This is a genomic window from Pseudoalteromonas sp. NEC-BIFX-2020_002, assembly GCF_013002825.1.
Lineage (GTDB): Bacteria > Pseudomonadota > Gammaproteobacteria > Enterobacterales > Alteromonadaceae > Pseudoalteromonas > Pseudoalteromonas neustonica.
The window spans coordinates 1-57,671 of the sequence record NZ_JABEPJ010000010.1 but is presented as its reverse complement, the minus strand read 5'-3'; the positions used below and the strand labels follow the sequence as shown (position 1 = coordinate 57,671).

The 57,671-nt window shown below is 37.5% G+C and carries 57 protein-coding genes and 1 pseudogene (1 of these 58 running past the window's edge); 46 read left to right on the top strand and 12 right to left on the bottom strand.

Translation table 11 applies throughout. From position 1 onward, the window contains the following. Positions 1-723, bottom strand: partial view of a LacI family DNA-binding transcriptional regulator gene (locus HJP15_RS12505; protein WP_054204672.1) — the 5' portion only. Its footprint begins 297 nt before the window's first position; 723 of the gene's 1,020 nt are visible here — the first part of the coding sequence; it begins with the start codon at positions 721-723; its stop codon lies beyond the left edge, outside the window. Positions 724-1,052: 329 nt separating this feature from the next. Here HJP15_RS12505 and glk point away from each other — a divergent pair, with 329 nt between their 5' ends. The 6 genes from glk (at position 1,053) to HJP15_RS12475 (ending at position 8,416) form a co-directional block, all read left to right on the top strand. Beyond that, positions 1,053-2,051 carry a glucokinase gene (gene glk, locus HJP15_RS12500; RefSeq protein WP_170173923.1) on the top strand — a complete coding sequence of 333 codons (999 nt, stop codon included), beginning with the start codon at positions 1,053-1,055 and terminating at the stop codon, positions 2,049-2,051. A 35-nt stretch (positions 2,052-2,086) separates the two neighbouring features. Beyond that, positions 2,087-3,100, top strand: coding sequence for a LacI family DNA-binding transcriptional regulator (locus tag HJP15_RS12495; RefSeq protein WP_054204670.1), 1,014 nt, complete (start codon positions 2,087-2,089; stop codon positions 3,098-3,100). A gap of 547 nt (positions 3,101-3,647) precedes the next feature. Then, positions 3,648-5,498 carry a phosphogluconate dehydratase gene (gene edd / locus HJP15_RS12490; RefSeq protein WP_054204669.1) on the top strand — a complete coding sequence of 617 codons (1,851 nt, stop codon included), beginning with the start codon at positions 3,648-3,650 and terminating at the stop codon, positions 5,496-5,498. A gap of 32 nt (positions 5,499-5,530) precedes the next feature. Next, a complete protein-coding gene (locus HJP15_RS12485) occupies positions 5,531-6,151 on the top strand; it encodes a bifunctional 4-hydroxy-2-oxoglutarate aldolase/2-dehydro-3-deoxy-phosphogluconate aldolase (protein WP_054204668.1) in 621 nt (206 codons plus the stop codon). A 17-nt stretch (positions 6,152-6,168) separates the two neighbouring features. Beyond that, on the top strand, positions 6,169-7,173 hold the full coding sequence (gene gap, locus HJP15_RS12480; protein WP_170173922.1) for a type I glyceraldehyde-3-phosphate dehydrogenase: 1,005 nt from the start codon (positions 6,169-6,171) through the stop codon (positions 7,171-7,173). A 118-nt stretch (positions 7,174-7,291) separates the two neighbouring features. Further along, positions 7,292-8,416 (top strand): sterol desaturase family protein, encoded by a 1,125-nt coding sequence (locus HJP15_RS12475; protein WP_170173921.1) that lies wholly within the window; start codon positions 7,292-7,294, stop codon positions 8,414-8,416. Between the two features lie 269 nt (positions 8,417-8,685). Here the strand turns inward: HJP15_RS12475 and HJP15_RS12470 are convergent, their stop codons facing one another. Continuing rightward, a complete protein-coding gene (locus HJP15_RS12470; RefSeq protein WP_170173920.1) occupies positions 8,686-9,756 on the bottom strand; it encodes a DUF3083 family protein in 1,071 nt (356 codons plus the stop codon). A 250-nt stretch (positions 9,757-10,006) separates the two neighbouring features. Between HJP15_RS12470 and glnS the strand changes: the two genes are divergently transcribed. Continuing rightward, positions 10,007-11,671, top strand: a complete 1,665-nt coding sequence (glnS, locus tag HJP15_RS12465; protein WP_169327371.1) for a glutamine--tRNA ligase — start codon at positions 10,007-10,009, stop codon at positions 11,669-11,671. A 72-nt stretch (positions 11,672-11,743) separates the two neighbouring features. Here the strand turns inward: glnS and fur are convergent, their stop codons facing one another. From fur to HJP15_RS12440, 5 genes are all read right to left on the bottom strand, one after another. Then, entirely contained in the window at positions 11,744-12,184 is a 441-nt protein-coding gene (gene fur / locus HJP15_RS12460; RefSeq protein ID WP_054204663.1) for a ferric iron uptake transcriptional regulator, read from the bottom strand. Positions 12,185-12,369: 185 nt separating this feature from the next. Beyond that, positions 12,370-12,897 carry a flavodoxin FldA gene (gene fldA / locus HJP15_RS12455; protein ID WP_054204662.1) on the bottom strand — a complete coding sequence of 176 codons (528 nt, stop codon included), beginning with the start codon at positions 12,895-12,897 and terminating at the stop codon, positions 12,370-12,372. A 14-nt stretch (positions 12,898-12,911) separates the two neighbouring features. Continuing rightward, positions 12,912-13,190, bottom strand: coding sequence for a LexA regulated protein (ybfE, locus tag HJP15_RS12450; RefSeq protein ID WP_054204661.1), 279 nt, complete (start codon positions 13,188-13,190; stop codon positions 12,912-12,914). 2 nt (positions 13,191-13,192) lie between these two features. Beyond that, a complete protein-coding gene (locus tag HJP15_RS12445; protein WP_054204660.1) occupies positions 13,193-13,414 on the bottom strand; it encodes a DUF2788 domain-containing protein in 222 nt (73 codons plus the stop codon). A 96-nt stretch (positions 13,415-13,510) separates the two neighbouring features. Continuing rightward, on the bottom strand, positions 13,511-14,278 hold the full coding sequence (locus tag HJP15_RS12440) for an alpha/beta fold hydrolase (protein WP_054204659.1): 768 nt from the start codon (positions 14,276-14,278) through the stop codon (positions 13,511-13,513). Between the two features lie 129 nt (positions 14,279-14,407). Here HJP15_RS12440 and seqA point away from each other — a divergent pair, with 129 nt between their 5' ends. The 7 genes from seqA to HJP15_RS12405 all read left to right on the top strand — a co-directional run bounded on the left by seqA (position 14,408) and on the right by HJP15_RS12405 (position 22,495). Further along, positions 14,408-15,007 (top strand): replication initiation negative regulator SeqA, encoded by a 600-nt coding sequence (seqA, locus tag HJP15_RS12435; RefSeq protein ID WP_054204658.1) that lies wholly within the window; start codon positions 14,408-14,410, stop codon positions 15,005-15,007. An 11-nt stretch (positions 15,008-15,018) separates the two neighbouring features. Beyond that, complete coding sequence (pgm, locus tag HJP15_RS12430; RefSeq protein WP_054204657.1) at positions 15,019-16,656, top strand: phosphoglucomutase (alpha-D-glucose-1,6-bisphosphate-dependent); 1,638 nt, start codon at positions 15,019-15,021, stop codon at positions 16,654-16,656. A 245-nt stretch (positions 16,657-16,901) separates the two neighbouring features. Beyond that, the gene (astE, locus tag HJP15_RS12425) at positions 16,902-17,954 is read left to right on the top strand and encodes a succinylglutamate desuccinylase (RefSeq protein WP_170173919.1); all 1,053 of its coding nucleotides are present in this window, start codon (positions 16,902-16,904) and stop codon (positions 17,952-17,954) included. Between the two features lie 262 nt (positions 17,955-18,216). After that, positions 18,217-19,431 (top strand): thiamine pyrophosphate-dependent dehydrogenase E1 component subunit alpha, encoded by a 1,215-nt coding sequence (locus HJP15_RS12420; RefSeq protein ID WP_170173918.1) that lies wholly within the window; start codon positions 18,217-18,219, stop codon positions 19,429-19,431. Next, positions 19,431-20,408 (top strand): alpha-ketoacid dehydrogenase subunit beta, encoded by a 978-nt coding sequence (locus HJP15_RS12415; RefSeq protein WP_054204654.1) that lies wholly within the window; start codon positions 19,431-19,433, stop codon positions 20,406-20,408. The genes HJP15_RS12420 and HJP15_RS12415 overlap by 1 nt, the downstream gene beginning before the upstream one ends. Positions 20,409-20,416: 8 nt before the next feature. Beyond that, the gene (locus HJP15_RS12410) at positions 20,417-22,000 is read left to right on the top strand and encodes a dihydrolipoyllysine-residue acetyltransferase (protein ID WP_170173917.1); all 1,584 of its coding nucleotides are present in this window, start codon (positions 20,417-20,419) and stop codon (positions 21,998-22,000) included. A 135-nt stretch (positions 22,001-22,135) separates the two neighbouring features. Continuing rightward, complete coding sequence (locus HJP15_RS12405) at positions 22,136-22,495, top strand: DUF805 domain-containing protein (RefSeq protein ID WP_169327364.1); 360 nt, start codon at positions 22,136-22,138, stop codon at positions 22,493-22,495. Positions 22,496-22,561: 66 nt separating this feature from the next. On the opposite strand, the gene HJP15_RS12400 is transcribed toward HJP15_RS12405, so the two are convergent. After that, positions 22,562-23,728: a putative manganese transporter gene (locus HJP15_RS12400; RefSeq protein ID WP_054204652.1), complete on the bottom strand. Its 1,167-nt coding sequence runs from the start codon at positions 23,726-23,728 to the stop codon at positions 22,562-22,564. Positions 23,729-23,797: 69 nt separating this feature from the next. Then, positions 23,798-25,423, bottom strand: a complete 1,626-nt coding sequence (locus HJP15_RS12395; protein ID WP_054453042.1) for a M28 family metallopeptidase — start codon at positions 25,421-25,423, stop codon at positions 23,798-23,800. 108 nt (positions 25,424-25,531) lie between these two features. Between HJP15_RS12395 and HJP15_RS12390 the strand changes: the two genes are divergently transcribed. From HJP15_RS12390 to HJP15_RS12380, 3 genes are read left to right on the top strand one after another with little or no spacing between them, the layout of a single operon-like run. After that, positions 25,532-26,341, top strand: a complete 810-nt coding sequence (locus tag HJP15_RS12390) for a DUF3025 domain-containing protein (RefSeq protein WP_170173916.1) — start codon at positions 25,532-25,534, stop codon at positions 26,339-26,341. After that, positions 26,338-27,126 carry an ABC transporter ATP-binding protein gene (locus tag HJP15_RS12385; protein ID WP_170173915.1) on the top strand — a complete coding sequence of 263 codons (789 nt, stop codon included), beginning with the start codon at positions 26,338-26,340 and terminating at the stop codon, positions 27,124-27,126. The genes HJP15_RS12390 and HJP15_RS12385 overlap by 4 nt, the downstream gene beginning before the upstream one ends. Continuing rightward, entirely contained in the window at positions 27,119-28,321 is a 1,203-nt protein-coding gene (locus tag HJP15_RS12380) for an ABC transporter permease subunit (RefSeq protein ID WP_170173914.1), read from the top strand. The genes HJP15_RS12385 and HJP15_RS12380 overlap by 8 nt, the downstream gene beginning before the upstream one ends. Before the next feature lie 17 nt (positions 28,322-28,338). Here the strand turns inward: HJP15_RS12380 and HJP15_RS22320 are convergent, their stop codons facing one another. Further along, positions 28,339-29,172, bottom strand: coding sequence for an OmpA family protein (locus tag HJP15_RS22320; RefSeq protein ID WP_170173913.1), 834 nt, complete (start codon positions 29,170-29,172; stop codon positions 28,339-28,341). Between the two features lie 142 nt (positions 29,173-29,314). On the opposite strand from HJP15_RS22320, the gene HJP15_RS12370 reads away from it, so the two are divergent. The 24 genes from HJP15_RS12370 (at position 29,315) to HJP15_RS12255 (ending at position 49,162) form a co-directional block, all read left to right on the top strand. Further along, entirely contained in the window at positions 29,315-29,833 is a 519-nt protein-coding gene (locus HJP15_RS12370) for a response regulator transcription factor (RefSeq protein WP_170173912.1), read from the top strand. A gap of 79 nt (positions 29,834-29,912) precedes the next feature. Beyond that, positions 29,913-30,197, top strand: coding sequence for a Flp family type IVb pilin (locus HJP15_RS12365; RefSeq protein WP_170173911.1), 285 nt, complete (start codon positions 29,913-29,915; stop codon positions 30,195-30,197). Between the two features lie 18 nt (positions 30,198-30,215). Beyond that, positions 30,216-30,521, top strand: coding sequence for a Flp family type IVb pilin (locus tag HJP15_RS12360; RefSeq protein ID WP_170173910.1), 306 nt, complete (start codon positions 30,216-30,218; stop codon positions 30,519-30,521). Positions 30,522-30,570: 49 nt separating this feature from the next. After that, entirely contained in the window at positions 30,571-31,950 is a 1,380-nt protein-coding gene (locus HJP15_RS12355) for a Tad domain-containing protein (protein WP_170173909.1), read from the top strand. 6 nt (positions 31,951-31,956) lie between these two features. Further along, positions 31,957-32,874, top strand: coding sequence for a hypothetical protein (locus tag HJP15_RS12350; RefSeq protein WP_170173908.1), 918 nt, complete (start codon positions 31,957-31,959; stop codon positions 32,872-32,874). Beyond that, a complete protein-coding gene (locus HJP15_RS12345) occupies positions 32,871-33,542 on the top strand; it encodes a hypothetical protein (protein WP_170173907.1) in 672 nt (223 codons plus the stop codon). Before HJP15_RS12350 ends, HJP15_RS12345 begins: the two co-directional genes overlap by 4 nt. Further along, positions 33,532-33,762 carry a hypothetical protein gene (locus tag HJP15_RS12340; protein WP_170173906.1) on the top strand — a complete coding sequence of 77 codons (231 nt, stop codon included), beginning with the start codon at positions 33,532-33,534 and terminating at the stop codon, positions 33,760-33,762. Before HJP15_RS12345 ends, HJP15_RS12340 begins: the two co-directional genes overlap by 11 nt. A 25-nt stretch (positions 33,763-33,787) precedes the next feature. Next, on the top strand, positions 33,788-34,669 hold the full coding sequence (cpaB, locus tag HJP15_RS12335; protein WP_170173905.1) for a Flp pilus assembly protein CpaB: 882 nt from the start codon (positions 33,788-33,790) through the stop codon (positions 34,667-34,669). Between the two features lie 23 nt (positions 34,670-34,692). Further along, a complete protein-coding gene (locus HJP15_RS12330) occupies positions 34,693-35,988 on the top strand; it encodes a type II and III secretion system protein family protein (RefSeq protein ID WP_170173904.1) in 1,296 nt (431 codons plus the stop codon). A 10-nt stretch (positions 35,989-35,998) separates the two neighbouring features. After that, positions 35,999-37,720: a TadA family conjugal transfer-associated ATPase gene (locus HJP15_RS12325; RefSeq protein ID WP_170173903.1), complete on the top strand. Its 1,722-nt coding sequence runs from the start codon at positions 35,999-36,001 to the stop codon at positions 37,718-37,720. Beyond that, positions 37,710-38,561 carry a type II secretion system F family protein gene (locus HJP15_RS12320; RefSeq protein WP_249365859.1) on the top strand — a complete coding sequence of 284 codons (852 nt, stop codon included), beginning with the start codon at positions 37,710-37,712 and terminating at the stop codon, positions 38,559-38,561. Before HJP15_RS12325 ends, HJP15_RS12320 begins: the two co-directional genes overlap by 11 nt. 7 nt (positions 38,562-38,568) lie before the next feature. After that, positions 38,569-39,429 carry a type II secretion system F family protein gene (locus HJP15_RS12315; protein ID WP_170173902.1) on the top strand — a complete coding sequence of 287 codons (861 nt, stop codon included), beginning with the start codon at positions 38,569-38,571 and terminating at the stop codon, positions 39,427-39,429. Next, complete coding sequence (locus tag HJP15_RS12310; protein ID WP_170173901.1) at positions 39,419-39,769, top strand: DUF192 domain-containing protein; 351 nt, start codon at positions 39,419-39,421, stop codon at positions 39,767-39,769. The genes HJP15_RS12315 and HJP15_RS12310 overlap by 11 nt, the downstream gene beginning before the upstream one ends. Before the next feature lie 11 nt (positions 39,770-39,780). Beyond that, complete coding sequence (locus tag HJP15_RS12305) at positions 39,781-40,230, top strand: tetratricopeptide repeat protein (protein WP_170173900.1); 450 nt, start codon at positions 39,781-39,783, stop codon at positions 40,228-40,230. Positions 40,231-40,242: 12 nt separating this feature from the next. Further along, a complete protein-coding gene (locus tag HJP15_RS12300; RefSeq protein ID WP_349304629.1) occupies positions 40,243-41,010 on the top strand; it encodes a TadE/TadG family type IV pilus assembly protein in 768 nt (255 codons plus the stop codon). Positions 41,011-41,039: 29 nt separating this feature from the next. Continuing rightward, positions 41,040-45,134 (top strand): IPT/TIG domain-containing protein, encoded by a 4,095-nt coding sequence (locus tag HJP15_RS12295; protein ID WP_170173899.1) that lies wholly within the window; start codon positions 41,040-41,042, stop codon positions 45,132-45,134. An 8-nt stretch (positions 45,135-45,142) separates the two neighbouring features. After that, the gene (locus HJP15_RS12290) at positions 45,143-45,565 is read left to right on the top strand and encodes a hypothetical protein (RefSeq protein ID WP_170173898.1); all 423 of its coding nucleotides are present in this window, start codon (positions 45,143-45,145) and stop codon (positions 45,563-45,565) included. 91 nt (positions 45,566-45,656) lie between these two features. Then, the gene (locus tag HJP15_RS12285; protein ID WP_170173897.1) at positions 45,657-45,797 is read left to right on the top strand and encodes a hypothetical protein; all 141 of its coding nucleotides are present in this window, start codon (positions 45,657-45,659) and stop codon (positions 45,795-45,797) included. Positions 45,798-45,858: 61 nt separating this feature from the next. After that, the gene (locus HJP15_RS12280; protein WP_170173896.1) at positions 45,859-46,482 is read left to right on the top strand and encodes a hypothetical protein; all 624 of its coding nucleotides are present in this window, start codon (positions 45,859-45,861) and stop codon (positions 46,480-46,482) included. Positions 46,483-46,521: 39 nt separating this feature from the next. Continuing rightward, the gene (locus HJP15_RS12275) at positions 46,522-47,214 is read left to right on the top strand and encodes a hypothetical protein (RefSeq protein ID WP_170173895.1); all 693 of its coding nucleotides are present in this window, start codon (positions 46,522-46,524) and stop codon (positions 47,212-47,214) included. 73 nt (positions 47,215-47,287) lie between these two features. After that, positions 47,288-47,479 carry a hypothetical protein gene (locus tag HJP15_RS12270; protein WP_170173894.1) on the top strand — a complete coding sequence of 64 codons (192 nt, stop codon included), beginning with the start codon at positions 47,288-47,290 and terminating at the stop codon, positions 47,477-47,479. 103 nt (positions 47,480-47,582) lie between these two features. Continuing rightward, positions 47,583-47,873, top strand: coding sequence for a hypothetical protein (locus HJP15_RS12265; RefSeq protein ID WP_170173893.1), 291 nt, complete (start codon positions 47,583-47,585; stop codon positions 47,871-47,873). 146 nt (positions 47,874-48,019) lie between these two features. After that, entirely contained in the window at positions 48,020-48,679 is a 660-nt protein-coding gene (locus tag HJP15_RS12260; protein WP_170173892.1) for a hypothetical protein, read from the top strand. A gap of 39 nt (positions 48,680-48,718) precedes the next feature. Next, entirely contained in the window at positions 48,719-49,162 is a 444-nt protein-coding gene (locus HJP15_RS12255; protein WP_170173891.1) for a hypothetical protein, read from the top strand. Positions 49,163-49,291: 129 nt separating this feature from the next. Here the strand turns inward: HJP15_RS12255 and HJP15_RS12250 are convergent, their stop codons facing one another. Beyond that, positions 49,292-50,596 carry a hypothetical protein gene (locus HJP15_RS12250; protein ID WP_170173890.1) on the bottom strand — a complete coding sequence of 435 codons (1,305 nt, stop codon included), beginning with the start codon at positions 50,594-50,596 and terminating at the stop codon, positions 49,292-49,294. 176 nt (positions 50,597-50,772) lie between these two features. Here HJP15_RS12250 and HJP15_RS12245 point away from each other — a divergent pair, with 176 nt between their 5' ends. From HJP15_RS12245 to HJP15_RS12225, 5 genes are all read left to right on the top strand, one after another. Then, complete coding sequence (locus tag HJP15_RS12245) at positions 50,773-53,313, top strand: hypothetical protein (RefSeq protein ID WP_170173889.1); 2,541 nt, start codon at positions 50,773-50,775, stop codon at positions 53,311-53,313. Next, positions 53,310-54,875: an IPT/TIG domain-containing protein gene (locus tag HJP15_RS12240; protein ID WP_170173888.1), complete on the top strand. Its 1,566-nt coding sequence runs from the start codon at positions 53,310-53,312 to the stop codon at positions 54,873-54,875. The genes HJP15_RS12245 and HJP15_RS12240 overlap by 4 nt, the downstream gene beginning before the upstream one ends. Positions 54,876-54,925: 50 nt before the next feature. Beyond that, a complete protein-coding gene (locus HJP15_RS12235; RefSeq protein WP_170173887.1) occupies positions 54,926-55,345 on the top strand; it encodes a hypothetical protein in 420 nt (139 codons plus the stop codon). Then, positions 55,342-55,779 carry a hypothetical protein gene (locus HJP15_RS12230; protein ID WP_170173886.1) on the top strand — a complete coding sequence of 146 codons (438 nt, stop codon included), beginning with the start codon at positions 55,342-55,344 and terminating at the stop codon, positions 55,777-55,779. Before HJP15_RS12235 ends, HJP15_RS12230 begins: the two co-directional genes overlap by 4 nt. An 80-nt stretch (positions 55,780-55,859) precedes the next feature. Further along, positions 55,860-57,038, top strand: a complete 1,179-nt coding sequence (locus tag HJP15_RS12225; RefSeq protein ID WP_170173885.1) for a hypothetical protein — start codon at positions 55,860-55,862, stop codon at positions 57,036-57,038. A gap of 269 nt (positions 57,039-57,307) precedes the next feature. On the opposite strand, the pseudogene HJP15_RS21730 reads toward HJP15_RS12225, so the two are convergent. After that, positions 57,308-57,671: pseudogene (locus HJP15_RS21730) on the bottom strand (IS66 family transposase); the annotation flags it as partial.

The window sequence follows — 57,671 nt, the reverse complement described above, 5'->3', positions numbered from 1 at the left end:
TGAGCGTGTGGCGTGATAACCTGACTCTTCGGTTGATATGGCGTTTGCCATTTTACGCTCGCTTAGTGATATACCATGGCGATTAAATTCATCTTTAAATCCTTGATAGCGAGCAAAGAATTCAGGGCTATGCTCTGATGCATCACCGATAAATGCACAGTCCTTTCGGCTTGCTTTGAGTAAATGGGTGGCTGCAAGTTCTCCTCCACCATAGTTATCACAGCTCACAGTCAGATCGGAACGGTTATCAACACTTGCTCCCCAACACACGAATTTAGTATTTTGCTCAATTAAGCTACTAAATTTAGCTTGGTAGTCAATGTAATCTCCATACCCTAATAATATGATGCCATCAGCACGATGGCTATCTTCATAGTCTGCCTGCCAATCAGCGCTGGTGGATTGAAACGACACAAGTAAGTCGTAACCTTCAGTTGCGCATGCGCGGGTAATACTGCCTAGCATGGCTAAAAAGAACGGATTGATTTGAGATCCATCGGCAGTTGGGTCTTCAAACAATAATAATGCGAGGGTACTACTTTGCTGAGTGCGTAAGTTGCTGGCGTTTTTATCTACTTTGTAATTGAGCTGTTTTGCAATGTCATGAACTCGGCGACGAGTCTCTTCGTTTACTAATGGACTATTGCGAAGTGCGCGAGACACTGTCGATTGTGAAACCCCCGCATAATGGGCAATATCAAACGATGTAGCTTTACCTTTCATACACACAACCTAATTGCTATAAGTAAATAAACTGCAAATAATTCGTGCCATTCTCGTTTATTTGTTGATTTTTTCAAGCTATTTATCAGTTATCTAAAATTTTTATTGATTCAAGCCTGACACCGGTGTCATAATGTTGGCGTTTTATCATTTTGTTGTCAAAACGTATTGGCTGCCCATTTATTGGGCAGCATTTTTTAATACAAGGATAAACACTTTGAGGTGATAGCTCAAAGTATATCTCATAGCAATGGCTAGGCCATTGAAATAACAACAATAAGCATGATTATCGTTAAGTCTATAAACTGCTTAGACAAAGGAAAAACACGATGGACTCCAAGCCTAGTTCAAAATTCGATCCTATCTTAGTGGCCGATATTGGTGGCACTAATGCTCGTTTTGCTCTAATAACAGCTTTTAACCTACAAAAAAAACAATTTGTTGTTGAGTATAATATTACCTTTGCGAGTGCGGACTTTGGCTCTTTAGAAGATGCATTAACGCATTACCTATCTCAAGTTAGCCATATTAAACCAATTCGCGCTTGTTTAGCTGTCGCAGGTCCAATCAAAACAGGCCAAGTACACTTAACTAATTTAGGTTGGCACTTTAGTGTTGAGCAAGTTAAAACAGCATTTGAATTTACACAACTTGAAGTGATCAACGACTTTGCCGCTTTTGCTTATGCAGCTCCTTATTTAGATCCTCAACAAAATATTGCAGTTAAACCAGGGCAAGCAGATACTGATGCGAATATTGCAGTAATGGGGCCTGGTACGGGCTTTGGCGCAGCATGTTTAGTTCGCTCAGGGCAAGGTAGTGCAGTACTTAGTTGTGAAGCTGGGCATATTACGCTTGCATCAGTGAATGGCCTAGATACTCAATTGATCATTGAGTTACGCAAGCAGTTAGCGCATGTATCGATAGAGACAGTATTTTCAGGCCCTGGTATTAGTCATTTATATCAAGCAATGGCGGCTGTAAAAGGCGTGGATGCCAAAAACTTAAACGCAGCTCAAATTAGTGAACTTGCGACTACTGGAGAGTGTGCAGTGTGCGAGGCAACACTGGATCAGTTTTGCGATTGGGTTGGAAGTGTAGCAGGTGACTTGGCATTAACATTTGGCGCGCTTGGAGGTGTGTTTATCGGTGGTGGTATTTTGCCTCGTATGCAAGCCCGTTTATTAGCTAGTCGTTTTGTTGAGCGTTTTGCAGCTAAAGGCATCATGTCACAGTATGTGAGTCAAATACCGGTGACATTAGTCACTCAAGATAATATTCCACTTATTGGTGCCGCAGCCTGTTTGCACACTAATGGGCAATCATAATACATCGCAAATAGGGATGTTATTGGGAAGTCTGGATGAAGAAAGTTACAATAAATAGTGTTGCAAGTTATGCTGGTGTATCTAAAAAAACGGTATCTCGTGTTTTAAATAATGAGCCAAATGTAAGTGATGCAACCCGTGAAAAAGTTCTGAAAGTGTTTAAAGAGCTAGATTACACACCAAATCCAATTGCCCGTGGCTTGGCACAAAATCGCAGTTTTATAATTGGTTGTATTTACGATAACCCAAGTAAAAGCTATATCACGCGAGTACAAACCGGTGCATTAGCTGCATGTAAAGAGAACAACTATAATTTACTGATCCACCCATGTGATTTACGTGGTGATGCATTGATAAATAATATAGAGCAGTTACTGCAGTCATCGCGACTTGATGGTTTAGTGTTAACCCCGCCGTTTTCAGACTTTCAAGTGTTAGTTGATTTTCTTAAAAGTAAAAATATCCCGTATGCACGGGTAGCATCAGCGGTGCTTGATGATGATTCAATTTCTGTACGCAGCAACGATGAGCAAGGTGCGTTTGAGATCACTGAACATTTAATTAAACTCGGGCATAAGGCAATCGCGTTTATTAAAGGTCACCCAGATCACAGTGCGACAGAGCAGCGTTTTAAAGGATACTTAAGGGCGCTTAGCACGCATGATATTACGTTTAATGAACGTTTGGTTGAAGAAGGTAACTTTAGTTATCACTCAGGCGTTGACAGTGCTCGTAGCATTTTAGATTCAACCCCAAGACCAACAGCTGTCTTTGCTTCTAATGATTACATGGCTGCAGCTGTACTCAAATTAGCAACGCAACGTCAATTAAAAGTGCCAGACGACATTTCGATTGCAGGGTTTGATAACGCCCCCATTGCGCGGCATATATGGCCAGGATTGACCACAATAGCGCAGCCTGTGGAAGAAATGACCAAGCAAGCAGTGACTAAATTAATTGAGCATATTGGTGAACCACAAGAGAATGCATATCAGATCACTCTAGAAGCACGTTTGATCACCCGAGAATCTACAGCACACGTTAAATAACCACTTTTCACAGTTGCCCGAGCATGAGTGACGCTTGATCGGGCGCTTTTTTATTTAGTTCACAAAAAGTACTTTATTGAAAGTGGCTAAATTGATCTTTTGTTAACATCCCTCATTGCTGCTCTGTAGTATATGACGCTACGGTATCGATTCGCTTTTTGATAGAACTGTTAGTCTGCAAACATGCCACTTAATATAATAGTAATGTGTTTCATTTCATTTGTTGTTCAAAATTAATCCATACACATACCCAAGCCACCTCAAGATGCGAGTTCTGCATCTTGAGGTGGCTTGGATATGTATTTTTCACGGTCATTATTTGGTCATGTTAAATAATTAAACTAAATTTAAGGGATAAGGTTGACACCGGTGTCATAGTCATGCGTTAATACAGTGACACCGGTGTCAGGTTGATTGTGAGAGACAACCTGACAACGTTATACCTTTGAACGGGTAAATCAAAGATGCTCAGTGCAAGTACATTCGTGGAGTATGCCCTTGCCACTGAGCCTTTATCCTCTAACCATAGAGATGGGTCGAATTTTTTATGTTGCATCCTCGTATTCAAGAAGTCACCGAACGCGTTATTGAACGCAGTAAAGCTACTCGCCAAGCCTATATAGCACGTATAAACCATGCAAAAAAACAAACAAGAGTCCGTTCTGGTTTAGGTTGTGGCAATATTGCCCATGTAATTGCTGCATGTAGTAGCGATGATAAAGCGCGCTTAAAAGCTGATGAACAGCCAAATTTAGCAATTATCAATTCATACAATGATATGTTGTCTGCGCATGTTCCATATAAAGATTATCCAGATTTAATTAAAAGCATTGCAACAAAGTACGATGCAACGGCACAAGTTGCCGGTGGCGTACCTGCTATGTGTGATGGTGTAACTCAAGGTCGTGATGGCATGGAGTTATCGCTTTTTTCACGTGATGTAATAGCGATGTCTACCGCGATTTCATTATCTCACGATGTATTTGATGGCGTATTTTGCCTAGGTGTATGTGACAAAATTGTCCCCGGTTTATTGATTGGCGCTTTATCGTTTGGCCATTTACCAGTGTACTTTATGCCTGCAGGGCCGATGCAGTCAGGTATTCCAAATAAAGAAAAAGCACGAATTCGCCAAAAATTTGCACAAGGTCTAGTTAGCCGTGAAGAACTATTAGAAGCCGAAAGCGCGTCATACCACAGTGCGGGGACTTGTACGTTCTACGGTACTGCTAACAGTAATCAAATGTTAATGGAGATTATGGGCCTGCACCTCCCAGGTAGCTCATTTATCAACCCATACACTGAGCTGCGCGATGGTTTAACCGGTAATGCAGTAGAAACCATGCTCAAACAATTAATTCAAAGCAAAGATGCTAATTGTTTAGCAGATGTAGTGACTGAAAAGACCATTATTAATGGTCTAGTTGGCTTGCTTTCAACGGGCGGCTCTACCAATCACGCGATCCACTTAGTAGCTATTGCAAAAGCAGCGGGTGTTGAATTGACATGGAAAGACATGTCTGATTTATCAGAAGTTGTACCATTGTTAACGCGTATTTATCCAAATGGTTCTGCTGATGTAAATCATTTCCAAGCAGCGGGCGGCATGGGTTTCCTTATGAGAGAACTTGTTAGCGCAGGGTTTTTACACAATGATGTGAAAACGATTGTCGGTGAAGGACTTGAAGCGTATACGCAAGAGCCGCGTTTAGACACTGATCACAACTTAATCATGAGTAGTGCAACAGGTCCAAGTAAAGTGAAGTGGATACCGTGTCCAGAAAACTCACTAGATGAAGACGTATTGCGCCCAGTTAATAATCCTTTTAGCAAGCAAGGTGGCTTACAGCTACTTACTGGCAACTTAGGTAAAGCGGTGATTAAAGTATCTGCAGTAGCTGTAGAGCATCAAGTTGTAACCGCGCCGGCAAAAGTATTTGCATCACAAAGTGCCTTACAAGAAGCGTACTCACGCGGTGAGTTAAACCAAGATTTTATTGCTGTTCTAAAAGAGCAAGGCCCGAAAGCGAAAGGCATGCCAGAGCTACACAAGTTAACGCCGGTAATGGCAACCTTGCAAGATGAAGGTTACAAAGTAGCGATTGTTACAGATGGCCGAATGTCAGGTGCTTCAGGTAAAGTTCCTGCTGCAATTCACTTGGCGCCAGAGGCTGTTGAAGGAGGCATTATTGCTAAGATTCACGAAGGCGATTTAATCACTCTCGATGCACCAGCGGGTATATTAAAAGTACATGTAAGCGATGAAGAATTAGAAAAACGAGAACTACAACTAAGTGAAGCAAGCTTAACATTTGGTACAGGTCGTGAATTGTTCACCGGATTTAGAAACATTGTAAGTAGCGCAGACTTAGGCGCTAGCGCCTTTGGAATAGAATAATAATTCGCCAGACTGGGTATGAGGATCAAACAATGAGTATAGAAAAAATATTAGCATCGGCACCCGTAGTGCCAGTAGTGGTAATCGAAAAATTAGAAGATGCGGCACCACTAGCTCGTGCACTTTATAACGGTGGCTTAAAAGCTCTTGAAATTACTTTACGTACGCCTATTGCTGCTGAAGCTGTAAAGCTTATGAAAGCAGAAGTACCAGAGGCTTATGTTGGTACAGGCACCGTGGTTGACAAAGCAAGCTTTGATGCATCAGTTGCCGCAGGCGCTGACTTTATGGTGAGCCCTGGTGTAAATGATGAGTTACTTGCACTTGCGAAAGAATCAGACATTCCATTTTTACCGGGCGCCGCAACGCCAAGTGAAGTAATGAAATTAGCAAGCCATGGTTTTAAGTTTTTAAAGTTCTTCCCAGCAGAAGCTGCGGGCGGTACTGCCATGCTCAAATCAATTGGCGGTCCATTGCCACACGTTACATTTTGTCCAACTGGTGGAATTAGCCTTACAACAGCACCTAAGTATTTAGCGCTAAGCAATGTAATTTGTGTGGGTGGTACGTGGATGCTAGATAAAAAACTAATTGAAAATAAAGACTGGCAAGCCATTGAAGCGCTTGCTCGCCAAGCAAGTGAAATTAAATAATTAAAGGGGAATTTTAAATGATTAATGTAGCAATTAATGGCTATGGCCGTATCGGTCGCAATGTTTTACGTGCACTGTATGAGTCTGCACAAAATAACGAAATTAAAATTGTCGCAATTAACGATTTGGCCCCCGCTAATGTTAATGCACATTTAACACAATATGATTCAGTGCATGGCCAATTCTCTCATAAAGTTACGCTTGCAGATAACACATTGCTGATTGGTGATGACGTTATCACTTTAACGCAAGAGCGTGACCCAGCTAACTTACCGTGGAAAGCACTAAACGTTGATATCGTTTTAGAATGCACGGGTTTTTTCACTAAGCGTGAAGATGCAGCAAAGCATATTACAGCCGGTGCGAAAAAAGTAATTGTTTCAGCGCCTGGTACTAACTTAGACGCAACGGTAGTTCACGGTGTAAATAGCGACGTAATTAACGCTGATAGTAACATCATTTCAAATGCATCGTGTACGACTAACTGTTTAGCGCCAATTGCAAAAGCAATTAACGATACAGTAGGTATCGAGCAAGGTAGCATGACGACAATTCATGCTTATACAAATGATCAAAACTTATCTGACGTGTACCACCCTGATTTATACCGTGCTCGTAGTGCAACACAATCTATGATCCCGACTAAAACAGGTGCAGCAGCAGCCGTTGGTTTAGTATTACCAGAACTTGCTGGTAAACTTGACGGTATGTCAGTACGTGTACCAACAATCAATGTATCAGTCGTTGATTTTACGTTTATTACTAAGCGCGATACAACAACTGAAGAAATCAACGAAATAATGAAAGCCGCTTCTGTTGGTTCAATGAAAGATATTTTACAATACAACGAGCTACCGCTTGTTTCAATCGACTTTAACCATAACCCAGCGTCGTCTATCTTTGATGCAACGCAAACTAAAGCTAATGGCAAATTAGTTAAAGTTATGGCTTGGTATGATAACGAATGGGGTTTCTCAAACCGCATGTTAGACCAAGTTAAAGCGCTAGGTCAGTACTTGTAATAAGTACTCTTTAATAGTTTAGCTTTATCCAACAAAGCCGCGAATATCGCGGCTTTTTTGTATCTGGCATTAGGGAAATAATATGGTATTCTTGCGTTAGTTATAAAAGGAATTACTGATGATCAATACTCTAAAAGCCCATCTTTTTCGTACTAATCACCTGCAAATTGGTGAAGGTAATATTAGTGGTTACATCGCGTGTTTTTTAGCGATGCTTTCATGCTTAGGTGTGCTGGCTTTTCATTTCCCTGAATATTTAACAACGCCAGAATTGCGACAAAACTACAGCGTAGAATTCTTACGGCAATTAATGTTTGGCGCACTTTTATTAGCTGGGAGTTTGGGGCTACTCAACTTTATCCGCAATAAAAATAAACGCTTAGGTGCAACTGCATGGTTATTTGTTATTTTGGCAATTGCATTTGGTGGCCCTAATGTAGAAGTCACTAATTTTTCTGATAACACGCCCTATATTGGACTCGATTGGTTTATTTTAGATTTACTTGGTTCTACTTTGATTTTCATTCTTATTGAAAAATTATTTCCGCATCGTAAAGAACAAAAAATATTACGTAGTGAATGGCGGGGCGACTTAAATCACTTTTTTGTAAATCACCTTATTATTGGTTTTGTATTATTGGTTACTAATCACTTTGTCCATTATGGCTTTGGCTGGGCTGTTTCGACTACATTACAAAATTATATCCATCAATTACCGTTTATATTGCAAGTGGTACTAATCATATTAGTTGCTGATCTAATGCAGTACTTTGTGCATCGAGCTTATCACGAAGTGCCTTTTTTATGGCGTTTTCATGGTATTCATCACAGTGCAAAAGAAATGGATTGGCTAGCCGGTTCTCGTCAGCATATATTAGAGATATTAGTAACGCGCAGTTTAGTACTGACGCCTATTTTTGTATTAGGCTTTTCACAACAGGTGATCAGTCTTTATGTGATTATAGTTGGCTTTCAGGCTGTATTTAATCATGCGAATGTACAGGTTAAATTTGGCTGGTTGAAATATTTAGTTGTTACCCCACAGTTTCATCATTGGCATCATGCTTCAGATAAAGCTGCGATTGACCGCAATTATGCTGCCCACTTTTCATTTTTAGATTATGTGTTTGGTACAGCTGTTAAGGGGCAAAATGAATGGCCAAAGGCTTATGGAGTAGTTGGCGATTATGTACCTAATGGCATGTTAAAGCAGCAGCTATTTCCATTTAAAAAACAAAAATAGTCGCACCCCTGTGAAACGCCCAACGGGTTGGTTTAAAAACGATTTATACTGCGTTATTGATTTTAACAAGGGAGCAACCATTATTTGCAATCAATGCCTTGTCTAAATCGCTTTTAACTCCAACTGAAACTCGCATCTTGAGGTGGCTTGGGTATAGTAAAGCTTAAAATTAGAAGTGGTTCATATAATTCAATAGCTAAAACCATATTAAAAAAGTGCGGGGATCACGCACTTTTTGTATTTAGTTTTATGTAGAGTGACTATTACAATTATTCAAAGTAACTAATGTGTTGGAAAAAACGTACGGTAATATCTTGGCGTTCTTTATTTATTGCTAAGGGTTCTACCATTGCTCGAATAACACTTTCGACATGATTCATAAAACGACCATGGCCAATACCTTGCTCATCATTTTCGCTTGCAACAATCACAAAATGCAAGGTCTCAACTAACTTGTCTGATTGCCAGTAGTGGCTGTATTGTTCAATATCGTCACCTGTTGCAAAGCTGAGTTTTTGCAGTTCTGAGTTACCGTCATTAGTATCAATTTTACTGTTTCTAACGATTGGAGTGGTCCCATTGGCAATCATTGATGCAAGGTTTAAATTTTTAGCCGTACATTCTTTAATAAATGCATCATAAAACTGCTGATAAAATTCATTTAGCGTTGGCTTATTTAATAAGTGCTGAAATTGAGTTTTTATAGTGCGGGTAATGGGTATCGCAAATGTTGCGTAGGTCATTTCGTTATGTTTGCTTGGCAGCGAGCAGTGACGGCTTTGATAGCGCTGGTGCAAGCCTCGTAGTTTATAACCGTAACTTTCTTTAGAACCTTTTGCTTTGGCAAATAAATCGTATGTTAAATGCTGGTGGTCGCGCACTTTGATTTGGGCTTCCCCTTCAAGCAATGTATTTTGCAGTGTATTTAATACTTTTTTTACTTTGGTGTGGAATATAGCTGCATTTGATCGCAGTTCATCACCGGTTGCTAAAAATAGAAACCTAATCTTTTTGCACGGTATTTCGCTATTGTTAAAGCATTTATGGGCTTCGTGATAGCGGGGGTTGTAAAAAAACAAAATTTGTTTTTTTGTTTGTAAATAGTAAGCTTCTTCATGAAACCTGACGACGGGTAGTTTATCATTAGCAATCAAGTGTACATTGTGTAATTCATATTCATCACACAAGGCAAATAGTTGGCGGGTTAAACGTTCATAGCACTGTTCGGTATGTGTAAAGCGCGCATAAAAATTATCACTTGGTTTAAATTCAGCAAGAATATATTGGTTAGCTCTTGCAGTCGTTGGAATATAGACGCGGTTTTGTGAAAGTGAAGCCATTAATTTTCCCTAATAAAGTATGCTTTAATTACGCTACAGTAGCGTAATTGAATGACTATTTTATTGCGCTGGAACAAAAAAAATCGTATTGAGGGATATAATTATGCACAGGGTGCCTTTAGAACCTTGTATTTCTTATTAACGCCACAATATGTAGTAAACACGCCTACTTATTGCTGTATGTTAAGGTTTGTTTTTGTAATAATGCAGTAGTTTTGTCACCACGCAATATTCAGAGGATTATACTCCTATGGCGGAAATAGAGAATCGCCCAAGTAATTTTATTAGAACCCGAATTAATGACGATTTAGCATCAGGAAAACACGCATCTACGCATACACGTTTTCCACCGGAGCCAAATGGTTTTTTACACATTGGTCATGCTAAGTCAATTTGTTTAAATTTTGGTATAGCGCAAGATTACAGCGGTAAATGTAACTTACGTTTTGATGATACTAATCCAGAAAAAGAAGACATTAACTACGTACATTCTATTCAAGAAGACGTAAAGTGGTTAGGGTTTACCTGGGATGGTGAAATTAATTACTCATCAAATTACTTTGACGCATTGTACGGGTATGCGGTTGAGTTGATTGAGAAAGGCTTAGCGTATGTTTGCTTTTTATCACCAGAGCAAGCACGCGAATATCGCGGAACGTTAAAGGAGGCAGGTAAAAATAGCCCAACACGCGATACATCACCACAAGAGAATCTTGCGTTATTTGAAAAAATGCGTGCAGGTGAATTTAAAGAAGGTGAGTGTGTACTGCGTGCCAAAATTGACATGGCCAGCTCGTTCATGGTTTTGCGTGATCCGATTATTTATCGTGTTCGTTTTGCACATCATCACCAAACAGCGGATAAGTGGTGTATTTATCCAATGTACGACTTTACGCATTGTATTTCTGATGCGTTAGAAGGTATTACACATTCGTTATGTACGCTTGAGTTCCAAGATAATCGTCGTTTGTATGACTGGGTTTTAGACAATATTAGCCTTGAATGTCATCCACAACAGATTGAATTCTCTCGATTAAACCTTGAATACACGATTATGTCTAAGCGTAAGCTTAATGACTTAGTCGTCAATGGCCATGTTGAAGGTTGGGATGACCCTCGTATGCCAACAATTGCAGGTCTTCGTCGACGTGGTTATACGGCGGGTTCAATCCGAGAGTTTTGTACGCGTATAGGTGTAACTAAACAAGAAAACATGGTTGAAATGGGCATGTTAGAGGCCTGTATCCGTGAAGATCTTAATGAAAATGCACCACGTGCAATGGCTGTACTTGATCCAATTAAAGTTGTTATTGAAAATTACGCATCGGATACGGTTGAAACATTATCTGTTGCAAACCATCCTAATAATGAAGAGATGGGACGCCGCGATGTGCCGTTCACACGTGAAATTTATATTGAGCGTGAAGATTTCCGTGAAGAAGCGAACAACAAGTTTAAGCGCTTAGTGCTTAATAAAGAAGTCCGTTTACGCGGTGCATATGTGATTAAAGCAGAACGTGTTGAAAAAAATGAAAATGGTGAAGTTACAACGATTTTCTGTAGTTATGACCCTGAAACACTTGGTAAAAACCCAAGTGATGGCCGTAAGGTTAAAGGTGTTATTCATTGGGTATCAGCAAGTGAAGCATTAACGGCTGAAGTACGTTTGTATGATCGTTTATTTAATGTACCAAACCCTGCAGCGGCAGAGGATTTTGCTACAACATTAAATCCTGATTCACTTATTGTATTGCCTAATGCAAAATTAGAACCATCGCTTGCAAATGCAGAACCTGCACAAGGGTTCCAGTTTGAGCGAACAGGTTATTTTAGTCGAGATACAAAATCAAAGAGCATCGTTTTTAACCAAACCGTTGGCCTTCGTGATTCGTGGACTAAAACAGAGCAGAAGTAATTCTGCTCGCGATTTAGCATCAGAAATAAAAAAACCTGCCAATGAGCAGGTTTTTTTATTTAACCGATAAAATTATTGGTTATCAGAGAACGCTTTACAGGCTGCAGTGTCTGTACACTCACCGTAAAGGTAAAGAGAATGGTTAGTAAGCTTGATACCATTTTCTTCTGATATTTCAAGCTGACGACGTTCAATCATCTCATCTTCAAACTCAATTACTTTACCGCATTTTAAACAAACAAGGTGGTCGTGGTGTGTGCTACCCGAAAGTTCAAATACTGACTTTCCGCCTTCAAAATGGTGGCGTGAAACAATACCAGCGTCATCAAATTGGTTAAGTACGCGGTATACAGTCGCTAAACCAATTTCTTCACCTAAGTCCAAAAGAATTTTGTAAACATCTTCAGCGCTGATGTGTTGGTTATCTGGAGATTGTAAAATCTCTAAAATTTTAATACGCGGTAAAGTAACTTTTAAACCGGCTTTTTTTAATTCCAAGTTGTGATCAGTCATTAAATCTGTCTCAATTTTATTTGGTTATACTAGACATCTTATAAAGATGTGCACGACACATTAGCAATAAATAGGATAACGCGCTATGCGATGAAGTGCAAAGAACAATTCAAAGAAACGTTCCTAAAAGCTTAAACGCTAACCAAAATATAGAACTTTAACAGGTCAGCGTCTAGTGGTTGCTATTAGTCAGCAAGTTCGCTTAAACACATCTCTTCAAAAATTTGTGCAGACCACGCTTTAACGCGTTGTTCTGTTAGTTCAGGTTGACGATCTTCATCAATACCTAAGCCTACAAAGTGCTTGTCGTCAGCCATGCCTTTAGATGCTTCAAAGTCGTAGCCCTCAGTTGGCCAATGGCCAACAACAATTGCGCCACGCTCAGACACAATATCATTGATCATACCCATGGCATCGAGGAAGTATTCTGCATAATCTTCTTGGTCTCCACAACCAAAAATAGCAACTAGCTTGCCATCAAAATCAACTTCTTCTAGCTCAGGAAAAAAATCATCCCAGTCACATTGCGCTTCACCGTAATACCAAGTCGGGATGCCAAATAAGATTAAGTCAAATTCTGCGATCTCTTCTTTTGAGCTTTTAGCAATGTCGTGCACAGCAACTAATTTTTTACCCAATTCTTTTTGGATCATTTTAGCTACGTGTTCTGTGTTACCTGTATCACTTCCGAAAAAAATACCTACACTTGCCATGGATTTAAAACCTTTTATCTATCAATAGCCAATCTTTCTTGTAAAATTGTTTCAATCAGCGCACTACGGCTAATATTTTGTGCATCGGCCATATCACTTAATGCTTGATACAGCTGTGACGAAACTTTAAATTCTACACGCTTTAAACCGCGTGCTTTGTCTCTTTTTATTTGATTACGTTTATTAACCTTTAACTGCATTTCCCTTGGAAGGGGATTCGTTTTAGGCCTACCTGGACGTTTCTCGTATTCAAATAAATCGAGCGTTGTTCTATCAGTCTCTGACTTTGCCATGCTTAACCAACACCCGCACCTTGCCAAAAAACTTGAATAAGTCCTTTTGCAATAAACCCTGAACAACCTAAAAAGAGTACAAGCCACACTACATAACGACCAAACTTAGGTACATTACCTTTTTTTAGTACATCTTGAATAGCCATACCGATAAAAAAGAACACACCGGCTAAGCCAAAATACAACCCTAGGGTATCAAATTCGTTAATTAACTGACTGACCATCAACGTATAACCTTTAAATTAAACGGCGCGTACTATAGCATAAAAAAAACCAATAATTTAGTAGCTGCAGCCAAAATTACGTGATTAAATTTTAACTTAATTAACCATTAAAAAATCAGTAATTGATTTATTAACCGCATGTGGTTTTTGTGCATGCAACCAATGCCCCGCGCCATGAATGATTTTTGCTTTAGCATTTTTAAATCGTGCTGTTATGGCAGCTCGGTATTGCGGCAATATATAGTCAGAGTCATTACCTTTAATAAATAAAGTATCGCATAAACAAGAATCATTATCTTCTAAATCTGTTAGAATATTACTATATTTTTGACTCAATGTTGGTAAATTAAAGCGCCACTGGTATTGACCCGATTCATTTTTAGCTAAACTTTTCAGTAAAAATTGCCTAACACCCAGCTCAGGGATAAACGCTTGCATGATTTGGTCGGCGTGTTTTCTGTCGGTGATTTGATGTGTTGCTACAGTGTTTAACGCAGTGAAAATATCATCATGGCGGCTTTGGTAAGCCACGGGGGCGATATCAAGCACAACGAGTTTATTGACCACGCAGGGGGTACTTAATGCGATTTGCATTGCTACTTTACCGCCCATAGAGTGGCCAACGAGGTGAGTTGTATTAATATTTAAATGGGTCATCAATCGTAAAACATCGTTTGCCATGCTAGGGTAATCCATGACTTCACTATGGGGTGATCGTCCGTGATTGCGCAAGTCAATATTCGTTACTGTGAAGTTATCACTTAGTGCATTGGCTATCACATTTAAGTTTTCGAGCGAACCAAATAGCCCATGAATCAAAACGACATCAGGCCCGTGTCCAGATTGTTTATAATTTAATAGCATGACATTCTCCAATAAAAGAGCGCGTAGTTTGCCTAGTGAAATAACAAATTGCAAAACATAGAGAATTAAATCAGGTTTGGGTATAATGCATTGGAATGAAAAAATGTGACCCGTAACGACAGGAAGAACATGAAAAAAATTGACATAGACGACGAGTTATATCAATACATTGCGAGCAATACGCAGAGCATTGGTGAAAGCGCATCCACTATTTTACGTCGTTTATTAAACCTCAACGGTGAAACAGTCTCAACGGCGAATAGTGAGCCGGAACTATCAGTTGCTCCCACAAAACAATCAACTAACAACGAATCACAAGCAGATAAAAGTGATCTACAAGCGCTTAAAAAAACACAAAGCAGTGCGACTGTCACACAAATGACTCAGCAAAACGCTAATGTTTTTAATATTCTAAATAAAGAAGAGTTAGCGATGCAAAAAGGTGTTGTTGGACGTTTTCTATTTATTTTGTCTGCTTTGCATCGAACGCATAAGGCTAATTTTTCAGCCGTTCTGGATGTACAAGGGCGTGATCGCGTTTATTTTGCAACCAGTAAAGAAGCGCTCGTTAACAGTGGAAGTAGTATGAATCCAAAAAATATCACTGACAGTGAATATTGGGTAATGACTAATTCAAATACAACACGTAAAAAAATGATGTTACACGAAGTGGCACTTGGCTTAGGTTACAGTGCTGAACAAGCCGAAAAAATTCGAGACTACCTATAAAAGGACATGTAATGGCGATTCATTCCGGTGCCGGGAAACCTGCAACACAATCTGATTTAGTGAACGTACCAAAATTAGTATCAGCTTATTATTTAAATGAGCCTGATTTAGAACAAAACCCTGAGCATTGTGTTGCTTTTGGTACATCTGGACACCGTGGCTGTTCATATGATGTGAAGTTTAATGAATCTCATATTCTCGCCATTACACAAGCGATTTGTGATTATCGCAAACAGAACAATATTTTTGGTCCACTTTTCTTAGGTAAAGATACACACGCTTTAAGTGAAGCAGCTTATAACTCAGCTATTGAAGTATTAGTTGCTAATGAAGTGCAAGTTATTACACAAGAGAATGACGATTTTACACCAACGCCAGTTATCAGCCATGCAGTTGTGTGTCATAACAAATTACACCCTAATGAATTAGCAGATGGGATTGTTGTTACGCCTTCGCATAACCCACCAGAAGATGGCGGCTTTAAATACAACCCACCCAATGGCGGTCCTGCGGATACCGATGTAACCAAATGGATTGAAGACAGAGCTAATCAACTTTTATTAGAAGATTTAGTTGAAGTAGAGCTTTTTCCGTTTGCTAAGGCTGCACGTTCTGGTTTTATTAAATATCAAGATTTAATGACGCCTTATATCGATGATTTAATCAATGTGGTTGATGTAGAAGCGATATCAAAAGCGAAAATTAAAATAGGTATTGATCCACTTGGCGGCTCGGGTATTAATTTTTGGCCCGTGATTGCTGAGAAATTCAATTTAGACCTAACGGTTGTAAATGACAACGTTGATCCACGCTTTGCGTTTATGCCACTTGATAAAGATGGCAAAATTCGTATGGATTGTTCATCGCCTTACGCAATGGCAAACCTAATCGCACTCAAAGATGACTTTGATCTTAGCATTGGTAATGACCCTGATTATGACCGTCACGGTATTGTAACCCCTGATGGTTTAATGAACCCGAATCACTTTTTAGCTGTAGCGATCGACTATTTATTAAATCATCGTAAGTGGTCTAAAGAAGTTCAAATTGGTAAAACACTTGTATCAAGCGCTATGATTGACCGTGTCGTTGCTCGTAATAACCGTCAGGTGCAAGAAGTACCCGTTGGTTTTAAATGGTTTGTAGAAGGCCTAAGTACTGGTACTTTAGCATTCGGTGGTGAAGAAAGTGCAGGGGCGTCGTTCCTACGTTTTGATGGTTCAGTATGGAATACCGATAAAGACGGTTTTATTATGGGCTTATTAGCGGCTGAAATTTTAGCTGTGACAGGCAAAACACCCTCTACACGTTACAAAGAACTTGAGCAAGAGTTTGGGGCTCCTTTGTATAAACGTATTGATGCACCTGCAAGTACAGCGCAAAAAGATCGACTTAAAGCGCTCAGTGCAAAAGACGTCACCGCAGATACACTTGCAGGTGAGCCTATTTTACAAAAACTAACCCATGCCCCAGGTAACAATGCCGCAATTGGTGGTTTAAAAGTGGTGACAGAAAATGGTTGGTTTGCTGCTCGACCGTCAGGCACGGAAGATATTTATAAAATCTACCTTGAATCATTCAAGGGTGAAGAGCATTTAGCATTACTTGAAAAGGAAGCTAAAAAGTTGGTTGATTCAGTGATTAGCTAACTGATATACCCAAACCGTCTCAAGATGCAGAGCTTGGCGTTTTCACAGGCGTTTATTATCAATACGTTACTTTGCAATAATGGCTGTCCCTTTTGATAAGTAACAACAATGAAAGGAACGTCTGTGAAACGTCCAACTGAACCTCATATATTGAGGTGGCTTGGGTATAATACATTATTAAAACGGCTGATTTAATCAGCCGTTTTTGTTTCTCATTCACACAATAAAATAAAGGCTTTAGAAGTATGTCAGCCAATTTAAGTTACTTAAATGAATTAAAACAAAATGGTGATTTTTTAACGCTCAGTCGTAACAATGAATGGCACTTAGATGCCAGTACTTTTACGTTGGATAACGGTACAGCAGTAACGGTGCATGATACGGGGGTTATAGAGTTCCAACCAAAAGGCATCACTACGAAAGATGTGGTACTTTCGAGTGCAATCCATGGCAACGAAACCGCGCCAATTGAAATCTGCGATGAATTAATTAAGCGGATCATTAGCGGCGATTTGCAATTAGCACAACGCGCTTTGTTTATTTTTGGTAACCCGCAATCAATCAATATTGGCAAACGCTTTATAGATGAAAACCTTAACCGTTTATTTAATGGTCACCATACAGTTGAAGGTGTACCAATGAATAATGAGCGCGTCAGAGCTGCGAAACTCGAACAATACGTCAGTGATTTTTATTATCGTGGCTCGCAAGTAAGTCAGCGATGCCATTATGACTTACACACGGCAATACGTGGCTCAAAAAACGATAAGTTTGCAGTCTATCCTTTTTTACATGGCAAACCATGGAAGAAAGCGCAATTACAATTTTTGCTTAGCTGCGGTGTAAATACAGTCCTTATGATGAAATCATCCGCGACGACCTTTAGCTATTATTCATCTTTTGTGCATGGCGCTGATTCGTTTACAGTTGAACTTGGGCAGGTCAAGCCTTTTGGCGAAAATGATATGAGTCGCTTTGAAAAAACAAAGCAAACACTCACTGCATTAATTAGCCAAAAAGAAGTGATTTATAAAGAATTTGATGCAAGTGATTTTGAACTGTTTTCAGTTCATCGTTCAATTAATCGGACCGAACACGTATTTTCGTTTCCATTTTCCGATGACGCCGAGAATTTTACTGGTTTTGCTAAAGGTGAATTACTCGCAACCGATGGTCAGACCTGTTATTACGCTGAAGTCGATGGTGAGGCAATTATATTTCCAAATGCTGATGTAGCCCTTGGTCAGCGTGCATTGTTAACCGTAATACCATTAAAAAACACAGATAATATTATTTAATAAATTGTATTAACCAACCAAAATAAAGAGTTAACTATATGATTTTAAGTGTTTAATTTGAATGTATAGTTAACTTTCCAGCCCAACTCTCGCCAATTAACTTTGTTTCGTCTATGATTAGTTGAATAACGCTTTACGTTAACGTAAGGTGTCGGCAGCTTTAATTTAAATACAGTGCAGTTTCTGCAAAGTTTATCCTGTAGGTCACATCCAATAATAACAAGTGACTTGCACTGTTTTCGACAACAAAAGAAGGTAGGTTATGAGTAATCCAAATAACGTATCGGTGAATATTAGTCATGATCTTGCATTTATTGATGGTCATGCGCTGAATATTCCGACCGTAAGCATCTTAAATGAGGACGGCGATATTCACACAGGGGCTACCGCACCTGATATTGATGAAAGTACGGCGCTGCGATTATATGAAACGATGCGTTTTATTCGTGCATTAGATGAACGAATGCAAGCAGCTCAACGTCAAGGCCGCGTTAGTTTTTATATGCAATGCTTGGGTGAAGAAGCAGCCGTCACTGCATCGGCGGCGGCACTGGACCAAGACGATATGATCATGGCGCAATACCGTGAACAAGCGGCATTGCATTATCGTGGTTTTACACTTGACCAGTTTATGAATCAAATGTTTTCAAATGAATTGGATTTAGGTAAAGGACGTCAAATGCCTATCCACTATGGTTCAAGCGCCCTCAATTATATGACTATCTCATCACCGTTGGGTACCCAAATACCGCAAGCAACGGGTTATGCATACGGACAAAAAATCAAACATATCGATGCAAAAACGGGTGAGTTAAATAGCACAATTGATAATGTCACTATCTGCTATTTTGGTGAAGGTGCTGCATCCGAAGGTGATTTTCATGCCGGCTTAAATATGGCTGCAGTACATAAATCTCCTGTGATATTTTTTGCTCGAAATAACGGCTATGCGATTTCGACGCCTGCGGATGAACAATTTAAAGGTGATGGTATTGCATCTCGCGGTGTAGGTTACGGTATTAAGACCATTCGTGTTGATGGCGCTGATGCTTTAGCTGTTTATGCGGCAACCAAAAAAGCACGCGAAATTGCCACTAAAACAGGTGAGCCTGTATTGATAGAATCAATTGCTTATCGCTTAGGTGCGCACTCTACATCAGATGATCCTAGTGGTTATCGCTCTAAAGATGAAGAAGCAAACTTTCAATCTTGCCCAATTGAGCGCTTTCGTAAATGGCTCATTAAGAAAAATTGGCTTAATGATGAGGAAGACACCAAAGCCAAAGAGCAAATACGAGAAGATATTCTTGCGGCATTAAAGCGTGCTGAAGTGGTTGCTAAACCCGCTTTAGAAGAGCTTGTCTCAGATGTATATGATACGCCAATTCCTTCGTTACAACGCCAGTATGAACAATTGAAAACGCATATTAAGCAACACCCAGATGCCTACCCAGTCACTGCAGGGAGAATTAAATAATGCCTAAAATGAATATGTTACATGCAATTAATTCAGCCCTTGATATTACAATGGCCGAACATCCTCAAGCATGTATTTTTGGTGAAGATGTAGGGTATTTTGGCGGTGTGTTTCGTGCGACCTCGGGATTACAAGAAAAATATGGTTCACACCGAGTCTTCAACACACCACTAACAGAGCAGGGGATCATGGGGTTTGCCAATGGTCTCGCTGCATTTGGTGCACCAGCACTGGCCGAAATTCAGTTTGCAGATTATATCTTTCCTGCGTTTGACCAAATTGTAAATGAATCCGCAAAGTTTCGTTATCGCAGTGGTAATGAATTCGACGTTGGTAACTTAACGATTCGTACTCCTTACGGCGGTGGTATTGCGGGAGGGTTATATCATTCACAATCACCAGAGGCGTATTTTGCACACACGCCAGGCCTTAAAATAGTGGTTCCTCGTAACCCTTATCAAGCCAAAGGGTTACTACGAGCATCGATTAAAGATGATAACCCGGTTATTTTCTTTGAGCCTAAGCGTTTATATCGGGCGTCAACGGGTGAGGTGCCAGAAGAAGATTACAGCATTGAACTGGGTAAAGCAGAAGTGGTCACGCAAGGTACCGATGTAACACTGCTTGCTTGGGGTGCACAGATGGAAATCATCGAAGATGCAGCTAAACGAGCAAGTGAACAAGGGATCAGCTGTGAGGTGATTGATTTACGTAGTATTTTGCCGTGGGATATGGAAACGATTGCTGAGTCTGTAACTAAAACAGGCCGCTTAGTGGTCAGCCATGAAGCGCCAATCACGAATGGCTTTGGTGCTGAAATAGCGGCAACAATTCAGCAAGAATGTTTCTTACATTTAGAATCACCCATCTTACGTGTGTGCGGCTTAGATACACCGTATCCATTAGCGCTTGAAAAAGAGTATGTGCCGGATGCGTTGAAAGTACTTGCTGCAATCAAGCAATCGGTCGAATTTTAGGAGTTATCATGGCAAAAGATTTTATTTTACCGGATATCGGTGAAGGCATAGTTGAATGTGAAGTGGTTGAATGGCTTGTTGCTGAAGGTGACACTGTGGCTGAAGATCAACCAATCTGTGATGTGATGACTGATAAAGCATTAGTTCAAATTCCAGCGGTTCATGATGGTGTGATCAGCAAACTATATTACGCCAAAGGCGATATTGCACTTGTGCATGCGCCACTTTTTGCGATGGATGTGGCGGGTGATATTCCTTTACCGGTGGTTGAATCAGCCGTTAATGTTGAAGCCGACACACCTGCCGTTACAAGCGATGAACAACTTGAAGACTTTATTCTCCCCGATATTGGTGAAGGTATTGTTGAATGTGAAATTGTTGAATGGTTGGTAAGTGAAGGGGATAAGATAGAAGAAGATCAGGCTGTGTGTGATGTAATGACAGATAAAGCATTAGTCCAAATTCCGGCTAAATACACAGGTACCGTTGTTAAATTATTTTATGCCAAAGGTGATGTGGCACAAGTGCACAGCCCGTTATTTCAAATGTCGATTGCAGGTACGCAAGCAAACGTTGTTGATATAAATGACGCTTTAGTAAAAGCACAAACAAAAGCCGTTGAACAAAAGCCGATTGAATCAGAAAATAAAGCAGTTTCTGCACCAGTAATTAATAAAAAAGCGGTGGCTTCTCCAGCAGTGCGTCGTAAAGCTCGTGAACTTGATGTTGACTTAACAACAGTGCCAGGCAGCGGTAAAAATGGCCGTATTTATAAAGAAGATATAGCGCAATTTATCAAAAGTGAAGTACCAAATAGTATTGATACGTCACCGTTACAACCCGCAGCTGATAAGAGTACGAGTAAAAACTCAGCTAATGGCACTGGTGGTTCTCGCGTTGAACCAATTAAAGGCATTAAAGCGGCAATGGCGAAGCAGATGGTTGCCTCTGTTACAACTATCCCACACTTTACTTTTTGCGATGAAATTGACTTAACAAATTTAATCGCACTGCGCAGCGATCTCAAAGAGCAGTATAAGCAGCAAGGCGTTAAGCTGACTATGATGCCGTTTTTCATTAAAGCTTTATCATTGGCAATGAAAGAGTTTCCGGTTTTAAACTCTAAAGTAAATGATGATTGCACTGAACTCACCTATTTTGACGATCACAATATTGGTATGGCTGTGGACTCAAAAATTGGTTTACTGGTACCAAATATTAAACAATGCCAAAGTAAAAGTATTGTTGAGGTTGCTAATGAGGTGTCTCGCTTAACAGATTCAGCCCGAGAAGGGCGTGTTAGTCCGGTTGATCTCAAAGGTGGCACGATTAGCATTTCTAATATTGGTGCGCTTGGGGGCACAATTGCTACACCGATTATTAATAAACCAGAAGTCGCCATTGTTGCATTAGGTAAATTACAGCACTTACCACGTTTTGATGGACAAGGGCAGGTGATATCCGCAGCAATCATGCAAGTAAGCTGGTCTGGCGATCATAGAGTAATTGATGGCGGGACAATCGCACGATTTAATAACCTATGGAAATCATATTTAGAAAGCCCAGCTAAAATGATGATGGCAATGAGTTAAGTTTAAACGTTACCTATTTTAAAACCAGCTTAATGCTGGTTTTTTGTTTTAATGTTGTTGCTTTTTATTTATTATATAGCTGTCTCTAAAAAGCGACACCCGTAAGGGAATTTAAAAATACACTAAGGAATTATTATGGAATACTTTATGGAAGCGATGCGTCGTTACGCTGATTTTGACGGCCGAATTCGTCGCAAGGCATATTGGATGTTTGCACTTTTTTATCTTATATTTTATATCGTGTGTGCAGTTATCGACGGTGTACTAGGTACTATGTGGATTACCACAATCTTCAGTTTAGCAATGATTGTACCTTGTATTAGTGCAGGGGCAAGGCGCCTGCACGATACGAACCGCTCAGGTTGGTGGCAACTAATCTCGTTTATACCACTTATAGGCGCGATTGTGTTAATCGTATTTTGCGTACAAGATTCGCAAGATGGCGAGAATGATTTCGGTGCTAACCCAAAAGAAGCTGATCTGCAAAGCGCTTAAAAGTACTTAAAAATAATTAAGTTAAATCTCAAGCTCAGCTATCGCTGAGCTTTTTTATAGTCACAATTAAACCCCATAAAAATATAGGCCATACCCAACAAACATCGCTGGTATTGCTGAATAAGCTGTTGCAACTAATGCCGCACGCGGTGCCATCGCTATTGCAGGGAATAGGGCATCACCGTCATTAGAGATTGCATTAGCCGCTAACGCACTAAAAGGAATAATACCTTGTATATAAAGTGTCGTTACCACGATTTGTGGCCCACAGCCTGGTAAAAAGCCAATTGCTACAGCTATTAAAGGAGCTAAGTAAGCATAGTGGGTAAACCATGCTTTAAGATCAACCCCTGCAAAGGTCACTAAAAGTTCAAATAGCATAAATGATGCGACAACCCAAGCTGTTACAAAGTGGGTATCTTGGAGCACTTTATATAATTTAGACGGCGGGTTGATTGTTTCCTCCTCAGACGTGATCTCTTGATAGCTTTGCCCTTTTGAAGATAATGCCCAAGTAGTAACAGCAAGTAACGCCATTACAGCACCAAATACAGTGATTGAATCTGCAAGGGTGTTATTAATAGCGTTAAAGTCTGTATTTAACGCTATTAATACAGCAATGATCACGCTGGGTATAAGAATTATTTGCCATACCGACTTACTGAAAATAATTGCTCTACTAGGACTGTTTAAGCAGTCATCGCAAAAGTCATTTTTTTCTGGACGAAGATAATCTTTGTCATGAAAAGCATTCACTAAAGACCCACTAATAACGCCAACGCTAAGGCCGATAGCCATAATAAGTAGACCTTCGATGGGTTTTGTTGCTAAGAGTAAAAACGCAGCGTCACCCATGGTTGCGGTGAGCACTGCCACAACAGAGCCAAAGCTGGCTTGCCCTTTAGTGAATTGCGTTACAACAATAATGGCCCCACCGCAGCCGGGTAAGGCTCCTAAAAATGATGCAAAGCTTACCTCGAGTAAAGGAGATTTTTGGCTCAAATAGCCCAACTCTAACTGTGGAAGCCGATCAATGGCGTAATAGTAAATAAATAATGTGGCGGCAACAAATACACTAACCTGAAAAAAAGCATCGCTCATTGAGGCTAATGTAATATCTCTAATAGGGGGATAAGCTAAGCAACATAATAATAAAAACGGCAATAATAAACGTTTGTTATTAACAAAAAGTGTCGCGGGCAGAGCGATTTTTGGTAGTGTGTGAGAGAACATAAGTGCAACCTAAAAACTGTATAGGTTGCACTTTAGATTTAAATCAAATGAAAATCAATATCATTTACATTATTTTCTTTGAAATTCTGAATTTTCATTCCATGTTGGCCATTCGCTTTGCTGTGAAATATCAAAACCTACTTGATAAAATAACTGTAAGTCTTGCACTGCGCCAGATAAATTCCACTCATCACGGTATCTGTCGCAAGGTTGATGGTAGCAACCTCTTAGTACTAAGCTCATACGCTTGCGATAATTAGCCGTTTCTTCATCAAATGCTTCGCTTCCGCCACCGGCATACATTGCAGGTACACCCATATTAGCAAAAGCAAAATGATCAGAGCGATAGTAACCACCTGATGACGGTTTAGGATCACCAGATACGGTTCTATTTTGTGCTTTAGCAGCTGTAGCAAGCAACGTGTCCATTTGCGACTTACCAATACCAACCACGCTGATATCTTTTACTTTACCAAGTAAATTTAGGCTATCCATGTTGATATTTGCAACTGTTTTATCTGCAGGGATAACTGGGTTTGCTGCATAGTATTTTGAACCAAGTAGGCCTTGCTCTTCTGCTGTAACCGCTAAAAAGGTCATAGAGCGCTTAGGGTTAACAGGTAAAGTTGCAAATGCTTCTGCTACTTCAATCATACCACCAGTACCCGTGGCATTATCGTGAGCACCGTTATATATTTGATCGCCTTTACGGTTTTTATCTGTGCCTAAGTGATCCCAATGCGCTGAATAAATAATATGTTCATCCGCCAGTTCACTGCCAGGTAACGTCGCAATAAAGTTATACGAAATAGATTTTTTAATCGTGTTTTTAATCGCAACCGAAGCGGTTAAATCACCCATATCTACGTTGTAAGCACCTTTAGCTGCATTGCTTTTGACAGTGTTAAAGTCTAGACCCGCTTTATTAAATAGCTCTTTAGCAACATCAGTTGTCACCCAGCCTTCTACAGCAACTCTGTCCATATTGTTGTTTTCTTTTTGAAAACCAAACTGCTCGCCACTCCAAGAGTTTTCAACAACAGACCACGGGTATGAAGCTGGCGCTGTTTCATGGATAATGATTGCACCAGCGGCCCCTTGGCGACTCGCTTCTTCGTATTTGTAAGTCCAACGGCCATAGTAGGTCATTGCATCGCCAGTAAAAAGAGCAGGATCTTTAGTCGCAAAGCCCGGATCGTTTACTAGCATAACCACGGTCTTACCTTTAACATCAATGCCCGCGTAATCATTCCAGTTGTATTCAGGCGCATTTACACCATAACCCACAAACACAAGTTCGGAATCTTTAATAGCTTGGCTTTGACTAATGCGGCTACTGCCCATTACCATGTCTTTTTTATATTGATAGTCTTTACCGCCAATACTTAAAACCATGTTTGAGTCAGCTTCAAGAGAGACTAAAGGCACTTCTTGTAAAAAGCTATTACCGTTACCCGGCTTATAACCCAACTTTGTAAATTGTTCCGTGAGGTATGCAAGCGTTAGCTCTTCACCTTTTGATGATGGAGCGCGCCCACCAAACTCATCAGATGCTAATACTTTAATATGCTCGGCTAATTGCACATCATTAATCGAGTTATAGCCTTTAGTAACATCATCAGAGGTAAGACTTGTTGTTGCACATCCTGCAAGTACAGCAGTTGCTAGAAGTGTAAGAGAAAAATAACGTTTCATAGTCGCTCTTTTTTTGTTTTAAGTGAGTCTAGTATAAGAACTTCTGTTAAAGAGAACCAGTTTTTGCGGTAAACTCACCTCATAATAACTGTAAAGCTAAAGGTACTCATGAAACGATTTACCCCTTATGAACAATGGCATAGTGCAAGTCTTGAAAGTGGAGCATTTAATCATCTAAATACATTATTTGCTGTAAGTAATTTACCTGACTGGCCTCAATGTACGTGGTTTACATCGTTTCTTGATGCTAAAAATGCCAATCAACAAGCAATTACCTTTGTTGATGATGCATGTTTTAGTGAAGAAGAACGTTATTACGAACAAATAATCTTCGATACAGGGCAAGTACCTACACGACAACAAAACTGGCATGATTTATTTGGCGGGCTAATATGGTGCTTATTTCCTAAAACTAAGTCACTGATCAACCAGCGTCATATTGAAGAAATAACTCAACACGGTACAAAGCAGCGAACTAAGCATCGCAACGCGTTAACTCTATTTGATGAGTGTGGCGTTGTACTCGCTGTAAGTGATGATTCGTGGCCTAAATTACTCAAAAATCATCAATGGACTACGGCATTTTTTGAGCAACGCGAGCTATGGGGAAAAACAATTTCCCCCTATATTTTTGGGCACGCTAATTATGAAATGTTCACAAAACCCTATATTGGCTTAACGGGTAAAGCGTTATTTGTAAAAGTACCAGCTGACATATTTTGTAAAGATTTAGCACAGCAGTATCAGTTTATAGATCAAATGCTTTATGAGATGATTAGTGTTGACAACTGTTTAAGGGACAACAGCCTGCTATCGCCATTGCCTCTGTTAGGGGTGCCTAGTTGGTATGATAATAATAACTCAGAATTTTATAGTAATACGGATTACTTTAGACCTAAACGAAGGACACGAATATGATAGAAGTAACTGGGCTTAAAAAGAAATTTAAGCTGACGAAAGATCATAAAAAAAATAAATTAGAAAAAGTAGATCCGCGTGAAGATAAAGATTATTTTCATTCAGTTCGTGATGTCAGTTTTCAGTGCGCTAAAGGTGAAGTGCTTGGTTTACTGGGCCCCAATGGTGCGGGAAAAACAACTACATTACGCATGATTTCGACAGCATTAAAACCAGATGAAGGCACCATTTACATCGCTGGCGAAGATATTGTTAAAAAGCCTTTATTTGGGCGTAAATCCATTGGGTTCCTATCGGGTAGTACAGGTTTATATGGACGCTTAACGGTAAAAGAGAATATAGAATACTTTGCAAAACTACATGGTATGAATAAAGCCGCGATTAAAACGCGCTGCGATGAATTATTCGACCTACTTGATATGCATAGCTTTATTGATAAACGCGCAGAAAACCTATCAACAGGTATGAAACAAAAAGCAAATATTGCCCGTGCAGTCGTTCATCAGCCAGCGGTTGTGGTGCTCGATGAGCCGACAACGGGGTTAGATATTATGACCACACAAACAGTGATCGAATTTATCAAAGGGCTCAAAGCACAAGGCACACCGGTTATATTCTCAACCCATCATTTAGATGAAGTTGCGTTACTGTGCGATCGAGTTGCAGTGATCAACGAAGGGATCAGCTGCTTTGATGGTACTGTTGAAGAATTTAAAAAGGCAGGTAACAGTGAAGAGCTAAACCAAGCGTTTATGAACATATTAACGGAGAAGCATAATGTTTGAAGTATATAAAAAGGAATTGAAAGAGCTCCTTCGCGACAAAAAAACCCTTATGTTTATTATTGCATTGCCATTACTGATTTTTCCATTGATTTTTGGTGTGCTAGGTTATTTTATGGTTCAAGCTCAGATAGAAGCTGATCAAGAAGTGCACAAATATTCAATAGTAGCAAAGCAAGACATTAAAGATTTTAGTGATAAAGTGTTTTATCATAAAAACTTTATATTCGTAGACTCAAAATACTCTGAGCGGTATGAATTAATTCAAGCAGTTAAAGATGAAAGTATAGATATCGGCATTTATGTTATGAAACCAATTATTGGGGATGGTGGTAATGACGCAATCGAGATCGAAATAATATTTAATAAGGCTAGTAGAATAAATTATATTTCTGAAAAACTGACAGAAATATTCTCTGAATATAAACATGTAAAGCAACTCAAAATGCTCAGTTTATACGGCATTTCGGATGAGGCTGTTAAAGAGATTGTGCTTGAACCAGTTAAGCTCAAAGAAACGGATACAGCGAATGCCCGTGAAAGTATCGGGGAAAAGCTTGGGATGTTGTTGCCATATTTACTCATTCCACTTGTTTTAACTGGAGCAAGTTACCCCGCCATTGACTTAGGAGCTGGTGAAAAAGAGCGTGGCACACTAGAAACTCTTCTACTTACGCCTATAACGCGAACTCAAATAGTAGCAGGTAAATTCCTAACAATATTTAGTGCATCAATAGCGACATCATTATTTACAGTCCTTAGCTTAGGAATATGGATTTTTATAGCTAAAAGTATATTCTCGGCAGAGGCAATAACCGATGTAATCGTAATAATAGGAGCGTATGATTTATTTTTAATTCTACTATTGTTATTGCCGCTGGCTTGCATATTTTCAAGTGTTGTACTTGCAATATCAATTTATTCTCGCTCATTTAAAGAAGCTCAGAATTACATGGGACCTTTATCAATAGTTATATTCGTACCGTTGGCTATCTCAATGATGCCGAATATGGAGTTAACATTCAAAACATCATTAATACCAATAGTAAATATTTCTTTAGCAATTCAAGAGTTATTAAAAGGGACAGTTGATTATAATTTTGTTTATACAATCATAGTATCAACTGTTTTTATTGCGGCCGTTTCACTTGTATTTTGTATTAATTGGTTTAAAAAAGAAAAAGTACTTTTTAGATAAAAATAACCATGTAGAGCTTAGAGGTTTTTCGATTCTCTAAGTTCTACTCTTCTATTTAGCTCTCGGCCTGTAATAGTTTTATTAGAATGTAACGGCGTACTTTCACCTGCATAAACAACGTTTAGCCTATCTTTATTAACTCCATTTGAAATAAGGTAATCATACACTCGCATTGCTCTTTTCTGAGAAAGAACTTGATTGTGACTTATTTGGCCTGAACTATCCGTGTGACCAATAACAGTGTATGACTTAGAGTTTGTATTAATTAGCATTATATAGTTATCTAGTTTAGCAATAACCTCTTTAGAAAGCTCAAAATTGTTTTTATTAATAAATAGAAGTTCCAAGCTATTTTTTAATTTTTTATCAAAAACACTACGATAAAATATGAATGTCTTATTTTCATATGAGCTTAGATGTAAAGAAAACCAATTATAGTCATTATAGAAAAGAATATATTGCTGTTTTTGTTTATCACTTAAAAAATTATCAGATTGAATCTTTGAAGCTAACGCCATGGAATTACCGCAAGAAAATCCAATGCAATGTGATAAAACCTTAAAATTATTGTCTTTAAAAAAATAAAGAAAACTATCAATTGTATTCATGGCATCACTATAAACTTCAAATTCAATGTTGGTATATCTTGATGAGGTATCTATAGTAGATTGTCTATCATTTAAAACTTTATGTTTAAAATTTTCTTGGAATCCATTGTTAATAATTATTCCTTTTGAATGCAATATTGAATCCAACTGAGAATGGGTATTTTTCATTTTTATATGTGCATACACATTAGTCGTATTTAATAAAGAAACCAAAATTCCTGCAAGAGTTATGTTACGAATCACTTTGTACTATCCAAAAATCCATTTTTTGAGAGTTTAACGCCACAAAATAGAAAATGCAACAGTACCTTTATGTGTTACATAGGTGTTGCAAGTTGTTGTTGTTATGATTTACGATATGTACAATTAGTATACTGAATTTCAAATGGACTATGGAACTATGGTTTTGAAAAAAATGGATTTTGAAAAGAAGCTTTTGAAAAGTAAGGTTGATTTTAATTTTTTTGATTGCTGCAACGCATGTAAAGACCTTGATGTTAAAAATATATTATTAGTTATAAACTCCTATAAAAATTTAGAATTTGAAAGAAAAATATTAAATCATGGTTCCAAAGGTGTTATTTGGTTATTAGAAAGAGAAGTTGATATTGAGGATGTGATCACAACAATAAAAAGTGGCGGCCTTTGGTTTGATAGGCTTTCCTTATCAAAAGAAATATTAAAGATTACGGATAGTAAAATGCCTTTACTATCCATTACTAAAATTCCGCTCACAAAAAGAGAAGTTGATATTGCTGATCTAGTCGTATTAGGTTTTTCTAATAAAGAGATTGCAAATATGAGATGGATTTCAGAGACGACAGTAAAGTCTCATTTAAAAAATATTTTACGAAAAGCAGACGCTAGAAATAGGACTGCATTGGTTAATAAATTAAAAGTTTAATACCCTCCGTTAGGAGGGTTTTTTTTTATGCTTTGGTCTAATAGAATATTCAAACCATAATTTAAAAGGAGATATGGATATGAAAAAGCAACAGTTAGGACAAGGTATGACGGAGTATATTATTATTGTGGCGTTAATTGCTGTTTCTGCAATTGGTGTATACAGCTTTTTTGGTAAAACAATACGTAACCAAGTATCTGCACTTGCATCTGAGGTTTCCGGTAAGGATTCTAAACTTAACATAGATGCAGCAAAAAAAGCCTCTGAGGCAGCGACGACCAATGCTAATAAAGATTATAACCTTGGAAACTTTAATGAAGGTGCTGCACAAAATGCATCGGGTGGTGGTTCAGGTAGTAACTAATTGATTTAGGAGGTTCTAATGTTTACTCGTCAAAAAGGTCAGGGTATGACAGAGTACATTATTATCGTTGCTTTGATAGCTGTTGCTGCAATTGGAGTATATAGTTATTTTGGTAAAACTGTGCGCAATCAAGTAGCGGCGTTATCATCTGAAGTTTCAGGTAAAGATTCAAAGGGTAATATTGACGCAGCGCAAGTTTCATCGCAAGCCGCAACAGTGAATGCTAATAAAGACTATAATCTTGGGAACTTCAATGAAGGTGCTGCTCAAGGTGGTAGCACTTCTGGTGGTGATTCCGGTGATGGTTCAGGCACTATAGATTAGAAGTAAGGCCATAATTGAGTTTCAATTATGGCCTATTTAAAGGTGTATTATGCACAAGGAACGTGGACAATCATTAGTATTAGGTAGTGTTTTTTTAGCGACAATCGTTATGTCAATTCTTTACCTTTTTAATGTATCTCAGCAAAACTTAAACAAAACAAAGCTACAGAATAGCGCAGATGCAACTGTTATAAGTGCTGCGCATTTACTTTCAAGAGATTTAAATTTTAAAGCCTATACAAACAGAGCTATGGTTGCTAATCATGTTGCAATTGCTCAATACGTTGGCTTATCTTCTTGGGGTAATATGTCTGAAAAGGCAGGTGAAAATCTAGCTAATGTAACGTCCTGGATCCCTTTAGTAGGACAAATAACATCTGCAGTAGAAGGCGTTTTGAGAGCAATAAATCAAGTGCTACAGCCTGCGATGAACGGGGCCGTACTAGCTACAGATATTGTAAATACAGGTCTTTCAATATCACAAGATTTAATGAATTCAGCAACAATGCTTGCCGTTGTTGAGACATCGAACGATGTTTTAGAAGCTAACGATAACGAGGCTTATGTAGATATTGCATCAGCAGTAGGCGTTGGTGAATTCCTTCTACATGACTGGGTAAATTTTCAAGGAAGCTTTGATAGGAACGATGATACTGGCCGTTATCAAGAGCATTTTGACTTAATAACCAATTCAGTAGATCCTTTTACCAAAAACCGTAGCTTTGGTTGGGGGTTCCCTTTTACACAAACGATCTTTCCAAATAAAGTCAATACTAGACAAACTGGCGGCACTGAGCTTTTTAAAAACGGTAGTGATGCTGAAGTTTGGAGTGCAATGGATACATTAGGTTTCCATGTATACTTTTTTAGTTGCAAGTTTACCAGCGGGTGTAAGTGGCGCGGAGGTGAGGTACCTGCAGGTTGGGGAGCTAGTCATGCAGGTAGTGACAAGAACACAACTAATTATAGAAGCCGAAATTATTATGGCCGCTCTCGAGGAATTAACGGAACTGCATCTCGCTTTGCATATAGAAACGAAGAAGATATAAATTCCTCGTATTCAGGGTTACAAAGTTTCTATGATATTACTGATACAGAGCAAAAAAACGTTGCCCCAATGTTGACTTTAGTTGTCTCTAAAAATAAATCTGATATTACCACTTCCAGCTCATTAAATATTGGTAAGGAAAATCAAAATTCAACGCGATTAATAGATATTAATATTGAAGAAAACACCAAATTACCAAGAGATAAAATTACAGTATTGAGTAAAGCAAAAATTTATTATTTTCGTGACCAGTCTCTATGGAGACGTGCTGACTCTAAATGGGAATATGGCAATCTTTATAATCCATATTGGCAAGCAACTTTGAATGAAACAACTGATAGTGAAAGAGCCTTATTAACAGCTCTTGCACTGGCTTTGTGAGGTGATATGAAATATCAAAAAGGCCAATCCATAGTTGAATTAAGTATATTTATTACCTTTATTATCGCGCCATTAATGTTGTTATTACCATATTTTAGTAAAATTATTGAGGCAAAACATTACTCTGATATGTCGTCAAGATATATTGCTTGGGAAAGAACCGCTTGGCTTGAACGAACACCTGGTAATTGGAGTGGAAATAGAGCTACATTAGCTATAAAAAACTCAGTGAAAGTTCACAAAGAGGTTCCATGGCGAATACTCAAAGGCCATAACTCAAACATATTTTCAGATACTGCAGATCAAGAATGGAAAAAAGATGATGCGGCAGTGTATTTAAAATTTAATCAAGGATCTCAAACAAGTGAAGAGTTTTTACTTGCTGAGTTTAACCCAGAAGAAGATGACACTAATAACCACGTTTACTTTGATCCAAAATCAAGTAACAAAAGTGTTCCAGGTGCAGCAGCATCATTAATATCTGCTGCGTTATCGGTTTTAAGTATTGGTAACTTTAGTGTGGAAAAAAAGGGTTATTATGAAGCAAACCATAAAATACAAATAACCAGTCATAAATTGCTAGAGTTTATAAATGAAGATGACCAAGAAAACCCGCCTAACGCAAATGCTGAAGTAGAAAATAAACGACCTCATCAGTTTGAACTTCCTATTGAATCAAAAACGTATTTGATTGCATCAGGTTGGAATGCCGGAGGACAAAGACATAATGAGAAAAGAGTGAGAAGCCTTGTTCCCTCAAGTCTTTTAGATGCAGGGATTATAAATACTTTACGTGACGGGTTATCTCAAGTGCCAATCGCTAAGAGGTTAAAATCTAATTATTTAAAATTTGGTTATATAAAAATTGATGAACTACCAAATTCTCGCAAAGGAAATACTAATACTCAAGGGAACACACAATGAGAAAATCTCTTTACTTACTAATATTATTTTTACTTACAAATTTTAAAGTATCTGCAAATATATCTTTTCCTGATAATGCAACCATTGTCGTTGTATCTGATGGAATGCTTGTTGATGGTTTACAAATGAAAGCATGGGAATTTAAAAGTAAAAATAGCTTAAGTGAAAATGTTGATTTTTTTACAAAAAAATGGCAACCAAAAAGTGATGTTTTTACACATAAACAGTTAAATGAGTGGGAAGTTTTAAATGCAGTAATTGGTGATGTTATTTATACCGCAAAATTAAGGAAAGTTGGAAATAGTTATACATCTGGTTATATCGCTACTTCTAAAGAGCCAGATAATAGGTTGCAATTAATTGATAATACTTTGCAGGGTTTCCCCATGCCTAGTGGGACAACCGTAATACGAGAAATTAAATCTGAAGACGGCGGAAAAATATCGAGCACTATGATTCTAGATAATAATTTTTCGGTAAAAAGTAATTTAAGTTTTTATAAAAAATATTACACCAAATATAATTGGGCAATTGATAAAGCAGCTTACACAGAGCAACTAGATAATGGAGTATTTATGACAAGAAACGGCCCAAATAATGTCAATATTACCTTTATGCGTAAAAAGGGTAGAACCTTTATAACAGTGGTTAGAGAAGATGTTAAGTAAGTCTGATAAAGGTCAGTCATCTGTCGAGTATTTAGTAATTACGGCGGCATTGGTTTTTTCATTACTGATGCCTGTCCCAGACAATGAGTTAACAAGTAGTAATTGGTTAACACAGTATCAAGGTAAAAATGTTATAGAGATTTTGGGAGACAAATTCAAAAGAGCGTACAACAATTACAGTTATGCTAAAGCTCTACCACCATTACCTGATGATTTTTGAAAGTTTATAAGGCAAGGATGAAAAAGTGAAATTAAGAAATTTGTTAGATAAAAACTGGATTTTGTTATTAATATCTATTCTGCTTGGTGGTATTGCTGCATGGTCTGTTGGGCAATATATACAATCAAAAGAGGATGAGCTAAGAACACACTATTCAAAAAGTGATGTTGTAAAGGTACCTGTTATTGTCGTTACAAGGGCCCTAACTAAAGGAACAATTATTAATCAATCATCAGTCGCAGTCCGAGAAATTCCAACAAGCTATCTCCCAGCTGGAACCTTGCACCCTAGTGAATTTGCAGAGGTTGATGGTCAGATGTTGCTTGAAGGTTTATCTATTGGTCAACCGCTATTGAGAGCATACTTACCAGGTAAAGGATTGCAACAGTTTTCGGATATTCTAACGGATGGGCATAGGGCTGTCACAATACAGATTGATGTGACCAATTCTACTGCTGGATTATTGGTTGCAGGTGACAAAGTTGACTTATATTTACTGTCTGAAAAAAAGGAAGATAACCCTCAATTAGAATTATTAATAGAAAGAGTAAATGTACTTGCTACAGGACAAATTACAGTCGATAAAAATAGAGATGTAATAGATGAAGTATATAAAGATCCAACCAATTACAGCACGATTACTCTTGATGTATCCGTTTTAAATGCTGCCCGTGTAAGTCTTGCTAAAGAGCATGGGAAATTTGTAGCGTTGTTACGTAATAGAGTAGATGAATTAATAGTTAGAGATCGACTTGTAGATTCATCATCGCTTTTCAAATCTTCGGCAAATGAAGATGAAGTTGAAATGATATTTGGTGGCTCAGGTGGAGTCGCTCACACTATAAAAACATATGTAGCTCAACCAAATACAGCTGAACTTGTTTCAGAATTAAATAACAAATTATAAAAAAGTAGTAAAGGAATACATTTATGCGCCGTATTGTTCAACTTTTCACCATTATCTTGGTACTTTGTTCGCCTCCTTTATTTGGGGCAACGCCTACAAATATTAATATGAAAGTTGGTACTTTAAATTTATTACCAATTGAGGATATTAAAAGAATTGCCGTAGCCAGCCCTGGAGTAGTAAGTGCAAAAGTAATTGATAATAATAGCTTATTACTTATTGCGGAAGCCGCAGGCGAAACACAAATCCAAGTTTGGAACAAAAATGACGAAAAAGCCAAGCTAAATATCAAAGTCAACCTTATAGATAACTCAGCTTTAATTGATAGAGTTAAAGAGCTGATTAGTAATTTGCAAGGCGTTTCTATAAGAGAAGTGGGCGATTTAGTTGTTTTAGAAGGCAAGGTAGATAAAGCAACATCAGATAAAGTCGCGAGTATAGCCAAGTTAATACCTAATTTAACATCATTAGTTACTATTAATGAACTTGAGATCAGGCAAATGATTCGCATGGATGTAAAAATAGTCGAAATAGGTAAAAAAACACTTAAAAATATAGGTGTTAAATGGGGGACCTCCGCTTCTGGTCCTGCATTTGGTGCTATTAGTAACTGGACAAGCAATGATCTTTTTTCTGCTTACTCACCAAGCACAATATCAGATTCTATTGTAGATCAAATAGGGGGTGTTCTGATAGGTTCAAATAGTTTTTCTCATTTTGGAATAGTTACTGGTCTTACATCACAAATACAGCTTTTGTCAGAGCAAGGGGATGCTCGAATGTTGGCTCAGCCAACTTTAAGTACTCGCAGTGGTGAGAAAGCAAGATTCTTAGCCGGTGGTGAAATACCAATACCGTTGCTTTCTGCTGATGGCGCACCTAGTGTCGAATTTAAAGAGTATGGGATTAAACTTGAAATAGAACCGGTTTCAGATTCGCACGGTAATATAGTTTCTTACGTTAGTGCCGAAGTCAGCTCTGTTGATCCGTCTGTTCAGGTTTTGGGAATTCCGGGGTTTAAAACCCGTGAAACAGAGTCTGTTGTTAGCGTCAAAGACGGAGATACTATTGTCATTTCAGGTTTAGTTTCAAGTGAAATGTCAAAAGCAGTAGGTAAGGTGCCTCTTTTGGGATCAATTCCGATTTTAGGCGAATTATTTAAGTCTAGAGACTTTGCTGATAATAAAACTGAGCTGGTTATTCTTGTTACCCCTCACATTGTATCATTACAAAGTGAAAGCCATGAAAGTCGCCTCAAACGTGCCCAAGAAATGATAGATACTGCTGATAAGTTAGAAGCATTCTACATATTAGACTAAGGATAGTGTGATGTTTGATATCATAGTTAGTACAGCTAAAGGCACACCGGTAGATAGAATTAAATGCAGTGAAAAAACGTGTGTTATTGGTAAAGATAAACAACATAAAGTGAGCTTACATGGTTTTAAGGTATCCAAAGAACATGCAAAGCTTTACCTTAATGATGAGGGGATATTCTTAGAGGACCGAGCTAGTCGAACTGGCACACAAGTCAATGGCACTAAAGTAGAGTCCGCTGGTCCTTTATTTTCTACAGATTTGATTGAAATCGGCGGTTATCATATAAGAGTCGAGCTAAATGAGAATTTTGATTCATTAAAGAAAAAAGAGCTTAAAACTAGTCAACCAAAAGTAAATACAGAAAAAACATTTGACGACTTTGTTGCAGTAAACAAAAAACCTGTAGAGGTACATAGCGAAGTAAGTGAAGATGAAATAAAAACCCGAAAAAGAATAAAAAAACGTAATGAATTGAGAAAGGAAGTTCATAAAGAATTAATTAAACAAATTGACCTTCGGCGAGTCAATGTATCAGAGATGTCTGACGAAGAGCTTAGATCGCAAAGTAAAGGGCTTATTGAGTCAATTATTTTTAAACTACAAATCCCTGTTAATGTAGATTTTGATGAGCTTTGCAAAGAGGTTTTAGATGAAACTATCGGGCTTGGTCCATTGGAAAATATAATTAGCGATCCCGATGTTTCAGAGATAATGGTTAATTCCCACGATGAAATCTTTTATGAAAAAGGGGGGAAACTATTTTTATCAGATATTGCTTTCACAGATGATCAAGCTGTACTAAGTGCTATAGAACGCATTGTCACCCCGTTGGGACGTCGAATAGATGAAAGCCAACCAATGGTTGATGCACGCTTAAAAGACGGCTCTCGTGTTAACGCAATTATTCCACCTTTGGCTTTAAAAGGCCCTTGTATAACTATTCGTAAATTTATGGCTAAAAAGCTTGAAGCCGAAGATTTAGTAAATTTTGGTTCGATGTCTACAGCCATGGTCAAATTTTTGAAAATGACAGTTGTCAATAAGCGTAATATTGTTATTTCAGGTGGAACCGGTTCAGGTAAAACTACTTTGCTTAATGTTTTGTCAAACTTTATACCAGACGATGAACGTATTATTACAGTCGAGGATGCGGCTGAATTAAAGCTGTACCAACCTAACCTTGTATCTCTTGAAGCAAGGCCACCTAACCAAGAAGGAAAGGGAGCAGTTGAAATTCGCGATTTGGTAAAAAACTGTTTACGTATGCGCCCTGACCGAATTGTGGTAGGGGAGTGTCGTGGTGGTGAAGCACTTGATATGCTCCAAGCAATGAATACAGGGCATGACGGCTCATTAACAACAGCGCATGCGAATACCCCCAGAGACTGTATATCCCGTTTAGAAGTTATGGTAATGATGGCCGGCATGGACTTACCTATCCAAGCCATACGTGAACAAATTGGTTCAGCTGTCAATATGATTGTTCAACAATCACGTTTTAGTGATGGGTCTAGGCGTGTTAAGTCAATTTGTGAAGTAACAGGTGTCGAAGGGAATGTACTTCAGCTTTCTGAGATATTTAAATTTAAGCAAACGGGTTACGACACTAATGGAAAAGTTCAAGGTGAGTATTTACCAACAGGTATGATCCCAGAGTTTTACGAAAAACTACGTGAAAGAGGCGTTGATGTTGATCTTGGTATTTTTAAAATAGGTCAGGATGATGAATAGTCTGGTTATAATGTCGTTAGTTGGGATAACTATTACTCTACTTATCTATGGTGGTAACTTTGTATTTCGAGAACTTGCAAAAAAATATCGAGAAACATTCACTCATGCAGCGAAAGTAAACTTATCTGACATGTTCTTATTTATAGAGCCACAGAAACTATTCATATTTAACATGGCAGGTATGTTTGTCTTTTTCTTAGTTATTTGGACTTATTCAGGTGCAATTATACTCGCGTTAATTTTAGTAAGTATAGTGGCCTTTTTACCACCGTATTTTTATAAATATCTACAAAATCGTAGGCGTAAACTGTTTATAAAACAATTACCAGACGCATTAAACATGGTTTGTGCATCAATGCGTTCAGGTTCAAGTCTAACGAATGCATTAGAGGTAATGGCGCAAGAACAAGCAGCACCAATTAGCCAGGAGTTTTCTTTATTTTTGAGAGAGCAACGACTTGGTGTAGATTTTAATGATGGCTTAAATAATATGTTAGAACGAATTCCAGAACTTGACTTCAAATTAGTTGTTTCAGGAATGCAAATATCCAAAGAAATAGGTGGAAACCTTGCTGAAACTCTAGAGCGGTTAGCAGATACACTCAGACGAAAGTTAGAAATGGAGGGTAAAATTGATGCACTAACCGGACAAGGTAAAATGCAAGGCATCGTTATGACCGCCTTACCCATATTTATAGGATTTATTTTGTATCATATGGAGCCTGTACACATGATGAGGCTTTTTACAGAGCCAATGGGGTGGGCTGTATGTGCAGTTACTGCAATCATGCTTTATGTTGGCTATATATTTATCCGTAAAATCGTAAACATAGACGTGTAGGTTACATATGCTTTTAATATTAATAACAGCGGGTATTTCACTTTTTTTACTTTTGTATAGTTGCTATAAAATTAAACAAGAGTTGCCTGAAGATCGTCGTGATTTTATGGATCCAATGCCACCATCTTTAAAGCTAATATGGCCATTTGTCCGTTTAGCTGCATATTATATCGGGGATCGTCTCCCAGTCGATTATTTAGAAAAATCGGGTAAAAAGTTGCAAATTTCAGGGCTTTCATATGTATTAACTGCTGAAGAGTATTTTGGTATAAGGGTTGTTTCAGCATTCTGCTGTACTGGGTTTACATTTTTTGTGTCGGCAATGCTTGATGCAGTATCTTTCATGACTTTAGTCTATGGAGCTATATTTGGTTTCTTTTTGCCGCTTTTAACGCTAAATGATCTAAAAAAGAAACGTCAATTAGCCATTGTAAAGTCGCTACCCGTTTACCTGGATTTTATTACAATGTCTGTTGAGGCGGGCCTTAACTTAACAGGTGGACTTAGCCAAGCTGTAGATAAAGGACCAGAAGGGCCTTTAAAGGTTGAGTTTGGTAAAGCTTTAAGGGATTTAAGAGCGGGTGTAAATAAAGTTGACGCTTTTAGAGCAATGGCAGAGCGTGTGCAAACATCGGAAGTAAACAATCTTGTGAGTGCTTTAGCTCAAGCAGAAAAAACAGGAGCAAGTTTAGGATCAACGTTAAGAATACAATCAGATCAACGTCGTGTTGAGCGCTTTCAACGAGCAGAAAAAAAGGCATTGGAGGCCCCCGTTAAACTCGTTTTTCCACTAATTATGTTTATTTTCCCTGTTACTTTTATGATTTTATTTTTTCCAATAGTTATGAAGTTTATGTATGACCTGTAGTTTATATAAAAACAAGGTAACAGCTGGCGCAGGTGTACTCATTGGTAATGTACTTATTGCAAATACTTGGTGGTTAAGGCTTAGAGGATTACTCGGACGAACTCTAAATGAAAACGATGGGTTACTTATCGTACCGTGTAATTCAGTGCATATGATCGGTATGCGTTATGCAATAGATGTTGTTTATTTAAATAAACAAAATACGATTATAAAAATTGTGAAAAACTTACGCCCTTGGCAAGTTAGTACCTGTCGTAATGCATGCAAAGTAATTGAGTTATCAACAAAAAATACAAACACAAAAATACTAAAAGTTGGCGACAACTTAACGATAGAATAACTGGGAAGTTTATGAAATATATATATATTGGATTACTGGTCTTACTTTTTTCTGGCTGTAGTAGCTCTCATTTACAGCAAACCGAGCCAAAAGTAAACCTAGTCGAAATAGAAAATAGAGCCGAAGCTGCTTACTTAGCAGGACACTTAGATATGGCTGAAGGCCTTTATAGGCAATTAATTAAGTTAAAGGATAGCTACCCGCCAGCGTGGTTTAGATTAGGTAATATTTATACTCGAACAAATCGTTTAGATGCTGCAATTAGCGCATATCAACGCTGTATTCAATTAGATGTAGAGCATGATAAAGCGTGGTACAACCTTGCTATAGCAAGAATGCGGCAAGCCACAGAAGTATTGATAGAAGCTCAAAAACACCTAGATGAAAATTCTGCTGGGAAAGCACAAATGGATGAGCTTTTTATTCAACTAATGCGCTTACAAACAGGTAAAAAAGACTAAGGAAGGGTCAACGTGAATAAGCAAAGAGTTAGTTTAAAAAAGCAGCAAGGGCAATCTATGGTTGAGTTTTCGATAACTTTACCTTTTTTAGCGCCGTTGGTTTTAGTGCTTATAATGTTGCTTATCCAGTGGGTATTTATTTACAAAGATAAAATAACCCTTAACGCAGCTACATTTGATGCGGTGCGTGCTGGTGCGTTAAATCATGGCAGCAAATCTAAGATGGAAAATGCGTTAGCGCAAGGCATGATGCCATTATTTATGGTTGACTCAGGAAGCGATCCCAACGCACTAGATGTGGCATCAGCGTATGCAAAGTCTAAAGCATATACAGCTATAGCTTCAAAAATAACGGTATTAAATCCAACTAGTGATGTGTTTAATAAATTTAAACAACGCAGACGTTATAAAGGTGGCACTACTGTTTTTGAAATACCGAACGACAATTTAATGTATAGAAATCCTTCACTTAAAATTATATCAAGTGATAAAAAGCTGAATATACAAGACGCAAATTTACTGCAAATTGAAGTCGATTGGTGCAAGCGTCTTGAAGTACCATTAGCCAATTGGTTAATAGGTAAAATTTTAACATTAACAGATGTAGACCCAGATCCATTATCAGATAAATTCGTATATTTTGTGCCAAATGAGGAACAATTGACTTGTTCAGCTTTGGGTGCGGCAACATCAACGGCCGGTGAAGCACGTTACAGCGGTTATTATATTACCATCAAATCTTATGCATTAATCCGAATGCAAACTCCATATCGGATGTAAAGGATAGAACTTAGTTAAAGGAAAAGGATATGAAAGCAAAACAACTATTAATACTGCTTCTAACAGGCACATTAAGCTTAACGCTCGTAGGGTGTAACGAGCCACTAGAAGACAACACAACCGAAAACCCAGTCGAGCCAGATAATGGTGATGATGGCTCAGGTGATGGCGGAGACGACGGCTCAGGCGATGGTGGAGATGACGGTTCAGGTGATGGTGGAGACGACGGTTCAGGTGACGGCGGCGAACCGACTGAAAACGTAGGAACCTGGGAAAACAAAGACGAAGACGGCGACGGTGTGCCTGATGAACAGGATGATTATCCGTTTGATGCTAATGTATCTACATCCGCGTATTTTCAAGAGTCTGAATTAAACGATAATTTAGCAGAAGCTGAAAACTTGGATACAGAAATACCTTATTTTGTCTCAGGCGTAGTTCAGCAAACACAAGATTTAGATTTATTTAAATTTACAACGAACATGGCAGAACGTGTTTCAGTCGTACTTAATACTAACAGCTCAGACTTTAGACCAAATATTACTATACTAGATTCAAATGGCGCTTCGGTAGAGAAGATTAGCTCTAACTTTACAGCAATTGGAAGTATCGGGGCAGCATCAAACTTCACTCTTCCTTCTGCAGGTACCTATTATTTAGGTATTTCAGATGTTGATGCCCGAGGAAATTCAGACTTCACATATAAAGCAAAATTGTTTTTCGATATAGATATAGATTACATAGATGATGGGTTAGAGCCTGCTTTTGGTCTAGTAGTCGGGGATATAGATTCAGACAATGACAGAGTTTTTGACGGAACAGAGTTCTATGTTTATGAGTTTGGTAATAAATATTTGCATGATGTTGACTCTGATGGCATTCCTAATTGGTTAGATGATGACAGTGATGCAGATGGTATACCCGATAAAATAGAAAGCGTATCGGATCAAGATCAAGATGGCTTTGCTAATTTTGTTGACCTTGACTCTGATGGCAATGGAAACGCTGATGCAAGTGAAGTGACTGATATTAGCTCTCAGCTACCAGCTGATTCTGATGGTGATGGAATATCTGATTATGCAGATGTTGATGATGACAATGACGGTTTACTTGATTTAAATGACACTAATCCAACAAAAATAGTCGACTCTACATTCCCTGGCGAAGCTGATTATAAAGAGATTAGTGCTGTTAGTTACATTTTTTCTGGCCAATCATTTAATGGTATTTTTGTAGGTAACGGTACTCATACTGCTACTGGTACGGGCTTGAATAGCCCAGGTATACTCGTGTTCAAACGAGCTGATAACTTACCACCCATTAATGAAAGGGTATCACCAAACCAAGAAATTACTTTTGTCCTGCCAGAGAAAACAGAATCAATATATTTCTTTGCTAACGGTAAACGTTCAAACCTAGTAAACGTAGATATATCAAATCCTAATCTACCCTTAGTATTAAAACCCGAAGTTGATTACTATTCAGTTGGTAACACTGTAAATTTAACCGGGCAAAACTTCTTTGAAGATACGCTAGTATTTATCGATGAAATAGAGGTTAAACCATCAATTACCAATGAAGAAAGGCTGAGTTTTGTTGTACCGGATAGTGTTAGCTCAGAAGCTAAAATAACCGTCAGAACAACCTATGGAACAAGTAATACAGTTGCAATTAAAATTGGTGATGAAGTACTGTTAGATTACAGCCAATTAAATATGCCTAATGATACATTAGCATCATTATTAGTTGCCTCCTTAAAAACGCCGACAAGTCAAGAGGAACTTATTGGTGATGATTTAAGTGTAGATTATATTTTTGGCGGTGTCAGTGATGTTGTTATGGCGCTTTATATTGATGAAAATGGCGAGCCTTATGAGTTTATTAATACAGTGGTTTTTCAATCGGATGAAAGTATTACTGTCACGCCAAATCATATAGCATCTTCTTCAGTATGGTATAGCGGTGCCTTTGGTAACAATATAGAACAAAGTAGTTGGAGAGAAGGATTTGATACGATTAGTTTGAACGAAGATGTGAAGATACTTGCAGACTTTATTGAAGCAAACTTAAGTAATCCTCGTTTTATTGATGATAATTCAGCCGAGTACCAATCTCTGTTAAATAAAGCAATATTGAGTTCTCGAGAAGTCGTAGAAAACCTTATTGTAAATAACTCTAAAATAAGCCCAAAATATACAACGCAATCTCTACAAAAAAATATTAATACTTCCAGTTATATATCATCTAATACCATTACGGAAAGCAGTGTTGCAAGTAATGAGGAAGCAGAATATAAACCAATAGTCACTTCAGACTGGGCAGGTTCAGCGGGTGATATAGAGGTGAATGGGGTTAAAGTTTGGGATAACTTTGGTGATCGTATATTTAATGGTAATGTTGCCGTAGATAATGATACAGGATTATTTTTAAGCGCACAGTTAAGAAATCTGGGTGATGAATACCTCGATCAAATACTGCAACCTCACGTTATAAATACCATTGATGGAAACATGCTTGGTCCTCAAACCTGGGGGATTCTAAATCTATCAGTTGAAAAGGACTTTGATCATTGTAACTATAGAGATTGTTATGTAGAGGTAGTAACTCCTGGTATAAAATCTCCTTACCCAACCACAGAAGCAGGGGAAACTGCTCGCAATATTTTGATTTTTCGTACCGCGGTCGATCAAGTGATAGTTCCATTTATTGGTTACGCGGTTGACAAGAATAACTTATACCAAGATCGCGAATGGGTAAAAAACTTAGTTGTTGAAAGTTACCCGTTATTTCTCAAAGCGGTTGAACTTGAACAAAGCAAAAATTCTACTGAGCTGATGAAAAAGTTCTTTGAAATTGTTTACGAAGATTTAATCACTGAAGGACCAATAACAAGCCTTGGTGCCGTTATTTTACAAAAAGCTGGAACTACCCAAATTGGTAAAGTGATTATAAAAAAAGTTACAAAAATATTAGCTCCTTTGGTTGTGCCTGTTATAGGTGAGGCTGTTGCAATAGCAAATGCAATAAATGAAGCCCTTAAAGGAGCTAACTTGGCCAATAAATTAGCAAATGTAACACTCGACTTAATTGATGTGCCATCAAAGGTAGGTTTTGAAGTTGAATGGCCGGTGGTTATCGACACAGTAGTACCAGAATCTATTATTAAAGACGAACTTGAAAACGATGTTACTTTAATTTTAGAGGGTAAGGGGTTTTTTCCTCATACTTTTTTGGGTTTTAAAACTTTCCCAGAAGTATCTGTGTTCGACACAAAAGGCACAACTTCCACCGACGACGATACAGAAGTTTATGAAGCAAAAGAAACCACACACCTTCATCTTAACTCTGAAGGAAGTGCTATAGATTTTCTTTTGATTGATAAAGAAAAAGTGAAAAATGCAATAGGCCCTTTAAAAGTGTATGTAGAGGTTTCGGACGCTAAGCCTAACATTGATATCACTTTTAGTGATGGTTTATCACTGACTTCACTTAAACCAGATACAGCATTTAGTGGTACTGAAATAGAAATTAATGGCGCGGGTTTTTCAACTAAAAATATCGAAAATACGGTTACCTTCCTCGGTAAAACCGGTCGAATTCAGGCAACAGTTGTCTCAAGCAGTTCGAATAAGCTTGTGGTAAAAGTACCTCAAGATGTTAAAACAGGTGATGTAAATGTAAAGGTTAAATCTGTTCAAGCAAAAAATGCGTTACTTTTTACTAACAGAGAAAGCGGCGCAACAGTCAGGTTTGGCGATAACGGAAACCTAAAAGATGATATATTCACCTTAACTTTTAATGAGGCCAGTAAACAAATTTCGTTAGGTCAACGTAAAGAAGAAATTTTTACATCGTTAACTCCAGGAGACTATAAGGTAATATTAACCGCAAATGATATTCCTGATGGTCGTGGTACATATTATGTTTGTTTTTCTGATAACATAACCGTATTGTCAGGCAGTAGCCCTGTAACAGCAAAAACTGTTCTGGCAAAGGCTGGCGATACGGTATCGTGGAATATTAAAGTAGGGCAAGCTACCGGAAAAACCATCAGCAAATGTTCTCAAAGTGCCATTCAAGCAAACAGTATAAACAAAGCTCGTATACTTAATAACATAGATTAGGAAATCTTATGAAACTCTATAAATTATTACCATTGTTTTTATTTTTTTCTTACTCCGCGAGTGCGGTACCCGATAAAGATTTTTTTGTTCAAAAGTGTTACGACAATGCCATAAAAATTATGAATCAGGACTTTGATTCATATATAAATGACTTTCACCCTAATGCCAAAGCAACAGAGAAATCTAAAAAGTATCTAAATAAAATGTTTTTAAAAAAAGCGGCTAAGTATGATGAGTCTATTAAAACAGCAGATTATAAAAATGAAGAATTCATAATTATAAATGAAAAAGAAAATAACTTTTTGTTTGATATAGAAAAAAAAGTTCAAGTGGGAATTGGCTTTTTAAATATAAAAACCGGCAGTTCTCATTTTCTTTGTGAGTTTGGTTTGGATGAAGATACAAAAAAGTGGTATAAAACGAACATTTAATAGCAGTAGTCATTAAGCACCTTATTTACTGAAAGCTTAATAAATGAGGTGCTTTTTAATTGGTACAAGTTTTAATTTTAAAAGGAGCAGTATGCGCAATATAGTGATTACAGTAATTGCCGTCAGCTTAGTTTTATTAACGGGTTGCACCAATGGTGAGTTAGTGGCGGATCATGGTGTAAGTTATGAAGCGAGAACTGTTGGGCCTGTAGAGTTTGAATACTCATTGTAAATTGATTAACTAAATAGTTTTTATTGCAGCGCAATACGCTAGAAGAAGGAACCTTTAAAACGTGAAAGACTCACTCTCGCACTATATTTCTAACAATGTAAAAAACATGCTTGTTTTTGCGCATAATGATAATTATAAATTAAAAAACACGGGGCGATGGCCACAAAAAACGACTAAACAGTGGCTGATGTTTTTTGTAATAAATACACTTGTTGCTATTGGCTTTGGCCTATTTGGCATAGACTTTGTGCCAAACAAGTATCCCACTTATTCATCCCCACAAGTTATTCAAGCAATTGTTTTAAATTTATTACTCATAAACACAATCCGCTTTGTTATATGGGTAAACCACAGTACTAAAAACGCGACAGATTTAACCGTAGATAAATATACAGGCTGTGTAGAACCCATTGAATCAACTAAGCCGGTTAAAGTAACGCTAAAAGTATTTCCGACTAAAAGTACTCAATTTAAAATTTTTACCGGTGCGGTAATTGAGTACCAGAATAATAAAAAGCAGTATTTTAATCGCTTATCAATATTACAGCTTCCTGAATTTATAGACTGGTTAAAAGAAAAGCATGATGTAAGTATTGAATTCAAAACATCATTAATTACAAAGTTCCCGCTTTATTTTTTATTGTTAATCATTTTTTGCTTAATGATTTTGTTATTTTTTATCTAACCCTTTGAAGGGAATATTCGATTTATAAAAAGAGGCTTTATGGACTTTTTGTGTAAGAAATTTAGGCACTTTACTAATTCGTATAGCGCGGATAAACGCCTTGAGAAAGAGTGTCAAGCCGATTTAACAACATATCCTTTATTAAAAAATTTTACTAAAAAGCAACTCTATCTACACAGTGTAATAGCTTATATTGTTGGGCTTTTATTAACCTGTTTTTTTATAAGCGAAGGTAGGGTGTTTGATACTTATATTAGGCCTGAATATGTTGTACTTTATTTTACCGGCTTTTACTTTGCTGTTTTAATCGCGTTTCTGTTTTTTAAACGCGGTAACAAACAATCAATTACCCTCTATCATGACTATTTTGAATTAAAAGGTGCTGGCAGTGTAAATAAAAAATTTTACTATCGTGATATTGAAGAAATAACCGCGGGCAAGTTTGATTACACTATAGTTAAGCGTATTCGCGGAACGGTTAGACGCCATGAAAATATTAAACTGCCATTTTTTACTCATGCGGAATTTGTATTTACTAATAAAGACACGCTGACTGTTAATCGTATAAATCTTTTTATGCTACCTGAAATGGTAGAAGTAATGACTAAAAGAGCGAGTGTAGAAGTGTCTTATGTGTTCCCACCGGTGATAAAGGCCATATCAATTATGTTTGCAGCACTTTTTGTAACTGTACTTACAAGTATTGTTATTGTACAAACATACTTAATTTGATAGCTGTTAATTGATATTTTAACTTTGTTAAATTGGCGTAGCGGTTAAAAATAACGAAACACAAGGAATAAATGTGAAAAATAAAACATTAATAACGGCCATAGTAGGGTGCTTATTTAGTGCATCAACTGTAGCAATGGAGCGTTTTCATGGAGTTGAAGATGGTTCAGATGAAAATTTAAAATCAGTATGTAAAGATTATATGGTAAACAGTTATTTAAAAAATGATCCCGTACTGTTTTTTATTTATTACCTGAATCAGTAAAAAATATGGAAGATAATAGTGGTAATAGTGGTGACCCAAAAGCTGTTAATTCTTGTATTTATAATACATCGCAACTAAATAATAAAAGAAAGGTAGAATTATTATGGGAAGAATAACCAAAATATTAAGTAGTTTTATATTTTTAGCATGTTCGTTCTCAGTATTTGCTGATGAAGTACCCGACGAGCTTAAAAAAATGAGTAAGGCAATTGTCGATAGTTACCTAGTAAACGATAGCAGTGAGTTTTTAGCCCAATACCACCCAAGGTTGGGCAAAGCAATGGAAGAGTACTCAAAAGGTAAAGTTGAACGTTTATTTGAACATAAAAGAGGCGATATACATGAACATAAATGGGACAGTATTGAACTTGATACAGAAAGGTCTGGTTACTAAAAGTTTGATTCTCGAATGCAAAAACGTTTTTTTCCTAACCTCAATACACACTTCATAGTTTATTATGATCTAAAAAGATATAAACATGGAGCATCAATTTTTTTAGATTATGTCAAGGAAGATGGAAAGTGGTACTTGGTTAACTAATGGAAGACTCGTTATCAAAACTAATTACAAATAATGTAGAAAATATGCCGCCTTTTGCAGAGGGCGGCAACTACACCTTAAAAAATACAGGCTACTGGCCGCAAAAAACCAGCGGCCAGTGGACAATGTTTTATTTGGTTAACTTAATAGTGTCTGTGTTACTTGGGTTGCTGGGTATTGATTTTTTCCCGCAACCTACACATCAAGCATTTCACTTGCAAACGCAGGTGTTGGTGTCAGCACCGATTAATATGGTGCTGATAAGTGGCTTTAGGCTAGCGCTATGGGTTCATGATAATAAACGAAAAGCCCAGCCTATTGAAGTAAATAAAACCAGTGGCTGCATCACTCCTGTCAGTGGTATAAAACCAATTAAAGCAACTGTAAAAGTGTTTCCCAAAAGTCAGGTTGAACAAGGTAAGTTTCATATTTTTACAGGTTTACAAGTTGAATATGATGATAATACCAAACAACAGTTTAACCGGTTATCAGTACTTCAGTTACCAGAGTTAGTAGTTTGGCTTGAGTCAACTAAAGGTGTCGAGGTTACTTTTAAAACATCATTAATAAAAAAAGTGCCTGTTTGGTTTGCTAACACACTGTTACTTATTGTAGCGACTGTGATGGCAATACGCTTATACCAGTTGTTTTTAACTTAGTTAAATTTTCAATTTAGATATAAAGTAGTGGGAGTATAAATGAAGAATATAAATCTACTTGGCGCATCACTTTTATTATTAGCAGGGTGTGGCAATGGCACTATAAATATTGTTGGTGTACAAAAATTCGAAGCCCCTAAAGAATTATATGAAGGATATACAACACCACCGCGGTTATTTCTAGAAATAGAAGGTGGCGAAGAAGATGAAATCTGCGAAGTGGACTTTCCTATCGACGTACTTAAGAACAAACAAACCATAGATGAAAGCGGAATAGTGCCCACTTTGAGTGTAACGTGTGACTATGATGGCATAAGTGGAGTAGGTGATAGAGTCGACTCTGAGTACGAATATGTAAAACTCAAGTTTTTAGAGGGTAATAAAGCCGTTTTAAGTGTAAAAGCCAAGCTTATGGTCTCGTCTGAAGATAGGTATTACGAAACACAAACAGTAAAACCTCTTGAGTTTGAATACGCCTATTAAAAGAACAACCTGAATGTTATTGCAAATAATTGTTTAGAAATCAATTAAAAGCCTATGTCATAAAAAGTGACATAGGCTTTCAGCGATTATTCAAATTGTAGAGTCAAAACTCTCGTTAGGTTAAACGTTTTATTTGGGTAACTTTGCACCTTGAGTAGTTGCTTTTATAACATCATCCAGTCGCCAAGTACCTTTCTCAAACACAAAAATTATACGTTCAAAGGCATCTTCAAAAGTATATGTACTGCCCTCTTTATGTGCGTTTACTAAACTGTATTCATATTTTACTTTATTATATCCCGTCTCTGGGTCCATTATTCCAACTCTATCAGCTAGTGCAATTAATCCAGTTAATGATCTGTCTCTTTGCCTATCTTGATGAAGGTTTCTTGCATGAATACGTTTATAGTTTTCGCTAAATAATTGACTAAATTTTTCAGGTTTTTTTGCATAGTAATAACCATAGCGAGACCAATTAGCTACAATATCTTCGAAATTTAGTTTAGGGTCAGTCAAGGGGCTAAACTGTGTGGTTTTGTTATTGTAAAACGCACTGTAATTTTTATTGATTTCTGTATAGGCTTGATTAAAAATTTTCGCTATTTCAATAGCAGCTTCTTTACCTGTTTGTTCTAATTTATTATTGATTGCTGAAATTTGTTTAGGTAAATCCTGCCACTTTTCAGGGTAGAGTATAGCCTTTGCTTCTTTTTCTAGTGGCTTAAGTAATGCTCTGCTTTCTTTGTTTGAAAGTGCTGAAATGACTTCGGATTGGTCTCTAAGTTCAAAGAACCTCTCTCTGAATAACGTACTATAATAGCGTTCTGAGTAGAAGTAATTTGCAGCACCTGAATAAGGGTCTATAAAGTCGTCAATACCTAGCTCTGCAAAATCAGGCGATGGCTTATCTAATTTTTTTATATCGAGCTCAAGATCTCGGATAGGATCTAAGATCTTACTTTTTATAGCAAAGTATGCGTCCCTGTCTCGGACTATTTCAGGCTTTGACAGCATTGCTTTATCATATTCTTTTGCCGCTGCAATTACCTTTGGATTATTTATTAACGCTTGATATTCATAATAACCACAAAAATTTGGGCATAGTGCCTTTGCGATATGGGTTACTGCGTTTACTTTAATCTTTTCAGTTGGGTTATGTATCCAAGCGCTGTATAACTCAGTACCAAGTAAAGACCCTTTAATCATCACCGATACACCAGTTGACTCAAACTTATGAGCGGCAAGCCCGATGTTAGTTTTCTCAATACAAATTTTACTTTTGGCTTGCTTAATTTTTGTTTTACTTGAATAAATATCATACTCTGCACCATTAGAGTAAATAGTTTCAGGTAAATTAGTTGATAGTTCTAAAGGGCAGTCCTTAGCAAATGCATTGCCACCCAATACCAAAAGAGGAATAAATAGATATTTCACATTGTCGTCCTTGATAAATACTTATTTTAATAGATAAAATCATACCACAAAGGTTTAAAAAAATAAGCTCAATTTAAATACATTATTTGAATGCTAGTCTTATATTAGCTATGCTGTAGGGCTTAATTATTAGTAATAAATTATAAAAATACGGTTCATCAAACAAGGACGGATTCTTGAAATCACCTCTATTTTATCTCTCACTATTGGGCGTATGCAGCGCATTTAGCTCGCTAACGTATACAGCATATGCTCATGCAAACACAACACTGTCGTCTACAAAAGTAGGTACGTGGCAAAATAAAGATGAAGACGGTGATGGTGTGCCTGATGAGCAGGATGATTATCCGTTTGATGCGGATAAAACCACAATTACGGTTGTTCAAGAAGAAGAGTTTAATAATAACGTTGCCGAAGCAAACCCAGTTGGGAGTATACCTTTTAAAGCTACAGGCGGTATTTCTGAAAATGTAGATATTGATGATTTTAAATTTAATATCCCCAGCTCAATGCTAGTTGAAGACTTTTCAGTGACGTTTGTTCTTTTTAAAGATGCTAAGCGTTTCACACCGTCTTTAACGATTATTAATAATAATGGCGATGTTATTTCTACTATACCAACTAACATTGAGCACGTTGGTAAAGTGGGTCAAGCTATTACTTTCTCGCCTAAGCAAGCAGGTGAATATAATTTAAGTATTACTGATAGAAATACCTTAGGTACAGATAGCTTTACATATTCAGTACATGCCTTTATTGATATTGATAAAGATGGGGTTCCTAACAATAAAGAGCAGGCCTTAGGAATGAATTACCTCGGTCAGCATACCGATAGTGATAAAATTCCTGATGGTAATGAGTACCATATTTATTCATCTAATTTCAGCTTCGGTCATGATGTAGATGGTGATGGGATTCCAAATTGGCTTGATTTAGACAGCGATGATGATGGTATTACTGATGATATAGAATTAACCTACGATTTAGATGGCGATAAAAAACCAGCCTTTGTAGACTTAGATAGTGACAATAATGCAGTTCAAGATTCAGATGAATTAAACTTAGTTGAGTTTATCCGTTATGACCTTGATGGTGATGGCTTACCTAATTTTTTAGATACTGACGACGATGGCGACTTTTTGTTTGATGTAAACGATCCGAAGCCACTAGAAAAACTATTTGATATAAATAACTTATACCCATCAAATACCCCAGTCATAAGTTCTGCAACATATTCTCATAGTGACCAAGCAGTATTTATTAACAAAGTTAGGCCTTTTTATCCTGCTAATTTAAATGCAGAAAACCTTAAAGGTAATGCAGCACATTTAGTAATGTTAAAAGGGGATGACAAACAGCCCGTCGTTAATTTACCAGTGACGATTACCTCAGAAAATAAAATTGAATTTGTTATACCTAACTACCCAAAGGTGGCGCTAGGTGGTGAACCAATTACATTTTTTCTAGCTATAGACGGCTATAAAACCAATAGTATTGATGCCACATTACTGCATCCAAAAACACCAATTATTACAGACATCCCGAATAGAAATGTAGCCGAAGGTGACGAGGCTTTAATAATCGGTGAAAACTTAGAGAGTGGTACTTCATTAGTCTTTGCAGATGGGCCGACAATCCAGTTAGATTACATAGATGATACAAGTGCTAGTTTTATTGTGCCTGAAAATATTGGAACCGGCTCGTTTAGCTTACAAAATGTATTTGGTGAAAGTAATTATTCAAGCATTAGTAAAACCAATGATTTATTAGTAACTATTAGTGTTCCGGATTACTTAAATGTTGAAGGGGATTTCTCTCTAAATGGTGCAAATATAACGTTTTCTAAAACTAATGATTTTAATAATTCAGAGGTCAATATAACTGATAAATCGGAATATATAACTTTATTTTGGAAAAATGGTATACGTTTTTTGCAAGGTTATATTTTAAATGATAACTCAGTGCAGTTAAGCATTGATAGCACTTTGCAATCTCTCGTTCTTCGGGCTTATGAGTACAATGAGAAAATACAAAATCCACAGCAATTAGTTGATACAATGGTGGAGTTAGATTCTTATGTAGAATTTAAAGCATGGTACATCGACTCATTACAAACAGAGCCGTTAGATGTCTTTTTACTAGATGAGTCTTATAATATCATAGGTAAAGCAACTAAAATTGCTAATGAATTATTAAAAAAAAATAATACTAATACTTCCAAATTAATAAAGGAAAGTTCTAACAGAGGCCTTGCAAAAATAGCTTTCAGTCAAAGTGAGTCAGAAGCGACGGAAGAAAGTCAAAGACCTACATATTCGCCAGACCAAAGGCAAGCAGGAATAAGAATAGAGGCGACTCAAAAAGGGTTGTTTGACTTATTCGATTATGATGGCTTTTCAGAACTTCAAAATAGCTCACCAATGTACTTGAGTGCAGCGGTATATAAAATTAATAATGAACTTGTCGCTTCATCGGAGCCTGCTATTGGCATAGACCCATCGGATAAAGACGGTAAAAAACCAAAAACATATTCGCATATTACATCATTTATAGATCGTGACATGATAGCCCCGTCAGAATACCGTGTTTTTGCTATTTCGCTTTGGTCTAAAGATGCTTACTTAAAAGCTTGTCAATATCAAAACTGTTTAATTGAAGTTCTTACTCCAGGAATAAAAAACAACCCTGTTGACGACGTTGAAAAGTTGAAAAGTTGAAAGTTTCAAAATACCTTTTTATAAAAAACTTAGTTGATGCCCTTATATTGCCAACATTTGACTCTGTTCTCAATATGGCAGCAGATGAAAAAGGTGAAAGGAACCCAATTGATCCAAGGGGCTATGTCATACCAGAAGAAGGCCGTGGTAAACCTGCAAAGTTACTTCTTGAGGTTGTTTGGAAAGCGATGCCGGGTGTTATCGATGCGATAGATGATGCTTTTTTGGATGGAAGGGTTACCAAAGATGAACAGGCGGATATTGTTGCTGAAGTAGAAAAGGTGATGTCAAACGAAGAAAAAGCCTTACGCAATTTAAAGCCAGGGCCGATACTTTCATCAATAGCTGAATACTACGGTTTTGGGCTGTCAGATTGGCTTTCAAGTGTAAGAAATGAGATTGCTGAGAAAATTGCCGAAAAATTTATTCCCGTTTACGGTCAAATAAAAGCGGCTTTAGATGTTTTATCTGTAGTAAGTGATTCATCAAATTTAGCCGAAGCCTGGTATGATTTTTATACTATGGAGATGCGTTATGAATTTAAGATTGAATGGGGGTTGAAAATTTTAAAACTAAGCCCAGGCGTGTTATCTAAAGATAACTTTATGCCGGCTTTAACCATTACCGGTATTGGCTTATGCCCGCAAACATCTGCTTTTAATTCTCCGATATACCCAGTAATAAACTACAAAGATACTACGACAGGTAAAGTAGAAGAGGTAATTATTAGAAATAGAGGATCATTAGATAATTCTTATACGCCTAATGCAGCATGCAATGAAGTAACTGTATATATCCCGCAAGAAATAATTGCTCAGGCTACCTTAGACTCTAAGATTGAGGTAGAGGTTGTTTTTGACGATAATATAGCTAATTCAGCCCAGCAAAATAGCTCACCTAAATACTTAACATTTGCAGATGGTTTAAAAATTGACAAAATCAATCCAGATCCAGCATTTACTGAACAGCTTGTTACAATAACGGGAGTAGGGTTTGATACTACTGAATTAACAAACAATGAGGTGTATTTCACATCAGAAAATGGTGAACTTTTAAAAAGTGATGTTCTATCTGGCGATAACACTCAGATTAAAGTAAAAGTACCTAACGGCGCTGTAACAGGGCCTGTTACTGTTAAAGTGGGTAATGATGAAGATTCAAGTTCTATAGTAATATCAGAATCTACAATTACCTTTACTTTTGGTGATAATGGTAATGTAATTGATGATAGTTTCCAGGTAAGCATAGACGGTGAAATAATTGATGAAACGACTCCAGGAGAAAGAAAGAAAACAAATACATTAACAACTGAGCAAGGTGAGCATGATATTATTATTACAGGTATAACGGTTCCAGACCAACGAGCAACTTATTACATTTGCTTTTCAAACAACGTTGATGTGATATCTGGTCAAACTAATGGCAAAGTTGATTTTGCTGTAGGTACCCAATTCTCTAAAAACTTAAAAATAAAGGTGAACAATACACCAACCTCCAACCCTGTAGGGTGTAAGTTTTTTGATAACTCTGTTGGTGTTAATTCCACGTTAACAATTGATTAAGTAGATTATGTAGAGCCTTTACCAAAGGCTCTACTATAAAAAGGAACGCTATGTTAAAAAAAACAATATGTGTATTGCTCGGTTCATTAGTTTTGCAAGGGTGTGTAGACTCACACTCAGTTAATGGTGTTATTGAAGGTTCTGTCGAACTAAAGCCCGATATTGGACTGTTGAATTATAAAGTGAGTGTTGAAGGTCTAGAGCGTGGTTGCTATCTATACCTTTCTAAACCAGATAATGACTTTTGGAATGTAGAAGATCAACAAAAAATGCTACAGGGAGTTTCTTGTTTTAATAATGAACGAAAGTTATTTGCTCAAGCACCTGACGTTAGTAGCTTTACCTGGGAAGAGGCTGATGGTGGTTTTAATTTTACTATGGATGCCACAGCAATCAGTGTAGATGAGGAAAAGCTTAATGTTTACACAACGTCCCCCTTATTTGTTCCGTTCACAAAGGATTTAAAATGAAATCACAATTAATAGCCTTTTCTAGCATTATGTTTTTAAGCACATCAGCTTTTGCAGATGAATCAAATGTGAATTTTCCTGCTAAGGATAATCAAGATCCATTATTTATAAAGAAGTGCGAAGAGTTTAGAAAAGCAAAAGCTGATAAAGACATTGATACCTTGATGTCTTTTGTACCAAAGCATTTCAAAGATACTGAGGACGAAAAAAAACGCGCTATCGCATACTTGAGTAAAAAGGCAGAAAAGTTTCAAAAGTATGTAACAAGCCCTGAATTCGAGGTTTTATCTCAAAAATTATCAACTGAATCGAAATCTAATTATGCACAGGTTGATATAAGAGCCCAGTATGGTGAAAAAAAATTCGTGTCTGACGGCTGTGTATTTGAACTTACCAAAGAAGATGGTTGGATAATCATTATTGCGTCTAGTTAATTAGCTTTTGACTACTTTAAGTATTTATATGTTATTAGAGTATGTAACTAAGCATACTCTTTTTGTTTAAAGAGGGAATTTTGGCTAATTCAATTATATTAAAATCACTATTAGAAACGATTAAATGGCTTTTCATTTGGCTAACGGTAGCAGGGCTTGTGCTAGGTGTTTTAAGTCAAGGCTTGATTGTTGATACAGGTGATGGGCTTGATGTTTTATTAATTATTGCACTTTTGATGTTTCAACATCGATTAAAATTTGATGAGCACAATAATCAAATAGATGTAAAGTTGGGGGCTTATTTTTTTAAGAAAGAAATCTTCACGTATAGTCACCACACCATTGATACTAGCACGATTAAAACAATTTCATGCCAAGATAATAAAGCCATTAGCGTGATTGATATTAATTACACTTCAGCAGAAGGTAAATTGAGCACTTACACGTTTAGGTGTTTTAAGCAAGCCAAACAAGCGCAGTTAGTGGTGAGTAAGCTGTCAACCGTTGAGCGCGTTTATACAGCTAAACGCGAAGAGGCCGAGGCTGAAAAAACAAACTCAGCAACAGTAAACAAGTTTTCAAAAATATTCCCGCAAAATACTATTTTAGGTAATGCTGAAGCTAAAAATAATATTTCTATTCTAAGGTGTGCGCTGCCACTTCCTGAGAGTAAGAAAAAATCGGTCTATCTCACCGTAGCTTGCTTTACTTTGCTTACCGTATTTATTGCCTTTTCGTCACAAAACTGGAAGCCTGCAATGGCTTTTTTGGTGATAACGTATTTTAGTTATTGGCTTGCACGAGCATTTGTTTGCCATAACTATTATTTAGTAAAAACATCTCCTTTTATTGATATTAAAATAAATAGCGATGAGCTTTATCTGCCGGCGTTACTATTTACCGACAAAAAACCGCGCACATTAACTAAACAGGATATTGTCAGCATCGAGGCTAAATGGAATTACAATTACGACACAATTGATGACTCTATTGGCAGAACTACAAAAAGGTCACACTTAATATCGCTTGTTTTTAAAACCACAAAAGGGCAGAGCATAGCACTTTCTCACTGGAGTGTTGATAGTGAAGCCCTCGTATATTCGTTACTAAAACACCAATACCCAGTTTCATTAGATAGAACAAGCGAAATTGTTTACCCATTTAAGCAGCACGTTGGCTTGATGGTCGGCTTATTTATCGTGATAGTAATTATCAACGCGAGTAATTTACCAAACTTTATAAGCTCTTTTAATTTGTAATATTTTAAGGATATATTATGAATAAATGCCTAATTCCATTGTCGTTATTAGCAAGCTTTACATGCAACGCAGAGCTTGATTTAACAATCCTGAATAAACTAGACATATATGGTCACTCCGCCTGAGTCAAATTTTCAGGTGGTTTTTATTCTTTTACAGAACCCGAATTCAGGTTTCGCTTCTTAAATTAGAATGAGTGTCTTGTTTGTTTTCCTATATGATTTTATTTTTTCGTAAGCGTATAGCATAGCTAACGACACCAAGCCTTGCTTAATATTCCAAGGTAGCAGTGGCTCAAGGTTACTTGGCTGCTCTGCAATATGTTGCAAGCACGTTGAGATGTAGTCATGCACTACAAGATCATTTGCCTTTGCGGTTTCAACAAGGCTATAGAGTATGGCGCTGGCATGCGCGCCATTGCAGGTATTTGAGAACAGCCAGTTTTTACGCCCTATTACGAACGGTTTTATGGCTCGCTCTGCTCGGTTATTATCAATACTGAGCCGGCCATCATCGAGGTAACGCCTGAATTTCTCAAACTGATTTATCGCATAGGTAATTGCTTTACCTAGCGCCATTTGGGGAGGGATTTTATCTTTGTGTTTGAGTAACCATTGATACAATTCATCAACG

Bases quoted from the DNA above. Each gene is read 5' to 3' on its own strand.
- glk (WP_170173923.1), top strand. From the start codon at position 1,053: ATGGACTCCAAGCCTAGTTCAAAATTCGATCCTATCTTAGTGGCCGAT.
- HJP15_RS12495 (WP_054204670.1), top strand. From the start codon at position 2,087: ATGAAGAAAGTTACAATAAATAGTGTTGCAAGTTATGCTGGTGTATCT.
- edd (WP_054204669.1), top strand. From the start codon at position 3,648: ATGTTGCATCCTCGTATTCAAGAAGTCACCGAACGCGTTATTGAACGC.
- HJP15_RS12485 (WP_054204668.1), top strand. From the start codon at position 5,531: ATGAGTATAGAAAAAATATTAGCATCGGCACCCGTAGTGCCAGTAGTG.
- gap (WP_170173922.1), top strand. From the start codon at position 6,169: ATGATTAATGTAGCAATTAATGGCTATGGCCGTATCGGTCGCAATGTT.
- HJP15_RS12475 (WP_170173921.1), top strand. From the start codon at position 7,292: ATGATCAATACTCTAAAAGCCCATCTTTTTCGTACTAATCACCTGCAA.
- HJP15_RS12470 (WP_170173920.1), bottom strand. From the start codon at position 9,756: ATGGCTTCACTTTCACAAAACCGCGTCTATATTCCAACGACTGCAAGA.
- glnS (WP_169327371.1), top strand. From the start codon at position 10,007: ATGGCGGAAATAGAGAATCGCCCAAGTAATTTTATTAGAACCCGAATT.
- fur (WP_054204663.1), bottom strand. From the start codon at position 12,184: ATGACTGATCACAACTTGGAATTAAAAAAAGCCGGTTTAAAAGTTACT.
- fldA (WP_054204662.1), bottom strand. From the start codon at position 12,897: ATGGCAAGTGTAGGTATTTTTTTCGGAAGTGATACAGGTAACACAGAA.
- ybfE (WP_054204661.1), bottom strand. From the start codon at position 13,190: ATGGCAAAGTCAGAGACTGATAGAACAACGCTCGATTTATTTGAATAC.
- HJP15_RS12445 (WP_054204660.1), bottom strand. From the start codon at position 13,414: ATGGTCAGTCAGTTAATTAACGAATTTGATACCCTAGGGTTGTATTTT.
- HJP15_RS12440 (WP_054204659.1), bottom strand. From the start codon at position 14,278: ATGCTATTAAATTATAAACAATCTGGACACGGGCCTGATGTCGTTTTG.
- seqA (WP_054204658.1), top strand. From the start codon at position 14,408: ATGAAAAAAATTGACATAGACGACGAGTTATATCAATACATTGCGAGC.
- pgm (WP_054204657.1), top strand. From the start codon at position 15,019: ATGGCGATTCATTCCGGTGCCGGGAAACCTGCAACACAATCTGATTTA.
- astE (WP_170173919.1), top strand. From the start codon at position 16,902: ATGTCAGCCAATTTAAGTTACTTAAATGAATTAAAACAAAATGGTGAT.
- HJP15_RS12420 (WP_170173918.1), top strand. From the start codon at position 18,217: ATGAGTAATCCAAATAACGTATCGGTGAATATTAGTCATGATCTTGCA.
- HJP15_RS12415 (WP_054204654.1), top strand. From the start codon at position 19,431: ATGCCTAAAATGAATATGTTACATGCAATTAATTCAGCCCTTGATATT.
- HJP15_RS12410 (WP_170173917.1), top strand. From the start codon at position 20,417: ATGGCAAAAGATTTTATTTTACCGGATATCGGTGAAGGCATAGTTGAA.
- HJP15_RS12405 (WP_169327364.1), top strand. From the start codon at position 22,136: ATGGAATACTTTATGGAAGCGATGCGTCGTTACGCTGATTTTGACGGC.
- HJP15_RS12400 (WP_054204652.1), bottom strand. From the start codon at position 23,728: ATGTTCTCTCACACACTACCAAAAATCGCTCTGCCCGCGACACTTTTT.
- HJP15_RS12395 (WP_054453042.1), bottom strand. From the start codon at position 25,423: ATGAAACGTTATTTTTCTCTTACACTTCTAGCAACTGCTGTACTTGCA.
- HJP15_RS12390 (WP_170173916.1), top strand. From the start codon at position 25,532: ATGAAACGATTTACCCCTTATGAACAATGGCATAGTGCAAGTCTTGAA.
- HJP15_RS12385 (WP_170173915.1), top strand. From the start codon at position 26,338: ATGATAGAAGTAACTGGGCTTAAAAAGAAATTTAAGCTGACGAAAGAT.
- HJP15_RS12380 (WP_170173914.1), top strand. From the start codon at position 27,119: ATGTTTGAAGTATATAAAAAGGAATTGAAAGAGCTCCTTCGCGACAAA.
- HJP15_RS12370 (WP_170173912.1), top strand. From the start codon at position 29,315: ATGGACTATGGAACTATGGTTTTGAAAAAAATGGATTTTGAAAAGAAG.
- HJP15_RS12365 (WP_170173911.1), top strand. From the start codon at position 29,913: ATGAAAAAGCAACAGTTAGGACAAGGTATGACGGAGTATATTATTATT.
- HJP15_RS12360 (WP_170173910.1), top strand. From the start codon at position 30,216: ATGTTTACTCGTCAAAAAGGTCAGGGTATGACAGAGTACATTATTATC.
- HJP15_RS12355 (WP_170173909.1), top strand. From the start codon at position 30,571: ATGCACAAGGAACGTGGACAATCATTAGTATTAGGTAGTGTTTTTTTA.
- HJP15_RS12350 (WP_170173908.1), top strand. From the start codon at position 31,957: ATGAAATATCAAAAAGGCCAATCCATAGTTGAATTAAGTATATTTATT.
- HJP15_RS12345 (WP_170173907.1), top strand. From the start codon at position 32,871: ATGAGAAAATCTCTTTACTTACTAATATTATTTTTACTTACAAATTTT.
- HJP15_RS12340 (WP_170173906.1), top strand. From the start codon at position 33,532: ATGTTAAGTAAGTCTGATAAAGGTCAGTCATCTGTCGAGTATTTAGTA.
- HJP15_RS12330 (WP_170173904.1), top strand. From the start codon at position 34,693: ATGCGCCGTATTGTTCAACTTTTCACCATTATCTTGGTACTTTGTTCG.
- HJP15_RS12325 (WP_170173903.1), top strand. From the start codon at position 35,999: ATGTTTGATATCATAGTTAGTACAGCTAAAGGCACACCGGTAGATAGA.
- HJP15_RS12320 (WP_249365859.1), top strand. From the start codon at position 37,710: ATGATGAATAGTCTGGTTATAATGTCGTTAGTTGGGATAACTATTACT.
- HJP15_RS12315 (WP_170173902.1), top strand. From the start codon at position 38,569: ATGCTTTTAATATTAATAACAGCGGGTATTTCACTTTTTTTACTTTTG.
- HJP15_RS12310 (WP_170173901.1), top strand. From the start codon at position 39,419: ATGACCTGTAGTTTATATAAAAACAAGGTAACAGCTGGCGCAGGTGTA.
- HJP15_RS12305 (WP_170173900.1), top strand. From the start codon at position 39,781: ATGAAATATATATATATTGGATTACTGGTCTTACTTTTTTCTGGCTGT.
- HJP15_RS12295 (WP_170173899.1), top strand. From the start codon at position 41,040: ATGAAAGCAAAACAACTATTAATACTGCTTCTAACAGGCACATTAAGC.
- HJP15_RS12290 (WP_170173898.1), top strand. From the start codon at position 45,143: ATGAAACTCTATAAATTATTACCATTGTTTTTATTTTTTTCTTACTCC.
- HJP15_RS12285 (WP_170173897.1), top strand. From the start codon at position 45,657: ATGCGCAATATAGTGATTACAGTAATTGCCGTCAGCTTAGTTTTATTA.
- HJP15_RS12275 (WP_170173895.1), top strand. From the start codon at position 46,522: ATGGACTTTTTGTGTAAGAAATTTAGGCACTTTACTAATTCGTATAGC.
- HJP15_RS12265 (WP_170173893.1), top strand. From the start codon at position 47,583: ATGGGAAGAATAACCAAAATATTAAGTAGTTTTATATTTTTAGCATGT.
- HJP15_RS12260 (WP_170173892.1), top strand. From the start codon at position 48,020: ATGGAAGACTCGTTATCAAAACTAATTACAAATAATGTAGAAAATATG.
- HJP15_RS12255 (WP_170173891.1), top strand. From the start codon at position 48,719: ATGAAGAATATAAATCTACTTGGCGCATCACTTTTATTATTAGCAGGG.
- HJP15_RS12235 (WP_170173887.1), top strand. From the start codon at position 54,926: ATGTTAAAAAAAACAATATGTGTATTGCTCGGTTCATTAGTTTTGCAA.
- HJP15_RS12230 (WP_170173886.1), top strand. From the start codon at position 55,342: ATGAAATCACAATTAATAGCCTTTTCTAGCATTATGTTTTTAAGCACA.